Annotated in this window: 35 protein-coding genes; 15 read left to right on the top strand and 20 right to left on the bottom strand. The window is 56.2% G+C overall.

The features are described from left to right. Positions 1–595, top strand: a 595-nt coding sequence (locus AB8B76_RS13530) for a hypothetical protein (RefSeq protein ID WP_405273251.1), incomplete at its 5' end; no start/stop codon positions are given. 4 nt (positions 596–599) lie between these two features. On the opposite strand, the gene AB8B76_RS13535 is transcribed toward AB8B76_RS13530, so the two are convergent. From AB8B76_RS13535 to argH, 6 genes are all read right to left on the bottom strand, one after another. After that, the gene (locus AB8B76_RS13535; protein ID WP_405273252.1) at positions 600–1340 is read right to left on the bottom strand and encodes an HAD family hydrolase; all 741 of its coding nucleotides are present in this window, start codon (positions 1338–1340) and stop codon (positions 600–602) included. Then, positions 1337–2275 (bottom strand): tyrosine recombinase XerC, encoded by a 939-nt coding sequence (gene xerC, locus AB8B76_RS13540; protein WP_405273253.1) that lies wholly within the window; start codon positions 2273–2275, stop codon positions 1337–1339. The genes AB8B76_RS13535 and xerC overlap by 4 nt, the downstream gene beginning before the upstream one ends. Before the next feature lie 3 nt (positions 2276–2278). Next, complete coding sequence (locus tag AB8B76_RS13545) at positions 2279–2935, bottom strand: DUF484 family protein (protein WP_405273254.1); 657 nt, start codon at positions 2933–2935, stop codon at positions 2279–2281. Between the two features lie 99 nt (positions 2936–3034). Further along, positions 3035–3865, bottom strand: a complete 831-nt coding sequence (gene dapF / locus AB8B76_RS13550; protein WP_405273255.1) for a diaminopimelate epimerase — start codon at positions 3863–3865, stop codon at positions 3035–3037. A 27-nt stretch (positions 3866–3892) separates the two neighbouring features. Continuing rightward, positions 3893–5137: a diaminopimelate decarboxylase gene (lysA, locus tag AB8B76_RS13555; RefSeq protein WP_405273257.1), complete on the bottom strand. Its 1245-nt coding sequence runs from the start codon at positions 5135–5137 to the stop codon at positions 3893–3895. A gap of 273 nt (positions 5138–5410) precedes the next feature. Further along, on the bottom strand, positions 5411–6808 hold the full coding sequence (gene argH, locus AB8B76_RS13560; protein WP_405273258.1) for an argininosuccinate lyase: 1398 nt from the start codon (positions 6806–6808) through the stop codon (positions 5411–5413). 151 nt (positions 6809–6959) lie between these two features. On the opposite strand from argH, the gene AB8B76_RS13565 reads away from it, so the two are divergent. Genes AB8B76_RS13565 through AB8B76_RS13590 form a run of 6 tightly spaced genes read left to right on the top strand, consistent with a single transcriptional unit; the run spans position 6960 to position 13092 of the window. Next, positions 6960–8030 (top strand): sensor histidine kinase, encoded by a 1071-nt coding sequence (locus AB8B76_RS13565; RefSeq protein WP_405273260.1) that lies wholly within the window; start codon positions 6960–6962, stop codon positions 8028–8030. Then, positions 8027–8746, top strand: coding sequence for a LytR/AlgR family response regulator transcription factor (locus AB8B76_RS13570; RefSeq protein WP_405273261.1), 720 nt, complete (start codon positions 8027–8029; stop codon positions 8744–8746). Before AB8B76_RS13565 ends, AB8B76_RS13570 begins: the two co-directional genes overlap by 4 nt. A 52-nt stretch (positions 8747–8798) precedes the next feature. Next, complete coding sequence (gene hemC, locus AB8B76_RS13575) at positions 8799–9725, top strand: hydroxymethylbilane synthase (protein WP_405273262.1); 927 nt, start codon at positions 8799–8801, stop codon at positions 9723–9725. After that, positions 9715–10500: a uroporphyrinogen-III synthase gene (locus AB8B76_RS13580; RefSeq protein WP_405273264.1), complete on the top strand. Its 786-nt coding sequence runs from the start codon at positions 9715–9717 to the stop codon at positions 10498–10500. Before hemC ends, AB8B76_RS13580 begins: the two co-directional genes overlap by 11 nt. Continuing rightward, entirely contained in the window at positions 10497–11831 is a 1335-nt protein-coding gene (locus AB8B76_RS13585) for a uroporphyrinogen-III C-methyltransferase (protein WP_405273266.1), read from the top strand. Before AB8B76_RS13580 ends, AB8B76_RS13585 begins: the two co-directional genes overlap by 4 nt. A gap of 4 nt (positions 11832–11835) precedes the next feature. Continuing rightward, on the top strand, positions 11836–13092 hold the full coding sequence (locus AB8B76_RS13590) for a heme biosynthesis HemY N-terminal domain-containing protein (protein WP_405273268.1): 1257 nt from the start codon (positions 11836–11838) through the stop codon (positions 13090–13092). 96 nt (positions 13093–13188) lie between these two features. Here AB8B76_RS13590 and ubiD read toward each other — a convergent pair whose 3' ends face one another. From ubiD to trxA, 3 genes are all read right to left on the bottom strand, one after another. Beyond that, on the bottom strand, positions 13189–14700 hold the full coding sequence (gene ubiD, locus AB8B76_RS13595; RefSeq protein WP_405273270.1) for a 4-hydroxy-3-polyprenylbenzoate decarboxylase: 1512 nt from the start codon (positions 14698–14700) through the stop codon (positions 13189–13191). 43 nt (positions 14701–14743) lie between these two features. Next, on the bottom strand, positions 14744–16012 hold the full coding sequence (gene rho / locus AB8B76_RS13600) for a transcription termination factor Rho (protein ID WP_405273305.1): 1269 nt from the start codon (positions 16010–16012) through the stop codon (positions 14744–14746). Between the two features lie 544 nt (positions 16013–16556). Further along, entirely contained in the window at positions 16557–16886 is a 330-nt protein-coding gene (trxA, locus tag AB8B76_RS13605; protein WP_008293848.1) for a thioredoxin TrxA, read from the bottom strand. A 156-nt stretch (positions 16887–17042) separates the two neighbouring features. On the opposite strand from trxA, the gene AB8B76_RS13610 reads away from it, so the two are divergent. Beyond that, positions 17043–19187 carry an FAD-dependent oxidoreductase gene (locus AB8B76_RS13610; RefSeq protein WP_405273272.1) on the top strand — a complete coding sequence of 715 codons (2145 nt, stop codon included), beginning with the start codon at positions 17043–17045 and terminating at the stop codon, positions 19185–19187. A 5-nt stretch (positions 19188–19192) separates the two neighbouring features. Further along, complete coding sequence (locus AB8B76_RS13615) at positions 19193–19522, top strand: GIY-YIG nuclease family protein (protein WP_405273274.1); 330 nt, start codon at positions 19193–19195, stop codon at positions 19520–19522. On the opposite strand, the gene AB8B76_RS13620 is transcribed toward AB8B76_RS13615, so the two are convergent. Next, the gene (locus AB8B76_RS13620; RefSeq protein ID WP_405273276.1) at positions 19479–21392 is read right to left on the bottom strand and encodes an ABC-F family ATP-binding cassette domain-containing protein; all 1914 of its coding nucleotides are present in this window, start codon (positions 21390–21392) and stop codon (positions 19479–19481) included. The two genes, AB8B76_RS13615 and AB8B76_RS13620, sit on opposite strands and share 44 nt — an antisense overlap. Positions 21393–21412: 20 nt before the next feature. On the opposite strand from AB8B76_RS13620, the gene AB8B76_RS13625 reads away from it, so the two are divergent. Beyond that, a complete protein-coding gene (locus AB8B76_RS13625; RefSeq protein WP_405273278.1) occupies positions 21413–21937 on the top strand; it encodes a TIGR02444 family protein in 525 nt (174 codons plus the stop codon). Here AB8B76_RS13625 and AB8B76_RS13630 read toward each other — a convergent pair. Further along, positions 21934–23766, bottom strand: a complete 1833-nt coding sequence (locus tag AB8B76_RS13630) for an ABC transporter ATP-binding protein (RefSeq protein ID WP_405273280.1) — start codon at positions 23764–23766, stop codon at positions 21934–21936. The genes AB8B76_RS13625 and AB8B76_RS13630 overlap by 4 nt on opposite strands. Positions 23767–24001: 235 nt before the next feature. Between AB8B76_RS13630 and AB8B76_RS13635 the strand changes: the two genes are divergently transcribed. Next, complete coding sequence (locus tag AB8B76_RS13635) at positions 24002–24739, top strand: FKBP-type peptidyl-prolyl cis-trans isomerase (RefSeq protein ID WP_405273282.1); 738 nt, start codon at positions 24002–24004, stop codon at positions 24737–24739. 570 nt (positions 24740–25309) lie between these two features. On the opposite strand, the gene AB8B76_RS13640 is transcribed toward AB8B76_RS13635, so the two are convergent. Both AB8B76_RS13640 and gshA read right to left on the bottom strand, forming a co-directional pair. Further along, positions 25310–25813 carry a disulfide bond formation protein B gene (locus AB8B76_RS13640; RefSeq protein WP_405273284.1) on the bottom strand — a complete coding sequence of 168 codons (504 nt, stop codon included), beginning with the start codon at positions 25811–25813 and terminating at the stop codon, positions 25310–25312. Further along, positions 25814–27409, bottom strand: coding sequence for a glutamate--cysteine ligase (gene gshA, locus AB8B76_RS13645; RefSeq protein ID WP_405273286.1), 1596 nt, complete (start codon positions 27407–27409; stop codon positions 25814–25816). Positions 27410–27662: 253 nt separating this feature from the next. Between gshA and AB8B76_RS13650 the strand changes: the two genes are divergently transcribed. Then, positions 27663–28700, top strand: a complete 1038-nt coding sequence (locus AB8B76_RS13650; RefSeq protein ID WP_405273287.1) for an efflux RND transporter periplasmic adaptor subunit — start codon at positions 27663–27665, stop codon at positions 28698–28700. Beyond that, positions 28700–31846, top strand: a complete 3147-nt coding sequence (locus tag AB8B76_RS13655; RefSeq protein WP_405273288.1) for an efflux RND transporter permease subunit — start codon at positions 28700–28702, stop codon at positions 31844–31846. Before AB8B76_RS13650 ends, AB8B76_RS13655 begins: the two co-directional genes overlap by 1 nt. A gap of 20 nt (positions 31847–31866) precedes the next feature. Here the strand turns inward: AB8B76_RS13655 and AB8B76_RS13660 are convergent, their stop codons facing one another. From AB8B76_RS13660 to moaA, 5 genes are all read right to left on the bottom strand, one after another. Beyond that, on the bottom strand, positions 31867–32244 hold the full coding sequence (locus AB8B76_RS13660; protein ID WP_405273290.1) for a PilZ domain-containing protein: 378 nt from the start codon (positions 32242–32244) through the stop codon (positions 31867–31869). After that, positions 32241–34655 carry a DUF1631 family protein gene (locus tag AB8B76_RS13665; protein WP_405273292.1) on the bottom strand — a complete coding sequence of 805 codons (2415 nt, stop codon included), beginning with the start codon at positions 34653–34655 and terminating at the stop codon, positions 32241–32243. Before AB8B76_RS13665 ends, AB8B76_RS13660 begins: the two co-directional genes overlap by 4 nt. Positions 34656–34681: 26 nt before the next feature. Continuing rightward, complete coding sequence (locus tag AB8B76_RS13670; RefSeq protein WP_405273294.1) at positions 34682–36145, bottom strand: VWA domain-containing protein; 1464 nt, start codon at positions 36143–36145, stop codon at positions 34682–34684. After that, on the bottom strand, positions 36146–37066 hold the full coding sequence (locus tag AB8B76_RS13675) for an AAA family ATPase (protein WP_405273307.1): 921 nt from the start codon (positions 37064–37066) through the stop codon (positions 36146–36148). A 66-nt stretch (positions 37067–37132) separates the two neighbouring features. Beyond that, entirely contained in the window at positions 37133–38143 is a 1011-nt protein-coding gene (gene moaA, locus AB8B76_RS13680; protein ID WP_405273295.1) for a GTP 3',8-cyclase MoaA, read from the bottom strand. Between the two features lie 169 nt (positions 38144–38312). Between moaA and AB8B76_RS13685 the strand changes: the two genes are divergently transcribed. After that, on the top strand, positions 38313–39686 hold the full coding sequence (locus tag AB8B76_RS13685; RefSeq protein ID WP_405273297.1) for an SLC13 family permease: 1374 nt from the start codon (positions 38313–38315) through the stop codon (positions 39684–39686). After that, entirely contained in the window at positions 39683–40330 is a 648-nt protein-coding gene (locus AB8B76_RS13690; protein ID WP_405273299.1) for a paraquat-inducible protein A, read from the top strand. Before AB8B76_RS13685 ends, AB8B76_RS13690 begins: the two co-directional genes overlap by 4 nt. A gap of 34 nt (positions 40331–40364) precedes the next feature. Here AB8B76_RS13690 and AB8B76_RS13695 read toward each other — a convergent pair whose 3' ends face one another. Next, the gene (locus tag AB8B76_RS13695; RefSeq protein ID WP_405273301.1) at positions 40365–41456 is read right to left on the bottom strand and encodes a DUF2855 family protein; all 1092 of its coding nucleotides are present in this window, start codon (positions 41454–41456) and stop codon (positions 40365–40367) included. Between the two features lie 6 nt (positions 41457–41462). After that, on the bottom strand, positions 41463–41942 hold the full coding sequence (locus tag AB8B76_RS13700) for a peroxiredoxin (protein ID WP_405273303.1): 480 nt from the start codon (positions 41940–41942) through the stop codon (positions 41463–41465). Positions 41943–42133 lie beyond the last annotated feature (191 nt).

Consider the following 42133-nt stretch of genomic DNA (forward strand, 5'->3'; position numbering starts at 1 on the left):
CGGTGGTTTTGCGAGTATCGAGAGAGCTTTTCTACGCCTGACCTTCTGGCAGACACTATTGTCTTTAGCCGGCGTGTTCACCGGCGGTGTTGCTCTCTATGCGGCCCTGAGCGAATCTGAGGCAGTACGACAGCAGACCGCGGCGACGGTTTGGCCTTATGTACAGGTGACGATTAGAGACTTCGTTCAGGACGATAAAGCTGAATTCTCTTTAGAGGTGACTAACGCAGGTGTAGGGCCGGCGCGAATGCGGGAAATGCAGCTGTTGATCGATGGTGAGGTTTACCGTAACTGGCGGGCGGTTCTCGCAGCGTTCCTTGATGCCAAGGTCGCAGAGAACGTGCGTTATGGTCGCAGTGATGTCACAGGTCGCGTGCTGTCACCGGGGGATAGCTTGGTTTCTTTTCATACCAGTGATCGGCCAACCGTAGAAGGGATGCAGGGTGCAATCTACGCTGGCAGGGTAAGTCTCAGCTACTGCTATTGCTCGATTTTTGACGAGTGCTGGCTGGCGGTAATCAGCGCTATCGGTGGGCCTGAGCCCACGCCCGTGGAGGAATGTCCCGTCTACGGTGCCGATCGATTCGATAATTAACGGGCTAGTTTTCGTTATCCGCTTCCAAGCGTCGTTCGAGTTCTGCCACGGCCTTGGGCAGCTCGCCAATACTTTCAATGACTCCGTGGGGAGCGAGGTGTTCTTCCTCCTCTGAAACGGGCCAGGGCGATTTCTCAGCATTCAACCATATCGTATGCATACCTACCCGCAAGGCTCCCAGTATGTCGTGATCAGGATTGTCACCGACGTGCAGTATCTCGTTCGCTTGGACTCCGGTGGCGTCCAACGCGGCATGAAACATGTCGGGAGCAGGTTTGCTGGCGCCAATCTCCTCTGCCAGAAATGCGAAATCAAAATACTCCCCGGCATCGGTCTTATAGACGTCTGCATTACCGTTGGTCAGTGCCCCCAGTCGAAAGCGTTCCGCTAAGTCCTCTAGTACACTCAAGGCTGAACTGTATAGCTCGACGCGCTGTCGCTCCTGTAAAAACACCGCAAAAGCCTGTTCGGCACCTTCCTTTGCGCTGTCTTCTTCAATTCCTGCAGACAGCTGAAGCTCCTGCAGGTAGCGCAGGCGCATCTGGGTCACATTGTGGGTAAGTTCGGGGTGAGCTTTCCAAACGCGCTTTTTCAAATCCCAAAGGTCTTCGTGACTGATGCCTTCCATAAGCCCTGGTCGATGAGTAAGGAACCACTGCCGCTGTGCTTCTTCAGCTCGCAATAGCGCCGGCTCAACGTCCCAGAGCGTGTTGTCCAGATCGAACGTTATTACCTTGATCGTCACTGCTCGTCGTCATCCTTTTGTTTGCGCGCCCTGGGGTGGGCTCCGTCGTACACCTTGGCTAGATGTTGAAAGTCGAGATGGGTATAGATTTGGGTGGTGGAAATATCGCTGTGACCCAGCAGTTCCTGCACGGCCCTCAGATCTCCGCTGGACTCCAGCAAATGGCTGGCAAAAGAGTGTCGAAGCATATGAGGATGCACATCGCGCCCGAGACCGTTGCGCTCGGCCAACAGTTGGACACGGGATTGTATGGAGCGTTCACTGATCCGCCGGCCGCGGCTGCTGATGAATAACGCGTTCTCGTCGGCACTGCTTGAGGGCGCAGGGCGATGAGGTAAGTAGGCTTCGATTGCGGCGATGGCTGCGCCGCCTACCGGCACTGTACGCGTCTTACTGCCCTTGCCGGTCACCGAAATCAGGCTTTGGCCGCGGTCAATATCATGGATGTTCACCGCTCGCAGCTCCGCAAGGCGGAGCCCGGATGAATAGAACAGCTCAGCCATTGCCAGGTCGCGAAGCTGCAGAGGATCGTCTGCGTCAGCGCGCAGGTACTGCCCTACTTGATCCGCTTCGAGAGTTCCCGGGAGCTTCCGTCGCTTTCGTGGCGCCTGAACAGCAAGCGCAGGATTACGTCGTTCTCCCGTATCCTTGCTTTCCCATTGAAAATAGGCGCGTAGAGCGGATAGCTGCCTCTGCAGGCTGTTGGGCGCGAGCCCCCGCCGATGTCCTTGGGCGAGCCACTGCCGAACGTGACTCTCCTGAACGTCATTGCACAGCCGTAAGCTCTGCGCCTCACTAAACTCCAGAAAGCTATTCAGATCCCGTTGGTAGGCTGCGACTGTGTGCGGAGAGAGCCTGCGCACGCTGCGCAGATATTCGAGAAAGGCCGCGCTGCGCTGTTCCAGGCTCGCCGCTTGAGAGGCGCTGCCCGACATGCTTTAAGACCGTTCGATACGCGCGAGTAGTCCTGCGACAACCTCGGCGGCGAACTCCAAAAACAGTGTGCCCATATCGCTATCGTAATGGCCGGCGTCGGAGCTGCCTACGGCAAGGGCGCCAAGCGCTTTCCCGTTATCTTCAATGATGGCAATGGCAGCTGAGCCGACTAACTGGGCTCCCGGAAACAAGAATGCGAAGTCGTCGGCGCGCAAGGCACCACATCCGGCGCTGCCCCGAACAAGCAGTGAGCCGAGCTTCCCTTTCAATTGAGATTCAGGAACGCGGCGCACGGCGTCAGAATGCTCATCCCCATCATCAAAAAGTGTGAGGCTGGCGTACTCAATATCAAAAGTATCTCGGAGCACTTTGATGAGCGCTGACTCAAGTTCCTCAGGGCCTTGTGCGGGTAATAGGCCAAGGACCAGTTCCCGTGTATCGGCAAACATCTGATCGTTGTCTTTCGCGGTACTCCCCAGGTCGCGCAGGCGATGTCGCAGATCGACGTTGCGATCGCGGAGCACGCTTACCTGTCTCTCGACCAGCGAAACCGCAGCACCTGTCGAGTGAGGGATTTGCAGCAAACCCAGAAGCTCAGGATTCTTCTGAAAATAGTCGGGGTTCTGAACCAGAAAATCTCGAATATCGTCTTCGTCCACGCGCTTGTATGCCTCTTTTGATCAAGTAGAAAAGCGTATTAACCCTTCTGCGAAGTAATGCTCAGAGGGGCAGCTAACAAATCTCCCGTTAAATTCGGGCTAGAGTCTGACAGTACCTTCGAAGCTGATCGCCGTGGGGCCGGTCATAAGTACGGGATTGTTCTCACCCGCCCACTGCACCGTCAGCTTACCCCCGGTCAATTCTACTGTCACTCTGTCGTCCAACCATCCCATGCGTCGGCCATAGACCACCGCTGCGCAGGCGCCGGAGCCACAGGCTTCGGTTTCTCCTACGCCGCGTTCGAAGACTCGCAGTCGTACTGTCTGTCGGTCGACAACTTCTAAAAACCCGGCGTTTGTTCCTTCGGGAAAGTCACTGTGGCTGCGAATAGACTCTCCAAGTCGTTCCAGGCTGCCATCATCAACTGTCGAGACACGCAGCACGGCGTGGGGATTTCCCATGGATACAGCGCCCACACGTAGCTGCTCCTGTGCAACATTAAGCTCGTATTCGCTTGCTTCCTGATCTCGGTTAAAGGGTATGTCAGAAGGGGCGAATACGGGGGGACCCATATCGACTTCGACTTCGTGGTTATCCCGGATTGTGAGCGTCATTAAGCTGCTGCCGGTTTCGACAACCATTTTCGTAAGGTGCGTGAGTCGACGGTGGCGAACGAAACGAGCGAAGCAACGCGCACCATTGCCGCATTGTCCAGCCTCACTGCCGTCTGCGTTAAAAATACGATAGCGAAAATCGGCTTCCGGCTGGCCCGGCGGTTCCACTAGTAAAACCTGATCACAACCGACTCCCCGACGGCGGTCAGCTATTCTGCGAATGTCTCGCGGTCTCAGCTTTATCCGTTGGCTGATAGTGTCGATCATGACGAAGTCATTACCCGCGCCATGCATTTTTGTAAATTTAACCGGCATATTATTGTTGCGACTCTAACAGAGGACCTATTTCGGCAAGCGGCGTTCGCCGCGTAACAGATCGTCAATGCTCTCCCGTTCCCTGACTAAACAGGATGTGTCTCCATCTATCATAACTTCCGCAGCCCGAGGCCGCGTGTTGTAGTTTGAGCTCATGACAAAGCCGTAGGCGCCAGCGCCCTGAATGGCCAGCACCGATCCCGCTGCCAGTGCCAGCTCCCGGTCTTTACCCAGGAAGTCTCCGGTCTCACAGACCGGACCGACGATGTTCCACGCGCGGGTTTGCGCATCACAGGGAGCAACCGTTTGAATATCTACCCAGGCCTGATAGAGCGCAGGACGAATGAAATCATTCATGGCGGCGTCTACTAGCGCAAAGCTGTGGGCATCCGTGTCTTTGGTGTAATGCACCTGGGTCAGCAGTACGCCGGCATTGGCAACGATGGATCGTCCCGGTTCGAACACGAGGCATAAATTACGGTCACCCAGAGCCTGGCGCACAGCGGCGATGTAGTCTGCGACGGCTGGGGGCTCCTCGTCGCGATAGCGCACGCCAATTCCACCTCCCAGATCCAGATGGTGAATGTGTATTCCCTCTGCCTCAAGGGTATCGACCATGCTCAATAACTGCTGCAAGGCATCCAGCAGCGGCGCCATATCGACGAGCTGGGAGCCGATATGGCAGTCGAGCCCCACAACATCGATATGGGAAAGCGTTTGCGCCCGTCGCAGCATTTCCATGGCTACATCGGTAGCGACACCAAATTTGTTCTCTCTGAGGCCTGTAGAAATATAGGGGTGAGTTCGAGCATCCACATCGGGGTTAACCCTTACGGAAACGGGGGCGCGTTTGCCGGACTCGGCAGCCACGCTCTGCAGGACATCAAGTTCTGCCTCTGACTCAACGTTGAAACATCGTATGCCGATATCCAGAGCCCGGCGCATTTCTTCCGGACGCTTTACGACGCCGGAAAACACTACTTTACTTGGGTCGCCGCCGGCAGCGAGCACCCGCTCAAGCTCACCGAGAGAGACAATGTCAAAGCCAGCGCCTTTTTGGGCAAGCGTATCGAGTACGGCGATGTTTGAATTCGCTTTTACGGCATAACACACCAGATGCTCGCAGCCCTCAAGCGCATCGTGATACTCGGCCAACGCGGCTTCCATCGCCGCGCGGGAGTAGACGTAGCAGGGAGTACCGAACTCCTGCGCTAGTGCCTCGCAGTCGAGTTCTTCGGCAAAAAGCCGTCCGTCACGATAAGAGAAACCCATGGCAGCTTAGCCTCCCTGTCCGGTGGGTGCGTTCTCTTTTTCCGGTGAGGACTTGGGAGCAAACTGCTGGCTTTGTGGGGCCTCGGGCTCGGGCTGATACAGCCCACCCATTTGACCGCAACTCGTCAGCGTCAGGAGTAAAGCTGTCGCCAGAGTTCCTGATCGGAATAATGCTGTTCCAGAGGGTGATCCCTCGCGGCTACCTGTTATCAATGAAGTGTCCCGTTTCTGCTGCGCACAAAAGGACAAGAGTATAAACGCCTGCCACCCTTGCTAGCGACTCTCTAGTCGCTGTCCTGCATGTGTTGCAGCTGCTGTTACCTGGTTCGGCGCTGTGCCGCCAAGGTGATCTCGTGCGGCTACGGATCCCTCTACGGTGAGGACCTCGAATACGTCGCTTTCGATAAGAGCACTAAAGCCCTGAAGCGTGGCTAGGGGCATATCGGAGAGGTCCTTCTCCAGCCTCACACCTTCAGCCACGGCTTTTCCCACTACCTCGTGCGCATCCCTAAAAGGAAGGCCTTTGCGAACCAGATAGTCTGCGAGATCCGTCGCCGTGGCGAAGCCGGCTTTTGCTGCTTCTCGAAGGCGCTCTTTGCGAGGAACAATGTACGGCACCATGTCCGCGAATGCCCGGAGGCAATCCAGGACCGTGTCGATACAGTCGAAGAGAGGCTCTTTGTCTTCCTGGTTGTCTTTGTTGTAGGCGAGGGGCTGTGACTTCATAAGCGTTAGCAGCGCCACGAGATGCCCGTTTACCCGACCGGTCTTGCCACGCACCAGCTCCGGGACGTCCGGGTTTTTCTTCTGAGGCATGATCGAGGAGCCGGTACAAAAACGGTCCGGAAGCTCTACAAACTGAAACTGCGCAGATGTCCATAGGACCAGTTCCTCACTCATGCGTGAGAGGTGGGTAAGGATCAGTGCTGAAGCTGCCGTAAACTCAATAGCAAAATCTCTGTCCGAAACAGAATCCAGTGAGTTTCGTGTAGGTTGCGTGAAGCCTAATGCCAAAGCCGTTTGCTCCCGATCGATGGGGAAGGTGGTGCCTGCCAGCGCGGCCGCGCCCAGAGGGCATTGGTTCATACGATCGCGACAATCTCCAAGACGCGAGTAGTCGCGCTCCAGCATCTCATTCCACGCCAGCATATGGTGTCCAAAGGTCACAGGCTGCGCGCCTTGCAGATGTGTAAAGCCCGGCATGACCGTCGCCGCGTGAGTCTCTGCAAGCCCCACTAAACCTTCTTGAAGTCGCGTAAGTTCCTTGCCAATCGCATCGATGGCGTCCCGAAGGTAGAGGCGGATATCTGTCGCCACCTGATCATTTCGGGAGCGGCCGGTGTGCAGTTTTTTACCGGCGTCTCCAATCAGCGCGGTGAGTCGTGCTTCGATGTTCATATGCACGTCTTCGCGCTCGATAGACCAAGGGAAGTCGCCACTGGTGATTTCTGCCTGAACACTCGCCAGGCCATCTTCGATAGCCTGGAGTTCCTCTGCGCTGAGTATGCCAGCGTCTGCGAGCATTCGTGCGTGCGCCAGGGATCCGCGAATGTCTTGTTCGGCCATGCGCTGGTCGAAGCTCACCGAAGCGGTAAACCGCTGCACGAAGCTGTCCGTCGCCTCGCTGAAACGGCCGCCCCAAAGGCTGGGATTGTCGCTTTGATCCGACATAGTATGAGGGTTCCTATAAACGGGTTGGTTAGCGGGAAAGCTTCTTGTCCCGGTGTGAAAGGCGTGCAAGTATATCAGCGCGTTAATCGCGTTTTCTTGCGATTCATTGGTAATCGTTGCTCACTACTGGCAGCCACACAGGAGGTCTAGCATGCAGCACCCCAGGCCCCCAGGGTCGGATAATGCTGCGCCGCGCAACGACGGTTTCTTCATTCCTGATCTTTGCGCGCCTCAAGCGGTGTTTCTGGCTGTGCTCCTCGCAGAGCTCGTCGTTCTGCTGCACGTTCTGGCTCTGGGTCCGCTGGCAGCATTTGATTGGCGGGCGCTCGGTACCGGGTCGTTTTTTGTGCAATGGAACGCGCTGCTGTGTATTGCAATCATCTGTCGCTTGCGTGCCCGATTGCTGCCTATGTCCCCGGCGAAAGCGACCAGCGTCTGTTTGGGATTGGTGCTCGCGGTGAGCACGCTATCCAGCGTTGTGGTGTATCGCTTCTATCCCCTTTTGGGGCCCCAAAGCGGGGGGCTCGTCGACTGGGTGTTGCGCAATGCATTGCTGGCTCTGATTCTGGCGGCGACGGTCCTTCGCTATGCCTACTTACAGCAGCGAGTGGCGCTTCAGCAACGGAGTGAGCTACAGCTTCGCCTGGATGCCCTGCGAGCGAGAATTCGACCTCACTTCCTGTTCAACACCCTCAATAGCATCGCAAGCCTGATCGCTGTGCAGCCAGATCGCGCGGAGCAAGCAATCGAGGACGTAGCCGAGCTGTTTCGCGCCGCTTTGTCATCGGGGGACCGCGATAGCAGTCTTGGAGAGGAATGCCGGCTCTGTGAGCTCTACCTTGAGATCGAACAGCTCCGTCTGGGAGACCGGCTATCCGTGCGCTGGGAGATAGATGATGTACTTAAGGAAACCGCCTTACCCGCACTTTTGTTGCAGCCGCTGGTAGAAAACGCGGTTTATCACGGTATTTCGCAGCTCCCGAAAGGGGGCGAAGTCAGTATTCGGGCATGGCGAGAAGCTTCATTGCTGTGCGTGGAGATACAAAACCCGGTACCTCAGCGTGTAGTTAATCGTTCCGGGGGCAATCGCATGGCCCTCGAAAACATTCGCCAACGATTGGAAGCGCAATACGGTGATGTCGCTTCGTTACGGGTAGGCGCTGATGACGATGTCTATCGAGCGATGATCAGTATTCCTTTGGAGCGGGAGTTCGCGTCGTGAAGATTCTCGTGGTCGACGATGAACCTCTGGCGCGCCAGCGACTGTTGCGCCTGCTTCAAAAACTACGCCCGGAGGCTGAGTGCTTTGAGGCCGCCGATGGTGTCGAGGCTATCGCTCAAGTGCGTGCCGAAGAGCCACAGATTCTATTGCTGGATATTCGTATGCCTGAAATGGACGGCGTTGAGGTAGCGGGACAGCTCCTGAATGAGTCCGCAGCGCCGGCGGTCATTTTTTGTACTGCTTACGACGAATATGCTCTGGAAGCACTGCGGAATCACGCCATTGCGTATTTGCTCAAACCCGTCCGTGAGAAAGAGCTTGAAGCAGCACTGCAGGCCGCCGTGCGCATTAACCGCGCTCAGCTTGACTCCCTTGGGGTGGCGGGCGCTGGGCGCGAGGAAGTGGTGAGCGCCGGCCATCGGGGCGTAGAGACTTTGCCGGTGGCGGAGGTTCGATGCTTTCTGGCTGAAGATAAATATGTGCGCGCTTGCTCCCCCTCTGGCGACATCCTTTTGAATGATTCCCTTAAGGACTTAGAACTTGAGTTCAAGGCCCGATTCCTGCGGGTACATCGCAATGCCCTGGTTGCCAGGGCGCATATCGCACGCTTACTTCGGTCAGACGAGGCTTGGCTGGTGGAACTTACAGGTGTGGCGGAGCGGCCCCAAGTGAGTCGTCGGCATCTGAGCGATATTAAGGCCGCGCTGACGGGGTGAGTCTTTAGTTCTGAGTGCTATGATTAGCTTTTTTTGGCCCTACTGAGTTTTCATGCCTGCTGACGTCGTAATTGCTACCCGAGAAAGCCCGCTTGCCCTCTGGCAGGCCTATTTTGTTCGTGACACTTTGCTGGAGACGCATCCGGGTATCAGTGTCGAGCTTCTCGGCATGACGAGTCGAGGCGACCAAATTCTTGATGTACCGCTGGCCAAGGTCGGGGGAAAGGGTTTGTTTGTCAAAGAGCTGGAGACCGCTCTTCTGGATGGTCGCGCTCATATTGCAGTGCACTCCATGAAGGACGTACCCATGGAATTTCCCGAGGGCCTGGAGCTTGCGGTAATTTGTGAGCGGGAAGAGCCTGCAGATGCCTTTGTTAGTAACAGCTACGAAAATCTCGACGCTTTGCCCGCCGGGGCAGTAGTGGGTACCTCGAGCTTGCGTCGCGAGTGCCAGCTGCGCGCAAACCGTCCGGATCTTGAGGTGCGGTTTTTGCGTGGAAACGTCAACACTCGGCTGCGTAAGCTCGACGAGGGAGAATACGACGCCATCATCCTGGCCTGCGCAGGACTTATTCGCCTGGAAATGGGTGAGCGAATTCGCGCGCGTATTCCGGTGACTGAGTCTCTGCCCGCAGGCGGGCAGGGAGCCGTCGGTATTGAGATTCGCAGTGACGACGCCGCTACGCGAGCGCTTCTCGCTCCGCTTCATCATGGGCCCACAGCTGAGCGCGTGCTCGCCGAGCGTGCCCTAAATCGTCGTCTTCAGGGCGGCTGTGAAGTCCCTATCGCGTCTTATGCCGTTCATGAAGGTGACCAGCTTTGGCTGCGCGGCCTCGTCGGTCGTCCCGATGGCAGTAATACCCTTCGAGCTGAGGCCCGTGGAAGTCGTGAAAATCCCGAAGCACTTGGCATTTCGGTTGCCGAGTCGCTTCTTGATGCAGGTGCGGCAGAGATCCTCGCCGAGGTCTATGACCGCTGACCTACGGGTACTGGTTACTCGGCCCGCAGGGCAGGCGGATAGCTTGATCACAGCATTGGGCGATGCTGGCTTCACGCCGCTGCATATGCCCATGTTGCAAATTGATGCCCTTGATCCACTGCCCGGTGCGCAGCGCCAGCGAGTTCTCGATCTGGATCTCTACACCCATGTGATCTTTGTCAGTGCCAATGCAGCGCGTCTGGGCATGGCGCAAATACAGGACTACTGGCCACAATTGCCTGCAGGACAAACCTTCTGGGCAGTGGGCGAGAGCACTGCAATGTGTCTTCAGGCGGAGGGCTTGGAGGTTAGTCGTCCGGAGCAGGATATGAGCAGCGAAGGGCTTCTCGCTATGCCCGGCCTCTCTGATCTGCGTTTGCAGCGCGTACTCATCGTAAAAGGTGAGGGAGGTCGCAGATTTCTTGAGGAGCAGCTGCGCGCGCGCGGGGCCACGGTAGACTCTCTGGAGTGCTATCGACGAGGGTACGCGGCCCACGACGCGCTGGAATGTCAAAAGCTGGTATTGGGACGAGAACCTGCTCTTATACTGATTAGCAGTGGAGAGGGTTTAGAACGATTGACAGGTTTGCTTCAACCTGAGGAACACACTAACTTAGCGGTGACTACCTTGTTGGTACCGTCGGAGCGCGTCGCAGAGCAGGCGCTTATCCTTGGTTGGAAAAACGTTAAATGTGCCGACAATGCGTCTGATTCCGCCATGCTGGCGGCCGCGACAGCCTGGCGCGAAGCGCATTTGGGGGAGACACAGCATTGAGTGAAGAAAAAAATCAGGACGAGGAGCGCAGCGAGGCTGTGGCTGACGGTACTGACGCCGCTGGCAGTGAGTCCATGCCCACGGGTAAAAATGATCACGCGAGGCCGGTATCGCCGATCGCCCAGGCGCCTGTTCAGCCAGCGCCAGCAGCCTCAGCGGCTCCTGTACAAGTCAGCGATACCGCAGGGAGCCCGCGCTCAGGCGCCACACCGATCGCATGGTTGGCCTTGCTGCTTGTTATTGTCATGGCCGTGGGGGTTTTCTATCTGTTCACTGACATACAGCGCCGCGAAGCGCTGTTGTTGCAGCGGGTCCAAGGCCTTGAGTCAGTGTCGGGTCAGGACGTAACAACCTTTGATCAGATGCGTGACAACCTACAGCGCAAGATTGAACTTGAAATCGAAGGAATGCAGGCCAGCCAACAACGCGCCGAGGAAGATCTCAGGCGGGCGCTTGAAGTACAGCAGAGAACTCTGGATACCCAGCAGAGCCAGGTGAGCCGTCTCGAATCTACTGCGAACGAGGCCGCTGGCAGCGTTAAGCGTGTGGTGGAAGAGCAGTTGGGCAATCTCGAGAGATCCCTTCGCGAGCAACAGCAGCTAATTAGCGACCTTACGGTCGAGGACAGAGAAAGCTGGCAGATCGCCGAAGTGCAGTATCTGCTTCGCCTCGCTAACCAACGCCTTATCATGACCGGAGATAATGTGTCAGCGGAAGCGCTGTTGCGCAGTGCTGACAATATTTTGCGGGGCCTGGACGACACCAATCTGCATGACTTACGTTCTGCTGTGGCTTCCGATATCGCGGCGCTCCAGGCCGTGCCTAAGCTGGATGTTCAAGGACTGTACCTGCGTCTCGATGCGCTGATACGCCAGACTGATGCCCTGGTGTTGTTTGAGCTGCCTGATCAGCGCGTAGAGATCGAACCCGTCACCGCCGAGGATTGGCAGACACGGCTGTCCGAGGGCTACGAGATGGCGTTGAAAAAACTGTCGGAGTACATCGTCGTAAGTCGTCGGGACGTCCCCGTCGAAACCCTTATGGACCCCCAGTACGAAGGCTTAGTAAGACAGAATATGCGCATGCTTTTAGAACAGGCGCAGGTGGCGATGCTCTCGGGCAATGAACTGTTGTTCAGGCAGAGCCTCGAGAGGGCTGAAGGCTGGGTTACCCAGTTCTTCAAGGCCGATGAGCAATCCGCCGTAGCGATGGCGAGCGAGCTTCAGCGCATTCGCGACGAACGTGTATCCGTTACTCTGCCAGATCTTAGTGCTTCTCTGGACGCTCTGGATACCGTGATGCAGGCGCGCCTCGCCCGCAGCGGAAACTAGCGGTATGGGCGGCCTGTTTATCATTGCATTGCTGGCACTTGTTGCCGGTGTCGGCATCGTAGCGCTGATTGAGACCGAGCCCGGCTATCTGCTGATTGCCTATGGTGGGTACACGGTAGAAACCAGTTTTTGGGTAGGTATCCTGCTCATCGCGACGGTTGTATTACTGATGTATGCCTCGCTACGTTTTCTCCATCGTTTAATTACCAGCCCCGCCAATGTTTTGAATTGGGCCGGTGAGCGACGACTACGCCAGTCAGCTCGCCTCACCAGTCGCGGGATTGTTAATTTTATTGAAGGAAACTGGGCGAAGTCCCGGAAGCAGCTGCTTCGCGGTGCGCGTTACAGCGAATCTCCACTGCTCAACTATCTGATGGCGGCTCGCACGAGCTACCGTCTTGGGGAGCCTGAGGCTACGCGGCGCCAGCTTGAGCTGGCCGCAGAGAGCGACCTGGAAGCGGTGATAGCCGTGGACCTCACTCAGGCTGAACTGCAGTTGAACGATCGGCAGTATGAGAAAGCGCTGCGAACCTTGGACGCTGCCAAGAAGAACCCGGGTAAACACCCGCAAGTCCTCGATTTACTGTGTAAGGCTTACGACGGACTGGGGGATATTGAAGCGATGCTCGCTCTGCTGCCGTCACTTCGCAAATATCGTATTGGCGGCGCTCTGGAGCTTGACGAGCTTGAGGCGAGAATTCACCACGACTTATTGGAGCAGGCGGCGGTTACCGGCGATGCCGCGCTTCTAAAGGCCCGCTGGAAGAAGTACCCCGCGCGATTGGTAGATGATGAGGCAGTGCAGCTTCACTACTTATCTTCTTTACTGGCATGCGACGAGGCGGCCGTCGTGGAGAAGGAGATCGAACGGCGTGTTAAGAAAAACTGGAAGCCGGGCCTGGTTAATTTGTACGGCCGTATCAACCGCGACACTGCACAGAAGCAATTAGCCACCGCCGAGTCCTGGTTACGCCAGCATGCGGATGATCCTGAGCTTTTGCTGTGCTTGGGGCGTCTGGCCATGGTGGAGCGACAGTGGGCCAAAGCTCGCGATTACCTGGAGCGCAGTCATGCAGCGCGACCCAGCGAGGAGGTGTGTTTGGAGCTAGGACGCCTGCTTACAGCGGTGGGTGATCATGCAACGGCGGCGGAAATGTTCCGCTTGGGCACGGGTTTACGTGCCCAGCCGTTGCCCGAACTCCCTCAACCTGATGACGTGGTTGCCGACAGCCTGCCGGAAACGCATCGAATAGAGAATTGACGCCCGTTTTAAAAGATCGGTTGAAAGACGAGTTAGTTGAAAGACGAGTTAGAAGGTGGGTTGAAAGAAAAGAGAGTGAGTTAGGGCTTTGCGGCGTTAGCGGCGTCGAGGGGCAGGGTCGATACCGATTCCCAGCTCTTCCCACATGGCTTCAACCCGTTCGCTGACCGCTTCATCCATACTGATGGGTTCTCCCCACTCACGGTCAGTTTCGCCTTCCCACTTGTTGGTAGCATCAAAGCCCACCTTCGAACCCAGACCGGCCACGGGGGAGGCGAAATCCAAATAGTCGATAGGCGTATTGTCGACGAAGACGCTGTCTCGCCGGGGATCCATTCGGGTGGTCATCGCCCAGATAACATCCTGCCAGTTGCGCACATCAACATCTTCATCGGTAACGATGATGAATTTGGTGTACATAAACTGACGCAAAAAGCTCCAGATCCCCAGCATCACGCGTTTTGCGTGGCCTGGATACTCCTTACGCATACTCACCACCGCCATACGATAGGAGCAGCCTTCGGGAGGTAGATAGAAATCTACGATCTCAGGGAATTGTTTAATGAGCAGTGGTACGAAGACTTCATTAAGTGCAACACCCAGAATCGCAGGCTCATCGGGTGGTCGTCCGGTGTAGGTGCTGTGATAGATGGGCGCTTCGCGGCTTGTGATCGCTGTAACCGTAAACACGGGAAAGCTCTCTACCTCATTGTAGTAGCCCGTGTGGTCTCCAAACGGTCCTTCATCGGCTTCTTCACCGGGTTCCAGATAGCCTTCCAAAATAAACTCAGCGGTTGCGGGAACCTGCAGGTCGTTGTCTTTGCAAAGAGGTGTGATGCATTCTGATAACTCAGTTTTCGCGCCGCGTAGGAGTCCTGCGAAAGCGTATTCCGATAGAGAGTCAGGCACCGGCGTAACCGCGCCAAGGGTCGTGGCCGGATCGGCTCCCAGTGCCAGCGCCACGGGATAGCGCTCTCCCGGACGTTTTATCTGCCAGTCGCGATAATCAAGAGCCCCGCCGCGGTGCGACAGCCAGCGCATGATTAGCTTGTTACGGCCTATGAGTTGCATCCGGTAGATGCCCAAATTCTGGCGAGTCTTGTTCGGGCCCCGGGTGATAACCAATGGCCAGGTGACCAGGGGGCCTGCATCGCCGGGCCAGCAGGTCTGAATCGGAAGGTCATAGAGATTGACGTCGTCTCCCTCGCGCACATGCGTACGACAGGGAGCGTTGCGAACCAGCTTAGGCCCCATATCCAGAACTTTGCGCAGAAGAGGTGCTTTTTCCCAAAGCTCTTTCATACCTTTGGGAGGGTCCGGTTGTTTCAGGTAAGCGAGGAGCTCGCCAATCTCTCGAAGCGCGGAGACGCTGTCAGCACCCATGCCCAACGCGACGCGTTCTTCAGTGCCGAACAGGTTTGCAAGCACAGGAACGCTGTGGCCTTTGGGGTTTTCGAAGAGGAGGGCAGGGCCGCGGGCGCGGAGTGTGCGATCCGCGATCTCGGTCATTTCGAGATTGGGGTCGACTTCGCGGGTTATGCGTATGAGCTCGCCCCGGGATTCAAGCTCCGCGATAAAATCGCGGAGATCACTGTAGCGTGCTGCCATAAGGTCGTTTCAACGCCCCTCGATTAGTTCAGGAAGTGAAGCGCTACTTGCGCTTCATAGACATAAAGAACTCTTCGTTGGTCTTGGTATCTTTGAGTCGATCAAGGAGGAATTCCACCGCAGGCAAATCTTCCATGCCGTGGAGCAACTTGCGCAAAATCCACATGCGCTGCAGTTCTTCTTCACCGGTGAGCTTCTCTTCACGACGGGTGCCAGATCTGCGGATGTTGATAGCGGGGTAGATACGTTTCTCAGCGATCTTTCGATCAAGGTGCAGTTCCATGTTGCCGGTACCCTTGAACTCTTCGTAAATAACCTCGTCCATCTTGGAGCCGGTATCTACCAATGCTGTCGCAATAATGGACAAGCTGCCACCTTCTTCGATGTTTCGAGCAGCACCAAAGAAGCGCTTGGGGCGCTCCAGGGCGTGAGCGTCGACACCGCCGGTCAGTACCTTGCCGGAGCTAGGGATTACAGTGTTGTAGGCACGAGCGAGACGCGTGATGGAATCTAGAAGAATCACCACATCCCGCTTATGCTCTACCAGGCGTTTGGCCTTCTCGATCACCATATCGGCCACTTGCACGTGGCGTGAAGGGGGCTCGTCAAAGGTTGATGCCACAACTTCCGCGCCTCGGATACCCACCGAGCGCTGCATCTCGGTGACTTCCTCGGGCCGCTCATCTATGAGCAGCACGATCATGTAAGTCTCAGGGTTGTTAGTAAGAATCGCCTGCGCGATGTTCTGCATCATGATGGTCTTACCCGCCTTGGGCGGCGCGACCAGCAATCCTCGTTGGCCCTTACCGATAGGGGCGACCAAATCAATAATACGGCCGGTGAGATCCTCTGTACTTCCGTTACCTTTTTCGAGGGTTAGGCGCTCGTCCGGGAACAAAGGTGTGAGGTTTTCGAAAAGAATCTTGCTCTTGGAATTTTCCGGTCTGCTGAAGTTGACCTCACCAATTTTCAGGAGAGCAAAATAGCGCTCACTGTCTTTTGGTGGCCGAATCTTGCCTGTGATGGTGTCGCCGGTGCGCAGGTTAAAGCGCCGGATCTGGCTGGGTGATACGTAAATGTCGTCAGGCCCAGCAAGATAAGAACTATCGGCGGAGCGCAGGAAGCCAAAGCCGTCCTGAAGTATTTCGAGCACGCCATCGCCGTAAATATCTTCGCCGCTCTTGGCGTGACGCTTCAGGATCGAGAAAATAATGTCCTGCTTGCGAGATCGGGCCAGGTTATCAAGGCCGATGGTCGCCGCGATATCGATGAGCTCCTGCGTCGACTTGGTTTTCAAGTCAGTGAGGTTCATAGGCTCTGAAGAGCGCAGACCCTCGGGCAGCGGCTGCTGCTGTTTGTTGTTATTGCGCTTTCCACGGCCCTGGGACCGGTTGCGCGATGGCTTACTGGGCGCAGCATCACCCTGGGCTCCCTCCCGTCCCTGCTGGTTTTTAGCGGGTGCCGGATTCGCTGCCTGAGGCGCGTCGGTCTGGGTATCTGACGACTCGACCGCTTCGGTTGGCGCGGCAGCGGGTGCAGGCGCGTCATTCTGCGGCGGGGTATCAGTGGAATTTTGCGATTCGGTTTCGATTTGCGATGTACTAGACAAGGTAGATGAGCCAGAGAGATTAGGTTAGTGGGTTCGCCGGTACCTGAGTTCTTTGGTTCAGGAACGCTTCTTTGGTTTGCCTGAAGCGCTGCTAAGCGGAAGAGACAGAGGGGTGGCGGAGTTATTATGGTCGCGCGGGGCCGCGCAGACAAAAAGAAAGTAGCACGCTCCAGAAAGGAGGTCTAGCGCTTTTTCTCTTGAAGATAAGGAAAAATATGGCCCCGCCTATGTAAGCGGGGCCCGTGTATCACGCGATGCTTTCGTTCACGAATTCAACGAGTTGCGATTTTGAGAGCGCACCAACTTTAGTGGCCTCGGCGTTGCCGTCCTTGAAAAGAATCAAAGTCGGAATGCCACGAATGCCAAATTTACCGGGAACTTCCGGGTTTGCATCGACGTCTACCTTGCAGACTTTTAGCTTCCCAGCGAATTCGCCGGCAAGTTCATCCAGAACCGGGGCGATCATTTTGCAGGGGCCGCACCACTCTGCCCAAAAGTCCACCAGGACAGGTACGTCGCTGCTCAGCACATCTTGCTCGAAGCTTGCGTCGCTGACGTGCACAATAGCGTCACTCATGTTGTCTCTCCATACTGTAGTTTGATCGTATACGTGTGATTCTATCTTGGAGATTGGGGTGATAGGAAAATATTCAAGCTTTGCTCGACGACTCTTTGTGTCGGCACGGTTAACTCGGGTCTGGTCCCGACATCTAAATTAGAGGATTACTTCGAGATGGCAGCAGGTAAATCGGTCAAGGTTGGGATAATAGCGTTAGTGCTGGCAGGGTTTTTTGCCTTCTGGTACTTCGACTTACAGTCGTTGCTCAGTTTTGAGGAGCTGCGCGGGCGCAGTGATGATCTTCAGACTCTTCGCGATGCCAACCCGCTGATGATCGCAATGATCTTTTTTGGCTTATATGTGGCTGTCACGGGGCTGTCTTTGCCGGGCGCCGCGATTATGACGCTGGCCGGCGGAGCAATTTTCGGGTTCTGGACGGCCCTGTTACTGGTGTCCTTTGCAAGCTCTGTAGGGGCCACTCTGGCGTTTCTGGTCTCACGATCGCTGCTTCGTGATTGGGTGCAAACCCGGTTCGGACGACAACTTAAGGCACTTAATGAGGGCTTTGCGAAGGATGGAGCGTTTTATCTATTCTCCCTCCGCCTAGTGCCAGTGTTTCCGTTTTTCGTGATTAATCTGATATCCGGCCTGCTGCCTATCAGTACCCCTCGATTCTACTGGGTGTCCCAGTTAGGTATGCTGCCGGCCACAGCGGTATTTGTGAACGCCGGAACCCAGCTTGGTCAGCTTGAGAGCCTGTCTGGCATTTTGTCGCCTGCGCTGCTCGGCTCCTTTGTGTTGCTGGCCGTGTTTCCCTTTATCGCCCGCAGCATACTTGGCCGGCTAAAGTCCCGGCGTCAGCTAGCTCGATTCACAAAGCCCAAAAAGTTTGACACCAACGTCGTGGTGATCGGTGCCGGGTCGGCGGGCCTTGTTGCATCACTTATCGCTGCAACCCTTAAAGCGAAGGTCACGCTTATTGAGCGCCATAAGATGGGAGGCGACTGCCTCAACACGGGTTGCGTGCCCAGTAAGGCAATCCTTCGCAGCGCTCACGTTGCCGAGGAAATGCGCCGGGCGCCGGAGTTCGGGCTGGCACCGGTAGAGGTGTCGGTGAACTTTCCGGCCGTCATGGAGCGGGTACAGGCCAAGATCGCTGCGATTGAGCCCCACGACTCCGTAGAGCGATTCACATCACTGGGTGTGGACTGTGTCTCTGGAGATGCAAAAATCGTCTCGCCTTGGGAAGTCGAAGTGAATGGTGAGCGTATTTCTTCGCGGCATATCATTATCGCCAGCGGTGCCCGAGCGCGCGTGCCAGATATCGAGGGTCTTGAGAACCTTGATTACCTGACCTCAGACACTTTGTGGGAGATTCGTGAGCTGCCCAAACGTTTTATGGTGCTCGGCGCAGGACCCATTGGCTGTGAACTCGCTCAGGCAATGGCGAGCCTGGGATCACAAGTCACGCTGGTGACTCATGCGCCCAGGATCATGCCTCGGGAAGACGAAGACGCGTCGGCACTGGTACATGCCCGACTCGAAAAGAAAGGGGTACGGATACTGACCCAGTGTGAGCCACAATCGTTCTCAAACATGGATAGCGCACAGTCAGCGCAGTGCATGCACAATGGCGAAGCGATCACTGTCGAGTTTGATCGACTGTTACTAGCTGTAGGTCGTACACCGAACATCGAGGGTATGGGGCTGGAAGAGCTGGGAATCCGTACGACCGGCCGCGGCACCATAGAAGTCGATGACTATCTTCAGACGGATATACCCACAATATTCGCTTGCGGTGATATTGTTGGTCCTTACCAATTCACCCACACCGCCAGTCATCAAGCCTGGTTTGCCACAGTCAATGCGCTTTTAGGCCATTTGAAGCGTTTTCGGGTGGATTATTCGGTGATTCCCTGGGCTACCTTTACAAGCCCTGAAGTGGCTCGTGTGGGTTTAAGTGAAGATGAGGCGAAAGCCCAAAACGTACCTTATGAAGTGACTCGCTACGGCATCGACGACCTGGACCGAGCTATCGCGGACAGTGAAGACGAAGGTTTCGTTAAGGTTCTCACTGAGCCGGGGCGCGACCGGATTCTTGGTGCAACGATCGTCAGCGCCCATGCGGGAGATTTGATACCCGAGTTTGTGCTGGCGATGAAGCACGGGCTGGGGCTGAACAAGATTCTTGGCACGATTCACATCTATCCGACGATGAGCGAGGCCAATCGATTTCTTGCGAGCGAGTGGCGCAAGGCCCGCAAACCCGAAAAGGTCCTTGCCTGGCTTGAGCGCTATCAGACCTGGCGCCGCGGGTAGGGCCCTTGGCTAGCAAAGAGTCCCCCGATAGGCCTGATAGTCCTGAGTCTGCGACGTCGTCAGAAGCTTGGTTGGTCTACATGCTCCGCTGTGCGGATGGCTCTTTGTACACCGGAGTTACCCGCGATCTTGTTCGTCGCCTTCGCCAGCACAATGGCGAGATCGTTGGGGGCGCAAGTTACACCCGAGGGCGTCGGCCTGTGACTGCGATTTGGGTAGAAGAGCGAGAAAGCCGTTCCGCGGCACAGGTGCGTGAGGCCGAGGTCAAGCGTTTGTCGCGCGCAGAAAAGTTCAGCCTTGTTCGATCATCGCCTCAAGAGATTCCTGCTGGCTAAGCCAGTCGCTCTCTAGTTCTTCGAGCTCAGCACGATACGCGCCCTGGTCGCGGAGTAATTCCGTGAGTTTGGCTTTGGCCTCCTGCTCGTAAATTGAAGGCTCTGCAAGAGCGGCCTCTATATTTGAGAGCTGCTCTTGAATCGTCTCCATGCGTTTCTCAAGCTTTTTGATCGCTTGCTCTAGAGGTCGTCGTTGCGCCCTGGTCTCGGCCGCCGCTCGTCGCTGATCGCGACGATCCATGGTGCTGCGTTGTTTGTCCGCGCCTTCGGCTTTGGCGGGAACCTTGTCCCCGGTATCATCGCTACCCCGAAGGATAAGTCCTTCGTAGGCATCCAGATCTCCCTGGAACAGGCTCAGGCGCCCTTCAGCGATGCGATAAAGATTATCTGCAGTGCTGCGCAGCAGGTGGCGATCGTGACTCACCACAATCACGGCGCCTGTGAATTCCAATAGAGCAATCTCCAGCGCTCGACGCATGTCGAGATCCAGGTGGTTGGTGGGTTCGTCCAGAACCAGAACGTTAGGGCGTTGCCAGGCCAGTATGGCGAGGGCCAGGCGCGCTTTTTCTCCACCGGAAAAAGGGCGTAGCTCGGCGTCTGCTCGTTTGCCCTTAAAGTCAAAGCCGCCGAGGAAGTCTCTCAGGGTCTGCTCTCGGGCATCGGGCGTCAGTCGCTGCAGGTGGAGCAAAGCAGAACTGTCCAGATCGAGTGTATCTACCTGCTGCTGATCAAAGTATGCGATACGGCATCCTTCACTACTGTGCCGCTCCCCTGCCAACAGGGGGAGTTCGCCGCAGAGACTTCGCAGAAAAGTTGTCTTACCTGAACCGTTGCGCCCAAGAAGCGCTATGCGGTCCCCGTTGCGCAGGCTGAAATCCGCGCCGCTGATCAAGGGTGAGTTGCCGTAACCTACGTTTGCACCGCGAACTTCGATGAGGGGGTCGCGGCCTCGTGGAGGCTCGGGAAAGCGAAACTCAAAAGGACTGTCTTCGTGGGCCAAGGCCATCTCACCCATGCGAGCCAGTTCCTTGAGGCGGCTCTGGGCTTGCTTGGCCTTAGTTGCCTTGGCTCGAAAACGGCGCACAAAATCTTCGATTTCAGCGCGGCGACGGGCGTGTTTTTCGGCACTTGCCCGCTGCTCTTCAAGCCGCAAAGCCCGTTGGCGCTCAAAGTCACTGTAACCACCCTTATAACTATTGAGACGTTCCTGTTCGATATGCAGCACGGCGGAACAGCTTGCATCAATAAAGTCGCGGTCGTGGGAGATGAGCAAGAGCGTGCCGCGATAGGCTTTGAGGAAATTTTGCAGCCAAATCGTGGTGTCGAGATCTAGGTGGTTTGTCGGCTCATCCAAAAGCAGTAAATCAGATGGCATCATTAATGCGCGCGCTAGAGCCAGACGCACTCGCCAGCCGCCAGAAAATGATCCGACGCTTTTTTCTGCGTCGCTATCCTCGAAGCCAAGCCCCAACATAAGCTGTAGTGCACGGCGCTCGGCCGCATAACCGTCGCAGGCTTCCAGTTGCGTATGGATACTGGCGGCAGCTTCGAAGTCGTCATCGGCTTCGGCAAGCTTCAGGCCTCCGAGTAGCTTGGCAACGGGCGCATCACCCTCCAGAACAAAATTGCCAGCGCTTAAGTCGCTGGCAGCGACGTCCTGAGCCATGTGGGCAATACGTTGTCCCTTAAGGCCTTCGATGTCACCTTTATCGGCCTGAAGCTCACCAAGTAGCATGGCAAAGAGACTCGATTTGCCGCAGCCATTGGCGCCCGTGAGAGCAATTTTTTGTCCCGGGAGGAGGCTCGCGTTCGCTTCTTCAAAGAGAAGACGGTCTGCGCGGCGGAGGCTAAGGTCGCGTAAGATAATCACGGGCGGGGAGTGTACTGGGCGTGGACGCAAGGGAACAGACAAACAAGCAGGAACCAGACAGCATTCGATCTCGATTGTGGGAGTTTGTTGTGGATGTTTATGCCCAACCCGGCGTAATGGTTGCCTGTTTACAGGCCCAGGAACGCTGGGATGTCGACGTAAACTTGATGCTCTACGCAGTATGGTGTGCAAAGCAGAACACCGTTTTGAGTAGTGAAGATTTCCAGAGAGCCGAGACTCGCTGTCAGGTCTGGCGGGAGGCGGTTGTTCTACCTCTTCGAAAACAGCGAGAGTTATGGCGCGGAAAGCCAGAGCTGAGCGCGGAGTATGCGGCTATCAAGGGACTCGAACTTCAGGCGGAACGAAGGCAACTGGAGTTTCTCGCTGACCTGTTCGAGCAAGATCGGTCGGATTTGGCTGCGTTGGAGTTTGAGGGAAGCATAGATGTAACACTTCTCAAAGCGCAGCTGACATCCCTGGCAAGGCACTACGGCTTGCAGGGAGAGGTATTTACCGAGTTACGAGTTGCAGTCACGGAATCTTAGTCCAGCGCCAGGAACCCGCCGGACTGGTAATCCCAGAGTCGCTTGTAGATCCCATCTTTGGCGATGAGCTCTGCATGACTCCCGGTTTCGACGATATTCCCACCATCCAGCACGATCAATCGATCCAGAGCAGCGATGGTCGACAGACGATGGGCGATGGCTAGCACCGTTTTGCCTTCCATGAGCTCGTAGAGACTCTCCTGGATAGCGACCTCGACTTCAGAATCCAGCGCAGACGTGGCTTCGTCGAGCACAAGAATAGGCGCATCTTTTAACATTACCCGGGCAATGGCGATGCGTTGACGCTGGCCACCACTGAGCTTCACGCCGCGCTCACCAACTTGGGCATCCAGGCCCCGAGCACCACTGTGATCCTCTAGGTTGTCAATGAATTCATCGGCGCGGGCACGATGGATGGCGGTCAGCAATTCGGCTTCACTGGCGGACTCTCTTCCATAGAGAATGTTCTCGCGCACCGTCCGGTGAAGCAGTGACGTGTCCTGAGTCACCATACCGATGTTGGCGCGAAGGCTTTCCTGGGTAACGCGTCGCACGTCCTGGCCGTCAATGGTGATACTCCCGCTTTGAATGTCGGAGAAACGCAGTAGAAGGTTAACCAGAGTGGATTTACCCGCGCCGGAGCGACCGATCAGGCCAATTTTCTCCCCGGGAGCGATATCCAAAGAGAGTTTGTTGAAAACGGGTTTTTGGGGCGTGTAAGCAAAGATGACATCCTGAAAATGTACTCGCCCTGATCGCACGTTGAGCGCCGAAGCATCGGGATCATCCTCTACACCAATATCTCGCGAGAGCGTGCTGATGCCGTCGCGAACGGTGCCCACGTTCTCAAACAGTGCCGACACCTCCCACATAATCCACTCGCTAATGCCGTTGATGCGCAGACAAAGCGCCAGTGCCGCGGCTATTGAGCCAGGAGAGATCGCCCCCTCGAACCAAAGATAAATGGCCGTAGCGCTGACCGAAAGCAGCATGAGCGTGTTGTTGGCGGTGATTGTAGTTTCCATCCATGTCACGAGCCGCATCTGGGGATGCACCGTGTTCAGAAACTCCTCCATCCCCTCTCGAGCATAGTTGGACTCCCGTTGCGCATGGGAGAAGAGCTTCACCGTGCCAATGTTTGTGTAGCTGTCGGCAATGCGCCCCGTCATCATTGATCGCGCGTCCGCCTGGGTCTCCGAGACGCTCTGCATGCGCGGCAGTATGGTTTTAAGTATGAAGATATAGATCAACAGCCAGACAAATAGCGGGATAGCGAGTCGCGGATCTATGCTGCCGAGCAGAAACAGAACTGAAAGGAAGTACACGGTCACGTAGACCAGAATATCGAGGGTAATGAGCACCACGGATCGCACGGCCAGTGCTGTCTGCATAACCCGCGTCGCGACACGCCCGGAAAACTCGTCCTGAAAGAACCCCAGGCTCTGCCGGAGAAGGTAGCGGTGGGCCATCCAACGCACAATCATCGGAAAGTTGCCCATTAGCGTCTGGTGCAGCAGTAACGACTGCAGCGCGACCATGATGGGAAAGGCAGTCAGTAAACCCAGTACTAACGCCATGAGTGAACGGCCGCCGGCGGCAAAGATCGTTTCGGGCGTTGTAGTAGATAGTAGGTCAACCCCCTGCCCAAGGACCTCGAAGAGGGCGACTTCAACAATGGCGACGCCCATGCTCAGCAAGGACACGCAAATCAGCCAGGGTTCCAATCCGCGGGAATGGTGGAGACAGAAGCGGTAGACGGACGAGGGTGCTCGACCGGGCTGGATGTCCGGAAATGGGTGTACGAGTTTTTCAAAAAACCGAAAAGCCATGATTTTGATCCGCTGACGAAGGGGCTAGGTTGTTTTTTTCGCCCTTTCGAAGAGGAGAGCAGTGTAGCGTGTCCCTTGCCAGGACACAGCCCGAGGGTGGCAGACCGGCCATACAGCGTTTACACTTGCGCCCTCGAAAAGCGTGGACCTCTGTTTGCGACACACCTCACTCTTGTGTGGGTTCTGTCTCAAGGTTCAGTTTCCATCGAACTCTATCAATTCACAGGAAGTACCCATGAATACATTTTTAAAGTCCGCGGTAGCGCTGTGCGCCGTGATTGTGCTGAGCGCATGTCAGCAACAAAACTCAGGAGAAACTGCCGTGGCTGAACTACAGCTAGAAACCCCTAACCAGCGATTGAGCTACGGCGTAGCGTTGGGACTTGGTCGAAATATGGCGAATGACGGCATGACCGTTGACGTCGATGCCTTCGCTGCAGGTTTGCGTGATGCTATGACTAACTCGCCTCAGCGCCTGACCGATGAAGAAATTCAGGCCGAAATGATCGCCTTTCAAGAGCGCGTAAACGCCGAGCGTGAGTCAATGACTTCGGCAATGGCTGAAGCCAACGCTGCAGCGGCGACCGCATTCCTTTTGGAGAACAGCACTCGCGAAGGCGTGATGACTACTGAGTCAGGTTTGCAGTACGAAGTCATCGAAGCGGGCGACGGTGCGACACCTACTGCCGAAGACAGTGTAGAAGTTCATTACCGTGGCACGCTGATCGACGGTACGGAGTTTGATTCTTCCTACGCTCGTGGCGAGCCTGTCACTTTTGGTGTGGGCCAGGTGATCAGTGGTTGGACCGAAGCACTGCAGCTGATGCAGGTTGGTTCCAAGTACAAGCTATTCATCCCTTCAGAGCTTGCCTACGGTGCAGGCGGTGCGGGTGAGCGTATAGGACCAAATGCTGCTCTCGTTTTTGAAGTAGAGCTGCTGAGCATTCCTACGCAAGCTGGCGAAGAAGGCTAAGTACTTAGCGTTCAGAGCCCGTTTGGTCGGGCTCCTTGTGACGCAGATCGAGGGTCTCAACTTTGTTGAGGCCCTTTTTTTGTCATCAGTTCGTATCTGGTTGGTCGGGCCGCGCACGTCGGTCACTTCGCTCGCTGAATTGGTGGACGCTCGCTCCGTGACCAACGTTCACAGTCCGACTTGGCATGAAACGACTACGTTGGTCGGGCCGCGCACGTCGGTCACTGCGCTCGCTAATTTGGGGGACGCTCTCTCCGTAACCAACGCACGCGGCCCGACCTGCGAGCGAACGGCGGCAGTGCCAGAGTCACTTTAATGAGTCGATGATGCCCATTGATGTGGCACGGCAAAGAGGCAAGTGGTGCTGATTTGCGAAGTAAGCGTCCCCCTTCCTAGCGCACGCAGCGAATCGGGGCCACTTGCCGGGTTATCGCGTGCGGTGTGTTGGGTGCACTTGCCAGAGCTTGGGTCGCTTTATCCGAATAGTCGCTGTGGGCCGCGCACGTCGGTCACTGCACTCGCTAAGTTGTGGGACGCTCGCTCTGTAACCAACGTACGCAACCCGTTGAACTAATCGTTCGGAGAACGAACCAGCTGAAAGACAGATACCCCAGCGAGTACGACAAACAGAGCGAGAGTCTGCTCTGGAATACTGAGCCCCATAAAGGTCCAGACAGTCTCTGCGCAGTTTCCATCGCCCATCATGACCACAGAAAATGTCTCTGAGAACGGCAGAGTCTCCAGCATGTATTCCAGACTGGGGCCACACGCGGGTGCGAGTTCTTCGGGAAGGTTTTGAAGCCAAATGTGACGCATGGCGACGGCGCCACCGGCTGCTGCGCTGATAAGGCACAGCGTGGCATAGACCCGACGACCCCAGCCCTGGGGGTTCTGTATCGCGGCCATGAGTGCGAACACGCCGACGAGAACCACGAACAAACGCTGAGTAATGCAAAGCGGACAGGGCGGTAGGCCCAGAGTCCGCTCCAGATAGAAGAGGGCAAAGGCCATGGAGGCAATGGTCAGTAAAAATAAGCCTAAGAACACAGGCCGTATTTGTAGCAGAGCGTTCATCTAGTCTCCGTGATTTAGGACTTTGTACTGATCGAAATAGGCGGCGAGGTAATCTTCAAAGCTGACATTATCTGCAGCTTCGATATCCGTTTGGCGAGACAGCGACTCAGTGCTCTCTTCGATCAGCGATTGCTCCGCTGTCGCATCGATTCCGCCATCTTTAAAGTACTCTGCCCAACGGTTGCTATAGCCCATGGCAAAACGGTAGTAGGGCATACCTTTCTCACGCATCTCGCGGAGGACTCGCGCCGACGGCAATTCCATGTCACCGCGCACTTTCGATTGCTGCTCCGCGAGTGCAGCGGCGTAGTCAGAGCTGCCGTGAACTGAGTCCAGAAGCTCCGCGCAAGCCGTTATTTTAATAAGGAGCTCTTCCGCCCAGTCAGTGAGTGCTCTGGGGCCAGACTCAGTATCCAGCATCAAACCCGGCTCTCGCCCGCGGTTCACTACCGCAGTCAGATTAGCGGCCTGGCGGTCTTGCTGGGCCGCGTCGCATGCTGGGCTTGGCTGCGTCAGGCAGAACAAAAGAAAGCTGTCGAGGAGTCGAATCTGCGCACCATCGATACCCAGGGGGTGAAAGGGGCTGACGTCGATGCAGCGAACTTCGACGTACTCAATGCCGCGTTCATGGAGGGCCGACAGGGGTGTCTCGCCACTGCGCCCGGGGCGTTTGGGTCGAATGGTGCTGTAAAACTCGTTTTCTATTTGCAGCAAGCTGTCATTGAGTTGCATGTACTCGTCGTCCTGCTTGCCCTTAAACGCGGCGTAGTCAGGATGGGGTGTAAGAATCGCTTGGGTTAGGGTGGCAATGTAGTTATCCAGCGAGTTGTAGCAGGCACGCAGTGATTTCTGGGCTGAGCTGTTGTATCCCAAATCACCCATGCGCAGTGCTGTCGCATGAGGAAGATGAAGTGAATTGCCCTCGCCATCAAAAGGTTCGAGATGATGCTCGCCCCGACCACGCATGAAGCTTGCGCACACAGCGGGTGACGCGCCAAAAAGGTAAATCAACAGCCATGACCAGCGATGGAAGTTACGAATCAGACCGAGGTAGCGGCTGGTAATGTAATCCTGCAGAGGGCCCTCATCGCCATCGGCTTTTTGCGCTTCGGTCCAATAGGACTCAGGCATGGAAAAGTTGTAGTGCACTCCTGCGATGGCTTGCATCAGTCGTCCGTAACGATTGCCCAGGCCATAGCGATAAACGGTTTTCATGCGACCAACGTTAGAGCTTCCATAGCGTGCCACGGGGATTCCCGCGTCACCGGCCACGATACAGGGCATGCTCGCGCTCCAAAGTCGTTCATTGCCGATGTGCTTGTAAACAAAGCTATGGACGTCTTCGAGCGTTTTTAGCGTGTCATCAATACTGCTGGATACTGGAGTAATGAACTCCATTAATGATTCAGAGTAATCAGTAGTGATACTGCCGTGGGTGAGTGCTGACCCCAGAACGGGCGGATGAGGGGTTTGGGCCAATACACCATCGCCCGCCACTCGAAGGCTTTCTTTTTCGATGCCGCGGCAGATGCCACGAAGCATTTCCGGCTGCGATTCTGATAGTTCCGCCAGTTGTTGATACCAATGGGAGTTCAAAACAGTCTCCTCGTCGCGATTAGTTGCGACGACGTTTCGGGGCTAGCCCTTGAGATGATTTCTGGCGTGAAAACGCGACGCCCGTGTAGAACGTGATGATACACCGTCCCACCTGCGATCCGTTAGCGCAGCGGAAAGCAATCCGACGGTAGGGCAGTCGCGTATGGTCACCGTCTATCGCGCCGACCTCAGATGTTAAACTACCGGTGCACTCATCTTTTTCTTCCTACTTCACAGGAGTTATGCGGTAACTATGAAATCTTTGGTCATTGTGATTGGACTGGCAATTGTCGGCTTCTTTGCCTGGCAGCAATTTGGCGGACAGTCTGACGATGGCATGAGTCGGCAACGCCCCGCGGCCCCCGTGACCGTGGTGGAGGTTGAGTCCCGAAGTTTCCGAGATCGAATTCCCGCTCTGGGGACCCTGCAGGCTTGGGAATCGGTTGATATTACGGCTCCGGTGGCGCAACGCATCACGGGCCTCAATTTTGAGGACGGACAGATTGTAGAAAAAGGCCAGACGCTGGCAACGCTCCGCCAAGAATCCGAGCAAGCCTCTATGCGGGAGCTCAGCGCGAGACTGGCCGATGCCCGTCGAGAAGTAGAGCGGCTAGCGGATCTGGCTCGAAAAAATCAGGTGGCGCAGACAGACCTTGATTCAGCGACAACCGAAGTTGAAGTTTTAGGGCATCAAATCAGCGAGTTAGAGGCACGCATAGCCGATCTCACGATCGTTGCGCCTTTCTCTGGCGTGTTAGGGCTTCGTGAAGTTAGCGAGGGGGCTCTTGTGTCTTTCGGACAGCGACTCACTACCTTGGACGATGTCAGCCGTATGCGATTGCAGTTCACAGTCCCCGCTCGTTATCTCGGAGTCCTCCAACCGGGTATGTCGATCATCGCCAGGAGCGCGGCTTTTAAGGAGGATTTTGTGGGCACGCTTTCCGCCGTAGGAAGCCGGGTAGATCCAGTGGCAAGAGCCATCACCGCACGGGCAGTCGTCCCTAACGAAGAAGGTCTGCTTCGAGCAGGCCTCCTTATGGAGATTGAAGTCACGGGGGACTCCAACACGGTGCTTATGGTGCCCGAGGAGAGTATTCAAAGCCGGGCAGCGCGGCACTTTGTCTGGAAGGTCGATGGAGAGCAGGCGCTGCGTAGTGAAGTAAAAATTGGAGCCCGTATCCCGGGCTGGGTCGTTATTCTTGACGGAGTGAGCGAAGGCGAGCGGATAGTCCAGGACGGCGTGATCCGCCTCTCGGGTAACGCAATGCCCGTTCGCGTGGTGCAAAGCTGATGTTACTTTCTGATGTAGCGGTTAGACGTCCGGTAATGGCCCTTGTAGGAAGCGCCCTCATCGTGGCTTTTGGTCTATTGGCCTTTGACCGCTTGCCTTTGCGGGAATACCCGGATATCGACTCACCTATCGTGACGGTTCAAACCTCCTATCCGGGCGCTTCTGCCGCGGTAGTAGAAAACAAGATCACCGAACTCATCGAAAACCGTCTCTCAGGCATCGAGGGCATCAAAACCTTGAGCTCCGCCAGCTACGACGGCGAGTCCACTGTGACCATCGAATTTAATCTCGACCGAGATATCGATTCCGCCGCCAACGATGTGCGCGATCGTGTATCCGGCGTTTTGGATAACCTCCCGGAAGAAGCGTTGCCACCGGAAACCCGCAAGAGCAACAGTGACGAGCAGGTGATCTTCTGGTCGCACCTGGTGGGCGAGAACATGTCGGCTCTTGAGCTCACCGACTATGCCCGGCGTTACCTCGAGGATCGCTTTGCGGTTCTGGATGGCGTGGCGAGGGTGCGTATCGGCGGCGGCCAGATCTATTCCATGCGAATCTGGCTGGACCGGAACGCTTTGGTAGCTCGCGGCCTTACTGTGACCGATGTGGAAAACGCGCTTCGCAGTCAGAACGTGGAGCTTCCCGCAGGAACGATCAAGTCTTCCCAGCGAGACTTCGTGGTTCGTATTGATCGCAGTTATCAGGTCGCAGAAGATTTTCGTGAGCTGGTGCTGGCACGGGGAGAAGATGGCTACCTCGTCCGCCTGGCAGATGTCGCAAGAGTAGAGCTCTCCAGCGCGGAATCCCGAAGTATGTTCCGTGGCAATACAGAATCCATGGTCGGCGTTGGGATCGTGAAGCAAAGCAAAGCCAACGCGCTTAGTGTGGGCAGGGCTGTGCAGGCAGAGATCAAGCGCGTAAACCAGCAACTTCCAGACGGTATGGAGTTGGTCGTAGGCTTTGATCGTTCGGTATTTGTTGACGCAGCGATTGACGAGGTGTTTTCGACGCTCTTCATTGCCGGAGTGCTCGTTGTCATCGTTATTTTCATGTTTCTGGGCGACCCCAGAAGCGTTTTGGTTCCTGCCCTCACTGTTCCAATCTCTCTCATTGGTAGCTTCAGCATGCTCTGGGCATTGGGATACAGCATCAATCTGCTGACCCTGCTGGCGCTGGTGTTGGCCATCGGCTTGGTGGTGGATGACAGTATCGTCGTGCTTGAGAACATTCACCGGCGCCTGGTGCGTGGTGAGTCTGCCTTGGTGGCGTCTTATCGTGGCTCGCGGCAGGTGGCCTTTGCCGTAATCGCAACCACGCTGGTGCTGGTCGCCGTGTTTATTCCTATTACCTTCCTTGAGGGCAATGTAGGGCGCCTGTTTGCGGAATTTGCCGTCGCTATGGCCATCGCTGTGATTTTCTCCAGTTTCGTGGCTTTGACTTTGGGCCCGGTTATTTGCTCAAAGTTGCTTAACAAGGACAAGGTGTCTAACCGTCTTGCGGATAAAGTTGAAGCGCTCAGCGAAGCGATGGAGCTTCGCTACAGGAAATTGCTCAGCCCCTTTGTTGAGCGATCATGGTTGTTTATTCCTGTGCTGTTGCTCTGCGTATTCGCGGCCTGGCAATTGAGTCGCAGCGTGCCGCAGGAGTTCTCGCCTACGGAAGATCGCGGCGTGCTGTACATGATTGCAGCAACCCCCGAAGGATCTTCTTTCGAATACACCGTGGATCAGGTGCTTCAGGTCGAAGAACTTCTAATGCCGCTGGTCGAGAGTGGGGAGGTGCGCAGGCTTCTTATTCGCGCCCCTGGTTGGGGTGGTGGTGAGTCCTTTAATCAGGCTTTCACGATTATGGCGCTCGCACCATGGGAAGAGCGTGATCGCACCTCTCAGGAAATAGCGGCAGACGCCCAGGCCCGGGTCAAAGATATCGCCGGTGCCAGGGTATTTGTGCGCGCACCGCGCTCCTTTGGAGGCGGGAACGCTGACCCTGTACAGTTCGTTGTGGGTGGGGATAGCTATGAGAACCTGGCCGAGTGGCAGGACATCATGCTGGCAAAAGTTGCCGAAAATCCTGGCCTGCTTCGCGTCGATACCGACCTCAAACCTACAAAGCCACAGCTCCGCGTTTCGGTGGATCGTAATCGCGCGGGTGATCTGGGGATTAGCCTCGCGGACATTGGCCGCACACTCGAAACTCTCCTGGGTTCTCGTCGCGTAACGACCTTCATTATGGGGGGCCGTGAATACGACGTGATCATCGAGGGTGATCGAGAGGAGTCCCGCACCCTGTCGGACCTGGACAACATTTACGTGCGCTCCAGCACCACCGATCGGCTCATCCCGCTCTCGAATATGGTGACTCTTAGAGAAGAAGCGGGCGCTGGTAGTTTGAATCGTTATAACCGTGTTCGCTCCTTCACGTTGTCAGCATCTCTGGCAGATGACTACAAGCTGGGTGAGGCCCTGGAATACCTGCAAGAGGTTGTGCGCACGGAGCTGCCCGAAACTGCGAGCTTCGACTTTAAAGGGGAGTCCCTTGAGTACTATCGGGCGAGCGGCAGTGTATACATCACCTTCCTGCTTGCCTTGCTCATTGTCTACCTGGTGATGGCTGCACAGTTTGAGTCCTTTGTGCACCCGGCAATTATCCTGTTTACCGTACCCGTCGCCCTGCTCGGTGGTCTATGGGGACTTCAGCTTGTCGGTGCGACACTGAACATCTATAGCCAGGTAGGTCTGATTATGCTGGTCGGATTGGCCGCTAAGAACGGAATTCTCATAGTGGAGTTCATTAATCAGATGCGCGACGCTGGTTTTGACTACGAGCAGTCGGTTATCGAGGGCGCTAGCAAACGTCTTCGTCCGATTGTGATGACGGCATTTACCACCGTGATGGGCGCACTTCCGCTGGTTCTTTCCTCCGGTCCGGGGCATGAGGTTCGCAGTGTGATCGGCGTTGTGGTCATGGGTGGAGTTGCTCTCGCTACTCTAGTGACCCTGTTCTTGGTACCCATGGCCTACAGCTTGCTGGCGCGAGGCACCGGCTCTCCGGAACTCGTGAGCCGTCAGCTGGATGCGGAAATGGAGTCTTTTGATGCCGCCAAAGCCGCGGGAAGTGAGGCGGTAGCGGGTCAGAAAGCGAGTTAGCAAGGAGCGCGGCAGCGGCGCTAGGGAGCGGGAGTACGTTCGTCCATTTCCATGAGTGCCGCTTCCCAGTGTTCTATGTCTGATCCCAACGCATTAAGCACTTCAAATCCGGCGATCCAGCTACCGGGATTCTCTTTGTCACGCATACGCCAACGTACCTGGCCTACCAGGTAGAAGGGCTCACTTTCTCCCGGGAGCTCCACGCCGATCTGCAGTATGGCACCCACCATCACGGTCTCGTCGAGGCGTACCCGTAGTCCACTGTGAGAAACATCGAGGGTATCGCAGCGGGCGACTTTTCCGGGACCTATGCTGCCGGGTGGGGGTGATTCGATTTCAATGAATACCCGGGATGCGACAGGAAGCCGGAAGAAACGTCGCTTGTCGTTGCCCGTCATTGTCCCTCCTCCCGCGCTCTTTCGACTTCATCCCGGAAATAGGAGCGAGTCTCCAGAATGTCCACAAGACCTTGGTCCATAAGCGTTCGCAGTTCAGAGCGGCTTAGTTCTCGCAGGGCAATGCCTTTGCGGTTGACGAAAATATAGTTGTCACGCCGGGGGTCGAACACGGCAAGCTTGGCCATGATGGGGGTTTCTCCGTCATGAAACCCGAGCCATGCCCCCATGGGCACATCTACCTCTCGCTCTTTACTCGCAGCCGGGCTTTGCCCGGGAGGTGACGCCACCGGGGTCAACGGTGGCGGTGTCGGCGGCTGAGGTGGAGGCGCGGGCGCTTGGGGTGGTTCCGGGGCCGCATAACTGGGAGGCTGCGGCGTTGGCGTTGGCGTTGGCGTTGGCGTTGGCGTTGGCGTTGACGTTGGCGTTGAAGCCGGCGCTTGCGTCACTGCGGGTGAAGGTGGCGGAGCAGGCGGAGGTACGGGTGGCGGCGGTGCCGCTACCGGTTGATACTCGGGTGCTGCGGGTGCACTCTGTGGTTGCTCGACTGCGGGTGTTTCCCGATCCGTCGGTGCATTACCCAGAGCTGCCTCACCAGGCGGTGCATCAGGCTCATCCAGCTCCAGAGTGAGGTCCAGTTCAGCCCCCTCGGGCGGCTCCAGCACAGGATCCCATTCATCAGCATCGCTGAGATCAGGAAGCTCCTCCGACCAATCTTCAGCCTCTGAACTGTCCACAACGTTATCGCTGTCCGGTGCAGGCTGCGGCTCCTCAGTCAGCTCAGTAGTTTCCTCTTGAGGGAGCGCATCGACATCGCTCCCAGCCGCGACCGTGGGCTCGTCATGCGATGGCTCATCATGAGCGCGTCGGTCCTCGTCATGAGTGCGCCGATCAGGGTGCGTCCGCCGCTCCTCATGGGCATCATGGTCCGCTTGTGATTGAGCGCCTTCAGCTGGAGGAGAGCCCTCAGCGGGTTCTTGTTCAGAGCCCTCAGCGGGCTCTTGTTCAAAGCCCTCAGCGGGTTCGGGATGAGAATCTGTTGTGGAAAGGGTGTCAGGTTCTTCTTCGGGGGGGCGGTAACCGGGATCGATAAACTGGCGCAAGCGATCTTCGCTATCGATGCCGACCGCGGAAGCCAGGCTGAGGCTAAAGCTGTCCCGATTAGCCAGTAGCACGGAAAAGCCGTCACTCACACGCTGACTGAATGCCTGACGCGAAATATCCAGGGCCTTTAAACCTACAAAATTCGCAAAGAGCAGATGCTGTCCGCTCTCCAGTTGCAGCACGAGCTGTGCTCTTAGCTCTCCCTCATCATCCTCAAACTGATACCAGTCGCCCGTAGTGAGTTTGTCGTCGTTGCTGACTTCCTGAGCGGGAGGCTCTTCTTCTATCTCAATAGCGGGGATTTTTACCAGCTGAAGCTTCTGACCATGCTGTATACGCAGGTGTGCGTACTCCACGAGTCCAATGGCACTGTCGGTAGCGTCGCTGTCATGCTCAAGGCTCAATAGCCAGCGTCGAAGCTCTCCAGGTAAATGCCGGAGAATCTGTTCCTGCCGATCACGGCCGGCGTCACCCGAATCCTCCGGCGCTTGTACTGACTCCATAAGGTGTAGCGTTGCCCGGCGCATCTGATCCCATTCTCGCGATACGCTTCCATGCTTTACCAACACAAGCTGTGCGCTGTCGTACCACGGACCTTTTAGAAATTCTCCGATTGCCGCTGGAAGGTCGAATTTTTCGAGGCCTGCGTTGATGTCTTTGGCAGCTTCTCGTCGGGCTGAGAGGGTCTTGAGACGGGCTTCTTCGGTCTCCGCCAGCCGCTGCACCATCCGCTGCGCTCGCGCGGCGTCTCGCTCGTTGGCGGCAACCAGTTCCTGAGTAATAGCAGCGATATCAAGGCGGTCGTTATTGAACCACTCCAGAGACTTTTCGACCGCACGCTGTATGCGTTGCTCGAGCATTTGCCCTGCTCGATCGAGGCGCATCTGCCAGCCGACCGCACCGTTTTGTAGTGCGTCAAGCAAGCGATGGAGGTCGTGGGCACCCGGGGTGTAAAACGACTCTTCTCTTAGCGCCATTGCCACCGCTAAAGGCAGCAGTCGCCGGATATGATCTTTAAGAGGTTGCTCCAGCGGGAATTGGTCTTCCCACTCGTCGAAAGCCTCACAGACCCACACCAATACAGCGTGGTCTCCGGGCCGAAGGCTGGCTTTTAAGTTTTGTTTGGCTGCACGACGCTTGATCGTTGCCAGAGGAGAGCTGTCGGTGTCTTTGCTCTTGGCGAGAAAGCTAATCAGCGTATCTGGTGAGAGGGTATCGGCACTGAGTGGCGCATCAGTCGGAGAGAACTGTTCCTCTACCTTGGGCTTAAGAGAGCAAGGGAGCGGGATTTGTTCGTGAGAGAGAGTCATAGCGCGCCGCTAAACCGGCAGCTGTCCTAGCGCAAGCTCTTGAGCAGCTGGTCAACGACTCGCTCAAGCTGTTGTAGGTTGCTGCAGGGTGCGCAGTAGTGGCAGGCGGTCTGATAGCGCAGCATCTCTGAATCACCGGTACCCCAGGCGCGCCGCGATTCCGGATTCAGCCAGATAACTTGTTTACTGCGCTGGTAAATGCTCTGCATGATCTCCAGCTCCGGGTTTCCTCGATTGTTACGCGCATCGCCTAGAATGATAACCGATGTATTGCGGTTGATGTCGTCCAGGGCCAGCTGAGAAAAGTCACGGAAGCTGCTCCCATAATCCGTGGCGCCGCCATAGCGCCAATTGGCTAACTCGATCGCACGCTCCAGCGGCTCATCCCGGAAAAGATCGCTGATTTCTCCCAGGTGACTGGAGAACGCGAAGCTTCGAGTGCGTGGCAGAACGTCCTGCAGGCTGTACAAAAACATCAGCAGAAAACTGGCGTAAGCAGCAACGGATCCGCTTACGTCACATACCGCCAGCAACTGCGCCTTGTCACGCTTTCGTGAGCGCCAGTGCGTCTTAAACAATATGCCGTCGTGAGCCATGCCGCCACGTAGCGTCTTGCCCATATCCAGCTGTCCACGCTTTACGGGGCGACGGCGGGCGCTGTGGCGGCTGGCCAGACGACGGGCCATGCGGCGCACTTGTTCCTGTACCCGATCACGATGGCGCCGATCGATATTGGATAAGCGGGTCTTACTCAGGATGTCTTCCATGAACGCGCTGTTATGGCCCTCTGCGTTCATGAGGTACTGCTGCTCTACATAATCTCGAACCTGTTCCCGGAGCACGTCACGGTAGCGGCGAAGAGTATCGATAGCAGGAGAATCAGCGCGCTCGAGCTCAATGACTGCGTCGCGGATTAAAGCCTCACCAAGGGTATCGAGGATTCTGCGAGTGTACTGACCTTTTTGAGTGAACAGCCGGATTTTACTGAGGCCCGCATCCTGGGCTGCGCTGCGCATGGCGGTACTCAGCGCCCCCCGTTGGTTTTCGAGAAGAGCGGGCAGCAGTTCGCCGTCTAACAGTTCTTTCAGCGATGGTGAGCTTCCTGCCGCTGCCTCAAGCTCTGCAGCATCGGAAGCGGATCCTCCCCCAGCGGCGGCCTGTCCCGCACCATTGCCAGCGGCATCCGGACTATCTGCTGTCGCAGCTTCGGTGCTATCGCTGCCTTCACCGCCTTCTTCCGCGGTATCAGCCTCGCCTTCGGTACTGAAGTCGGCGGCCTGTTCGTCGAAGAACTGATCAAAGCAATAAAAGAACGTATGCTCTTCTCGGTCGCTCTTGGCCAGGGTTAAAGCAAGGGCGTTGCGGAGAGTGTTTCTATCCGAGTAACCCACGACTTCCATTGCCGCGGCCGCATCTAAAGTCTCTGCAGGAGACACGGGTAAAGCGTGACTGCGTAGAATTTCGATGAAGCGAAGCAGGCTGGACTGCATTTAGGTGTTGTCCGAGGCCTGCTCGATGGAACGCATAATGGCACCCAGTTCCGCTTCGGTAGTCTCAATATCTTGCTCAAACTTCAGGAGCACATTGAGGGTCTCCTGTACGAGCGTGGGCTCCAACTCCGCGGCGTGGAGGAGTAACAGGCTGCGTGCCCAGTCGATGGTTTCCGAAACCGCTGGCTGCTTCTTAAGGTCCAGCTCTCGCACGGCATGCACAAAGGCCACCAGCTGCTGGCGCAAGCTGTCCTGTACCTCTGGCACTCTGCTGGCGAGGATACGCTCCTCGAGATCAATGCTTGGAAACGGAATATGCAGGTGGAGACAGCGACGTTTCAGGGCGTCAGATATATCGCGGGTGTTGTTACTGGTGAGGAACACCAACGGCGTCGACTTGGCTTTGATCGTGCCAATCTCTGGAATGGATACCTGATAGTCCGACAGAATCTCTAATAGCAGCGACTCAAACTCATGATCTGACTTATCAATTTCATCAATGAGTAGTACGGCGCCGTCGGGCTGCTCCATAGCTTGCAGTAATGGACGGGGCTCAAGAAATTCTTCAGAGTAGAAAACATCTCCGAATTGATGAAGGCGTTCAACAGACTCGGCGAGACCTTCCGCACCATCCAACAAATCCCCCAGCTTCTCCTTGAGAACCTGTGTGTAGAGAAGCTGCTTTCCGTACTTCCACTCATACAGTGCTTTCGCTTCGTCCAGTCCTTCGTAGCACTGCAGGCGCACCAGGGGTAGGCCCAAAAGTGTTGCCGCGGTCTTCGCGAGTTCTGTTTTACCGACGCCGGGGGGGCCTTCGACTAGTACGGGCTTGCGTAGCTGCGCCGCTAGAAAAACCGCCGTTGCTATTCGCGGACTGCATATATAACCGAGCTCTGCAAAGCCGTTTTCAATCGCCTCCATAGAGGCAAGTTCTGTCCTTTTATCCACGGCCCTTGGGCTCTCCCTAAGCTGGTGCGACGCGGCTGCTTAGCCGCCCGTCGCGTTCATGAAGCGCAGAATCTGCGGCTCTTCACTGTTGTCAAAGTAGTGGCGCTCCGGCTTGATCGCCATGGCGTCGTGCAAAATGTTTTGCAGTTCCTCAGTGGTGCTGCCCGGGCTGCGCAGGTATTCCCGCAGATCCACGGAATGCTCGTTTCCCAGGCACAGCAAGAGCTGGCCTTCCACGGTCACGCGCACCCGATTGCACAGGTGGCAAAAATTATTACTGTGCGGCGAAATAAAGCCAATGCGACTGCGGCTGTCATCAAGCGAGTACATTCTTGCGGGGCCCTCGCTACCACTCGGGTCTCCTAGTGCAGACAGGCTGTGATGCTCTTCAATCTGAGAGCGGAGCCAATCGCTGTCAGCCAGCGTTAAAGCGCGGTCGTGATCGTCGATACGGCCCAGAGGCATCTCTTCGATGAAAGCGAGATCAATGCCTCGTTCTTTGGCGAAGTTGACCAGATCCAGTATTTCGTCGTCGTTGTCACCGCGCATAATTACCGCGTTGATACGAATCCGCTCAAAATCGGCCGCGCAGGCTGCGTCTACGCCCGCTATGACCTGCTCCAGATGGCCGACGCGGGTGATCTGTCTAAACCGCCGTGGCTGCAAGCTATCAAGACTGATGTTCAGGCGCTTTACTCCGGCATCGCTCAGCGGTTGGGCCAGGCGCTGGAGCTGGGAGCCGTTAGTGGTCATCACCAGTTCATCTAAACCCTGCATAGCTCCAAGCTGTTCTACCAGCTGCATGATGTTGTGTCTCACCAGCGGTTCGCCGCCCGTAAGACGGATTTTGCGGACACCCAAATTGACAAAAGCCTGCGAGACCTGACCCAGCTCTTCGAGAGTGAGTACTTCATTTTTGGGGACAAATTTCATGTCTTCGGCCATGCAGTAAACACAGCGAAAGTCACAGCGATCCGTCACGGACAAACGCAGATAGTCGACGCGTCGACCGAAGCGATCGATAAGCGTATTCGGAGTGTTTTCTTGCATGGCGCGCAGTGTACTTCTCTGGGGCGTTGCGACCAAGCGCGCGCGGCGCTTTACAGCTCGCACTCTCTGGGACACGATGGGCGTCTATGAGCTTTTTTAGTCCTTGCGGCGCGATCAAAACCTCTCAAGATCACCGGTATACCCTCGAGTTCGAGCGGGGTCTGGGCTGATGCGGGCTATTGCCTTTTACGCCGGTCCTCTCCTGGCGCTTACCGCTTCGCTCTTGGCCTTGGAGACGGGTCAGTCTCAGTCCGTTGCAGTAGTGCTGGGGGTCGCGGTTATCTGCATTGTGTGGTGGATTTTCGAACCCATCGCGATTCCTGTGACTTCGCTTATTCCCCTTGCGGTGTTGCCCCTCGCCGGCATTCTGACGCCCGCTGAAGTAGGGGAAGCCTATGGTTCGCCGCTTATTTTGCTTCTTCTTGGCGGGTTTTTGCTCTCCCAGGCAATGGAAAGCAGTGGTGCCCATAGACGTATCGCCCTGGGAATGATTCACCTGTTTGGCGCCAAAAGTCCTCAGCGACTGGTACTGGGATTTATGACGGCCGCTGCTGTACTCAGCATGTGGATTTCTAATACGGCGACGACCTTGATGCTATTGCCCGTCGCCCTTGCGATGCTCGAGGGCTCCAAAGATAAGGAGCGGCTCGCGGTACCTCTACTTCTTGGCCTCGCCTATGCCGCGAGTGTGGGGGGTGTTGGGACGCCCATTGGCACGCCACCCAATCTGATATTCATGCAGATATTTGAGGAGTACACGGGCGAAGAGATGTCCTTTACGCGTTGGATGACCTGGGGCGTACCGGTCGTCGTGCTGCTGGTGCCCGCCATGGCATGGTCACTTACTCGGGGGATTGAGCGCAGCGCGAGCCTGGAGCTTCCTGTTGTAGGGCCCTGGCGGCCGGAAGAGCGTCGAGTACTTGCTGTGTTTTGTCTTACCGCGGTGGCATGGGTTACGCGCAGTGAACCTTTTGGAGGTTGGCGGGCGTTGTTGGATTTACCCCAGGCCAACGACGCATCCGTCGCCCTGCTTGCGGTGGTAGTTATGTGTATCGTCCCTAATGGTCGAGGGGGGCGCTTGCTGGATTGGGATAGAGCCAGCCGTATTCCCTGGGGCGTTTTACTGTTGTTCGCTGGCGGGATCTGTTTGGCGAAGGGTTTTGTTGCCTCGGGCCTTAGCGACGTTTTAGGTCAGGCGCTGGCTTCTCTCACCAATATGCCGTCTATCCTTCTGATTCTGGTGGTTTGCCTGGTAGTCACCTTTATGACTGAAGCCACCAGTAACACGGCTAGTACCACGCTTCTGATGCCGGTGCTGGCTGCTGCGGCGCTTGCCGCCTCTTTGCCGCCTGAGTTGATCATGGTGCCTGCGGCTATGAGTGCAAGTTGCGCTTTTATGTTGCCGGTGGCTACGGCACCCAATACCGTCGTGTTTGGATCCGGACTGATTACCACCACACGGATGGCTCGTGAGGGGCTTATGCTCAATTTTATTGCGGCAGCGATTATCACCCTGGTGTGTTACGGAGTAATGGTTTTATGACAACGGGCGTTCGAGTTTTTGGTCTTGCTCTGATTCTGATGTCTCTGGCTCTTCTTTATCCAGGTATCACCCAGCCAGTTTTGACCCTCAGCGGAGAACTCGAGAAGTCCGAGCTAGCGGACTTTGGTATAGACCTTATTGCGGGCGAGGGCGGTAATAGCCAAACCCGTGACATGCTAAATGCCATGGCGCGCATGATGGGCTTGGATCAGATTGAGGGCCGAGTCGAGGCCTATCGAAGCACTAGATCGATCTTGGGTATGTCTGAGGAGCTCGCCGACAACGGCAATCTTCTGGTCGCCGTGATGATCGTCAGTTTCAGCGTGGTGATTCCGGTCTTAAAGCTGCTGTTTCAGGCCTGCGCCCTGTTGTTACCCGCAAGCTCCGCAAGGCGACTGTTGAAACTGAATGCGGCCTTGGGGAAGTGGTCGATGGCGGACGTGTTTGTCATGGCGATGCTCATTGCCTTTATGGCGGGTAGAGCATCGAATCACGTCGGTGAGCTGTTGATCATGGATGCGCAGCTGGAGCAGGGCTTCTGGTTTTTTCTGGCCTACTGCCTGTTCGCTATCGCTGCGGGCGGGCTGCTCAACTTTGTCGCTGCCAGACAACCCGCTTCCGAGGAATTACCCGGGCAAGCCTGATCCGTAAGGGGATGGCTGGCTGTTGGTTTCACGATCAGCCAGCGCGCAGAGACACGGTGTAACCTTCAGCGGGGGAGGCTTCCCCTCGAAGCACCTTCAAAAACGCCTCTTGAGCGGCAGAATCGCCGTCAAAATGCCGAATTTTGAGCCAGTCATCAGCAAAGCGCCGGAAGTTTACAAAGCTTGTTGCGATGCGTTTTTCCATTTCGCTGGCGCCCCATTCCTTGCTGCGCTTCGCGGCCTGCGCTGGAGCAAAAAATAGTTCTGGTTGTGGTCCTGGCAGTGTTTCGCCCGCCCCCATAGGGCCATCCTGATGCGTTGCACCAACAAGGCAGGCGTAGCGAAGCTCGTCGCCGTAGTGGCTATGCAAAGCCATGTTGACGGTGCGGTCACCCGCCATATCGACACTCACTGCGGGCACCTTTGGCAAATCGTCAATTTCGTCGTAGGTAAAGACGGCATCGTAGCAGCCTAGCTCCTCGCAAAACGCCTTGTTGCGCGCAGAGGTGAGTCCGACACTGCGTAAAGCTCCCCGTGCCTGCACCGCGTGTGCCAGGGCTATGGAGGTTTTGCTGGAAGCGCTGGTGATCAGGCAGTCTTTCGCCAGATAAAAGTCGTTGTCAAACAGGGCGTCTTCACACAGCCAGGAAGTCAGGTAGAGCCCGCGAAGAAGGCTGTCCTGCTCCTCCCGCGATGTTTCATAAATTGGGTTTTTCGAAGCCCGCTGAAACTGCGCATAAATCGGAGCGAGGCCTTCGCGATGCTCCGATACGTCGCAAAAGTTGTATTCATTGCATTGGCCAGCATTGATTAGCAGGTGTGTCGACATGGGGAAAAATCCCCAAACCCGCTCGCCAACTTTAACTTCAGCGTGCTCACTTTTCACGACCGTGGCGTAACCCATGGCCGGTACGCGTCCCCAGGCCTCATCACCGGTGGGGAAGAAGCGCCAGTACCCCAACAGATCGCCCACATGACAGTAGCTGATGTTGTTGGCGGTGAGCGCAAAGCGATCCACTTCCAGTAGCACCTGCCCGGCCTCCAAGGCATCGGGGAGAGTGGATTCGACGACGCGCAGCGTGTCAAAAGCGTTTCGTCGGGTTTCCAGTGTCAGTTGGCTTGTCATGGCAGATCAGAGCGCCGCCATGATGTTTTCTGCAGCGCTGACGTCAACGCCCGCTCCAGGCTCAACATTCAGGGTAGTCACCGTGCCGTCATCGACAATCATGGCGTAACGCTGGCTGCGGAGCCCCATGCCAAATCCCCGGCCATCCAGTTCAAGGTCGAGAGCCTTGGTGAAGTCGCCATTCCCGTCAGCGAGCATCATGATGTGCTCCGCATTCTGTGCTTTGCCCCAGGCATCCATAACAAAAGCGTCGTTAACGGACAGGCAGGCGATGGTGTCTACACCGGCAGCCAGGATCTTGTCTGCATTAACCACGTATCCGGGGAGGTGGGTCATGGAGCACCCGGGAGTGAACGCTCCGGGCACGGCAAACAACACAACTTTTTTGCCGCTAAACAACTCGTCCGTGCTCACGGGAGTCGGGCCATTTTCGCCCATAACCTGAAGCTTGCCTGAGGGGATTTTGTCGCCAACAGAAATACTCATCTTTAACTCTCCTTGCCTAAAAAAAATTATGGTGGCCGATTCTGCCTATCAAGCTGTCCTACTGTCTACTGCTCGGTCGCATCCATCATGCCGTCAAAAATAAACTCGCACTCTCGGTAGAAGTCCATTTGCTCTTCACCCAGATAGGGCGCAATCATTGTCATCAGTTGTAGCACGCCCTGATGAATGCA

Source organism: Congregibacter sp., from assembly GCF_045107095.1.
In the GTDB taxonomy this organism is placed as follows: Bacteria; Pseudomonadota; Gammaproteobacteria; order Pseudomonadales; family Halieaceae; genus Congregibacter.

Bases quoted from the DNA above. Each gene is read 5' to 3' on its own strand.
- rho (WP_405273305.1), bottom strand. From the start codon at position 16,012: ATGAACCTCACTGACTTGAAAACCAAGTCGACGCAGGAGCTCATCGAT.
- ubiD (WP_405273270.1), bottom strand. From the start codon at position 14,700: ATGGCAGCACGCTACAGTGATCTCCGCGATTTTATCGCGGAGCTTGAA.
- AB8B76_RS13655 (WP_405273288.1), top strand. From the start codon at position 28,700: ATGTTACTTTCTGATGTAGCGGTTAGACGTCCGGTAATGGCCCTTGTA.
- moaA (WP_405273295.1), bottom strand. From the start codon at position 38,143: ATGCAAGAAAACACTCCGAATACGCTTATCGATCGCTTCGGTCGACGC.
- AB8B76_RS13640 (WP_405273284.1), bottom strand. From the start codon at position 25,813: ATGAACGCTCTGCTACAAATACGGCCTGTGTTCTTAGGCTTATTTTTA.
- AB8B76_RS13690 (WP_405273299.1), top strand. From the start codon at position 39,683: ATGACAACGGGCGTTCGAGTTTTTGGTCTTGCTCTGATTCTGATGTCT.
- trxA (WP_008293848.1), bottom strand. From the start codon at position 16,886: ATGAGTGACGCTATTGTGCACGTCAGCGACGCAAGCTTCGAGCAAGAT.
- AB8B76_RS13665 (WP_405273292.1), bottom strand. From the start codon at position 34,655: ATGACTCTCTCTCACGAACAAATCCCGCTCCCTTGCTCTCTTAAGCCC.
- AB8B76_RS13675 (WP_405273307.1), bottom strand. From the start codon at position 37,066: ATGGAGGCGATTGAAAACGGCTTTGCAGAGCTCGGTTATATATGCAGT.
- AB8B76_RS13565 (WP_405273260.1), top strand. From the start codon at position 6,960: ATGCAGCACCCCAGGCCCCCAGGGTCGGATAATGCTGCGCCGCGCAAC.
- AB8B76_RS13590 (WP_405273268.1), top strand. From the start codon at position 11,836: ATGGGCGGCCTGTTTATCATTGCATTGCTGGCACTTGTTGCCGGTGTC.
- argH (WP_405273258.1), bottom strand. From the start codon at position 6,808: ATGTCGGATCAAAGCGACAATCCCAGCCTTTGGGGCGGCCGTTTCAGC.
- AB8B76_RS13650 (WP_405273287.1), top strand. From the start codon at position 27,663: ATGAAATCTTTGGTCATTGTGATTGGACTGGCAATTGTCGGCTTCTTT.
- AB8B76_RS13695 (WP_405273301.1), bottom strand. From the start codon at position 41,456: ATGACAAGCCAACTGACACTGGAAACCCGACGAAACGCTTTTGACACG.
- dapF (WP_405273255.1), bottom strand. From the start codon at position 3,865: ATGCCGGTTAAATTTACAAAAATGCATGGCGCGGGTAATGACTTCGTC.
- lysA (WP_405273257.1), bottom strand. From the start codon at position 5,137: ATGGGTTTCTCTTATCGTGACGGACGGCTTTTTGCCGAAGAACTCGAC.
- AB8B76_RS13670 (WP_405273294.1), bottom strand. From the start codon at position 36,145: ATGCAGTCCAGCCTGCTTCGCTTCATCGAAATTCTACGCAGTCACGCT.
- hemC (WP_405273262.1), top strand. From the start codon at position 8,799: ATGCCTGCTGACGTCGTAATTGCTACCCGAGAAAGCCCGCTTGCCCTC.
- AB8B76_RS13610 (WP_405273272.1), top strand. From the start codon at position 17,043: ATGGCAGCAGGTAAATCGGTCAAGGTTGGGATAATAGCGTTAGTGCTG.
- AB8B76_RS13660 (WP_405273290.1), bottom strand. From the start codon at position 32,244: ATGACGGGCAACGACAAGCGACGTTTCTTCCGGCTTCCTGTCGCATCC.
- AB8B76_RS13700 (WP_405273303.1), bottom strand. From the start codon at position 41,942: ATGAGTATTTCTGTTGGCGACAAAATCCCCTCAGGCAAGCTTCAGGTT.
- AB8B76_RS13635 (WP_405273282.1), top strand. From the start codon at position 24,002: ATGAATACATTTTTAAAGTCCGCGGTAGCGCTGTGCGCCGTGATTGTG.
- AB8B76_RS13685 (WP_405273297.1), top strand. From the start codon at position 38,313: ATGCGGGCTATTGCCTTTTACGCCGGTCCTCTCCTGGCGCTTACCGCT.
- AB8B76_RS13580 (WP_405273264.1), top strand. From the start codon at position 9,715: ATGACCGCTGACCTACGGGTACTGGTTACTCGGCCCGCAGGGCAGGCG.
- xerC (WP_405273253.1), bottom strand. From the start codon at position 2,275: ATGTCGGGCAGCGCCTCTCAAGCGGCGAGCCTGGAACAGCGCAGCGCG.
- AB8B76_RS13630 (WP_405273280.1), bottom strand. From the start codon at position 23,766: ATGGCTTTTCGGTTTTTTGAAAAACTCGTACACCCATTTCCGGACATC.